General features: G+C 49.0%; 48 protein-coding genes, 1 other RNA gene and 1 pseudogene (1 of these 50 running past the window's edge). 22 read left to right on the forward strand and 28 right to left on the reverse strand.

Annotated features, from left to right (window positions below; translation table 11 throughout):
- Positions 1 to 600: 600 nt before the first annotated feature.
- Positions 601 to 1,773, reverse strand: a complete 1,173-nt coding sequence (locus L6472_RS06205) for an iron-containing alcohol dehydrogenase (protein WP_237807830.1) — start codon at positions 1,771 to 1,773, stop codon at positions 601 to 603.
- Between the two features lie 264 nt (positions 1,774 to 2,037).
- Here L6472_RS06205 and L6472_RS06210 point away from each other — a divergent pair, with 264 nt between their 5' ends.
- The gene (locus L6472_RS06210; protein ID WP_237807832.1) at positions 2,038 to 2,778 is read left to right on the forward strand and encodes a DUF1349 domain-containing protein; all 741 of its coding nucleotides are present in this window, start codon (positions 2,038 to 2,040) and stop codon (positions 2,776 to 2,778) included.
- 77 nt (positions 2,779 to 2,855) lie between these two features.
- Here the strand turns inward: L6472_RS06210 and L6472_RS06215 are convergent, their stop codons facing one another.
- Complete coding sequence (locus L6472_RS06215) at positions 2,856 to 3,977, reverse strand: alpha/beta fold hydrolase (protein WP_370640894.1); 1,122 nt, start codon at positions 3,975 to 3,977, stop codon at positions 2,856 to 2,858.
- Between the two features lie 215 nt (positions 3,978 to 4,192).
- Here L6472_RS06215 and L6472_RS06220 point away from each other — a divergent pair, with 215 nt between their 5' ends.
- From L6472_RS06220 to L6472_RS06240, 5 genes are all read left to right on the forward strand, one after another.
- Positions 4,193 to 5,512, forward strand: coding sequence for a hypothetical protein (locus L6472_RS06220; protein ID WP_237807833.1), 1,320 nt, complete (start codon positions 4,193 to 4,195; stop codon positions 5,510 to 5,512).
- 36 nt (positions 5,513 to 5,548) lie between these two features.
- Complete coding sequence (locus L6472_RS06225) at positions 5,549 to 6,745, forward strand: imelysin family protein (protein ID WP_237807834.1); 1,197 nt, start codon at positions 5,549 to 5,551, stop codon at positions 6,743 to 6,745.
- A gap of 22 nt (positions 6,746 to 6,767) precedes the next feature.
- Positions 6,768 to 8,480: a di-heme oxidoredictase family protein gene (locus L6472_RS06230; protein WP_237807835.1), complete on the forward strand. Its 1,713-nt coding sequence runs from the start codon at positions 6,768 to 6,770 to the stop codon at positions 8,478 to 8,480.
- Positions 8,481 to 8,488: 8 nt separating this feature from the next.
- The gene (ccsA, locus tag L6472_RS06235) at positions 8,489 to 10,501 is read left to right on the forward strand and encodes a cytochrome c biogenesis protein CcsA (RefSeq protein WP_237807836.1); all 2,013 of its coding nucleotides are present in this window, start codon (positions 8,489 to 8,491) and stop codon (positions 10,499 to 10,501) included.
- 95 nt (positions 10,502 to 10,596) lie between these two features.
- A complete protein-coding gene (locus tag L6472_RS06240; protein WP_237807837.1) occupies positions 10,597 to 11,709 on the forward strand; it encodes a GDSL-type esterase/lipase family protein in 1,113 nt (370 codons plus the stop codon).
- On the opposite strand, the gene L6472_RS06245 is transcribed toward L6472_RS06240, so the two are convergent.
- Positions 11,690 to 12,607 (reverse strand): alpha/beta hydrolase, encoded by a 918-nt coding sequence (locus L6472_RS06245; RefSeq protein ID WP_237807839.1) that lies wholly within the window; start codon positions 12,605 to 12,607, stop codon positions 11,690 to 11,692. The genes L6472_RS06240 and L6472_RS06245 overlap by 20 nt on opposite strands.
- Before the next feature lie 329 nt (positions 12,608 to 12,936).
- Here L6472_RS06245 and L6472_RS06250 point away from each other — a divergent pair, with 329 nt between their 5' ends.
- The 7 genes from L6472_RS06250 (at position 12,937) to L6472_RS06280 (ending at position 21,334) form a co-directional block, all read left to right on the forward strand.
- Positions 12,937 to 14,685: a carbohydrate-binding domain-containing protein gene (locus L6472_RS06250; protein WP_237807841.1), complete on the forward strand. Its 1,749-nt coding sequence runs from the start codon at positions 12,937 to 12,939 to the stop codon at positions 14,683 to 14,685.
- Positions 14,686 to 14,731: 46 nt separating this feature from the next.
- Complete coding sequence (locus L6472_RS06255) at positions 14,732 to 15,829, forward strand: sensor histidine kinase (RefSeq protein WP_237807842.1); 1,098 nt, start codon at positions 14,732 to 14,734, stop codon at positions 15,827 to 15,829.
- A complete protein-coding gene (locus L6472_RS06260; protein ID WP_237807843.1) occupies positions 15,826 to 16,536 on the forward strand; it encodes a LytTR family DNA-binding domain-containing protein in 711 nt (236 codons plus the stop codon). Before L6472_RS06255 ends, L6472_RS06260 begins: the two co-directional genes overlap by 4 nt.
- A gap of 146 nt (positions 16,537 to 16,682) precedes the next feature.
- Positions 16,683 to 17,951, forward strand: a complete 1,269-nt coding sequence (locus tag L6472_RS06265; RefSeq protein WP_237807844.1) for a TolC family protein — start codon at positions 16,683 to 16,685, stop codon at positions 17,949 to 17,951.
- A gap of 14 nt (positions 17,952 to 17,965) precedes the next feature.
- Positions 17,966 to 19,003: an HlyD family secretion protein gene (locus L6472_RS06270; RefSeq protein WP_237807845.1), complete on the forward strand. Its 1,038-nt coding sequence runs from the start codon at positions 17,966 to 17,968 to the stop codon at positions 19,001 to 19,003.
- Positions 19,004 to 19,017: 14 nt separating this feature from the next.
- Positions 19,018 to 20,565: a hypothetical protein gene (locus tag L6472_RS06275; RefSeq protein ID WP_237807846.1), complete on the forward strand. Its 1,548-nt coding sequence runs from the start codon at positions 19,018 to 19,020 to the stop codon at positions 20,563 to 20,565.
- A gap of 535 nt (positions 20,566 to 21,100) precedes the next feature.
- Positions 21,101 to 21,334 carry a DUF6088 family protein gene (locus tag L6472_RS06280; RefSeq protein ID WP_255777137.1) on the forward strand — a complete coding sequence of 78 codons (234 nt, stop codon included), beginning with the start codon at positions 21,101 to 21,103 and terminating at the stop codon, positions 21,332 to 21,334.
- 199 nt (positions 21,335 to 21,533) lie between these two features.
- On the opposite strand, the pseudogene L6472_RS06285 reads toward L6472_RS06280, so the two are convergent.
- Positions 21,534 to 21,716: pseudogene (locus L6472_RS06285) on the reverse strand (transposase); the annotation flags it as partial.
- A 72-nt stretch (positions 21,717 to 21,788) separates the two neighbouring features.
- Between L6472_RS06285 and L6472_RS06290 the strand changes: the two are divergent.
- From L6472_RS06290 to L6472_RS06310, 4 genes are all read left to right on the forward strand, one after another.
- Positions 21,789 to 26,600 (forward strand): InlB B-repeat-containing protein, encoded by a 4,812-nt coding sequence (locus tag L6472_RS06290; RefSeq protein WP_237807849.1) that lies wholly within the window; start codon positions 21,789 to 21,791, stop codon positions 26,598 to 26,600.
- Positions 26,601 to 26,697: 97 nt separating this feature from the next.
- The gene (locus L6472_RS06295) at positions 26,698 to 26,898 is read left to right on the forward strand and encodes a hypothetical protein (protein ID WP_237807850.1); all 201 of its coding nucleotides are present in this window, start codon (positions 26,698 to 26,700) and stop codon (positions 26,896 to 26,898) included.
- Between the two features lie 493 nt (positions 26,899 to 27,391).
- A complete protein-coding gene (locus L6472_RS06305; protein WP_237807851.1) occupies positions 27,392 to 27,601 on the forward strand; it encodes a hypothetical protein in 210 nt (69 codons plus the stop codon).
- Positions 27,602 to 27,621: 20 nt separating this feature from the next.
- On the forward strand, positions 27,622 to 28,749 hold the full coding sequence (locus L6472_RS06310) for a DHH family phosphoesterase (protein ID WP_237807852.1): 1,128 nt from the start codon (positions 27,622 to 27,624) through the stop codon (positions 28,747 to 28,749).
- An 18-nt stretch (positions 28,750 to 28,767) separates the two neighbouring features.
- On the opposite strand, the gene L6472_RS06315 is transcribed toward L6472_RS06310, so the two are convergent.
- From L6472_RS06315 to L6472_RS06340, 6 genes are all read right to left on the reverse strand, one after another.
- Complete coding sequence (locus tag L6472_RS06315; RefSeq protein WP_237807853.1) at positions 28,768 to 28,989, reverse strand: GMC oxidoreductase; 222 nt, start codon at positions 28,987 to 28,989, stop codon at positions 28,768 to 28,770.
- A 142-nt stretch (positions 28,990 to 29,131) separates the two neighbouring features.
- Positions 29,132 to 29,572 carry a MarR family winged helix-turn-helix transcriptional regulator gene (locus tag L6472_RS06320; RefSeq protein ID WP_237807854.1) on the reverse strand — a complete coding sequence of 147 codons (441 nt, stop codon included), beginning with the start codon at positions 29,570 to 29,572 and terminating at the stop codon, positions 29,132 to 29,134.
- Between the two features lie 8 nt (positions 29,573 to 29,580).
- On the reverse strand, positions 29,581 to 30,126 hold the full coding sequence (locus tag L6472_RS06325) for a glutathione peroxidase (protein ID WP_237807855.1): 546 nt from the start codon (positions 30,124 to 30,126) through the stop codon (positions 29,581 to 29,583).
- 62 nt (positions 30,127 to 30,188) lie between these two features.
- Complete coding sequence (locus tag L6472_RS06330) at positions 30,189 to 30,833, reverse strand: flavodoxin family protein (RefSeq protein ID WP_237807857.1); 645 nt, start codon at positions 30,831 to 30,833, stop codon at positions 30,189 to 30,191.
- The gene (locus tag L6472_RS06335; RefSeq protein ID WP_237807858.1) at positions 30,823 to 31,266 is read right to left on the reverse strand and encodes a hypothetical protein; all 444 of its coding nucleotides are present in this window, start codon (positions 31,264 to 31,266) and stop codon (positions 30,823 to 30,825) included. The genes L6472_RS06330 and L6472_RS06335 overlap by 11 nt, the downstream gene beginning before the upstream one ends.
- A gap of 294 nt (positions 31,267 to 31,560) precedes the next feature.
- On the reverse strand, positions 31,561 to 31,836 hold the full coding sequence (locus L6472_RS06340) for a hypothetical protein (protein ID WP_237807859.1): 276 nt from the start codon (positions 31,834 to 31,836) through the stop codon (positions 31,561 to 31,563).
- 169 nt (positions 31,837 to 32,005) lie between these two features.
- Between L6472_RS06340 and L6472_RS06345 the strand changes: the two genes are divergently transcribed.
- Complete coding sequence (locus L6472_RS06345; protein WP_237807860.1) at positions 32,006 to 32,761, forward strand: SDR family oxidoreductase; 756 nt, start codon at positions 32,006 to 32,008, stop codon at positions 32,759 to 32,761.
- Between the two features lie 11 nt (positions 32,762 to 32,772).
- Here L6472_RS06345 and L6472_RS06350 read toward each other — a convergent pair whose 3' ends face one another.
- The 11 genes from L6472_RS06350 to L6472_RS06400 form a co-directional block, all read right to left on the reverse strand.
- On the reverse strand, positions 32,773 to 33,552 hold the full coding sequence (locus tag L6472_RS06350) for a ZIP family metal transporter (RefSeq protein WP_237807861.1): 780 nt from the start codon (positions 33,550 to 33,552) through the stop codon (positions 32,773 to 32,775).
- A gap of 14 nt (positions 33,553 to 33,566) precedes the next feature.
- Entirely contained in the window at positions 33,567 to 34,673 is a 1,107-nt protein-coding gene (locus L6472_RS06355; protein ID WP_237807862.1) for a cation diffusion facilitator family transporter, read from the reverse strand.
- Between the two features lie 243 nt (positions 34,674 to 34,916).
- Positions 34,917 to 35,381, reverse strand: a complete 465-nt coding sequence (locus L6472_RS06360) for a GNAT family N-acetyltransferase (RefSeq protein WP_237807863.1) — start codon at positions 35,379 to 35,381, stop codon at positions 34,917 to 34,919.
- 82 nt (positions 35,382 to 35,463) lie between these two features.
- Positions 35,464 to 36,216, reverse strand: coding sequence for an acyl-[acyl-carrier-protein] thioesterase (locus tag L6472_RS06365; RefSeq protein WP_237807987.1), 753 nt, complete (start codon positions 36,214 to 36,216; stop codon positions 35,464 to 35,466).
- Between the two features lie 101 nt (positions 36,217 to 36,317).
- Complete coding sequence (ilvN, locus tag L6472_RS06370) at positions 36,318 to 36,884, reverse strand: acetolactate synthase small subunit (protein ID WP_237807865.1); 567 nt, start codon at positions 36,882 to 36,884, stop codon at positions 36,318 to 36,320.
- Between the two features lie 20 nt (positions 36,885 to 36,904).
- A complete protein-coding gene (ilvB, locus tag L6472_RS06375; protein ID WP_237807866.1) occupies positions 36,905 to 38,611 on the reverse strand; it encodes a biosynthetic-type acetolactate synthase large subunit in 1,707 nt (568 codons plus the stop codon).
- 12 nt (positions 38,612 to 38,623) lie between these two features.
- Complete coding sequence (gene ilvD / locus L6472_RS06380; RefSeq protein WP_237807867.1) at positions 38,624 to 40,435, reverse strand: dihydroxy-acid dehydratase; 1,812 nt, start codon at positions 40,433 to 40,435, stop codon at positions 38,624 to 38,626.
- A 36-nt stretch (positions 40,436 to 40,471) separates the two neighbouring features.
- On the reverse strand, positions 40,472 to 42,811 hold the full coding sequence (locus L6472_RS06385) for a transglycosylase domain-containing protein (RefSeq protein ID WP_237807868.1): 2,340 nt from the start codon (positions 42,809 to 42,811) through the stop codon (positions 40,472 to 40,474).
- Between the two features lie 161 nt (positions 42,812 to 42,972).
- A complete protein-coding gene (locus L6472_RS06390; RefSeq protein WP_237807870.1) occupies positions 42,973 to 43,671 on the reverse strand; it encodes a response regulator transcription factor in 699 nt (232 codons plus the stop codon).
- Positions 43,672 to 43,794: 123 nt separating this feature from the next.
- A complete protein-coding gene (locus tag L6472_RS06395) occupies positions 43,795 to 45,363 on the reverse strand; it encodes a sensor histidine kinase KdpD (protein WP_237807871.1) in 1,569 nt (522 codons plus the stop codon).
- Positions 45,364 to 45,598: 235 nt separating this feature from the next.
- Positions 45,599 to 47,758, reverse strand: coding sequence for a translation factor GTPase family protein (locus tag L6472_RS06400; protein ID WP_237807872.1), 2,160 nt, complete (start codon positions 47,756 to 47,758; stop codon positions 45,599 to 45,601).
- Positions 47,759 to 47,903: 145 nt separating this feature from the next.
- Here L6472_RS06400 and hemW point away from each other — a divergent pair, with 145 nt between their 5' ends.
- Positions 47,904 to 49,010 carry a radical SAM family heme chaperone HemW gene (hemW, locus tag L6472_RS06405; RefSeq protein ID WP_237807873.1) on the forward strand — a complete coding sequence of 369 codons (1,107 nt, stop codon included), beginning with the start codon at positions 47,904 to 47,906 and terminating at the stop codon, positions 49,008 to 49,010.
- A gap of 11 nt (positions 49,011 to 49,021) precedes the next feature.
- Here the strand turns inward: hemW and dnaB are convergent, their stop codons facing one another.
- On the reverse strand, positions 49,022 to 50,560 hold the full coding sequence (dnaB, locus tag L6472_RS06410) for a replicative DNA helicase (RefSeq protein WP_237807874.1): 1,539 nt from the start codon (positions 50,558 to 50,560) through the stop codon (positions 49,022 to 49,024).
- Between the two features lie 99 nt (positions 50,561 to 50,659).
- Between dnaB and ispE the strand changes: the two genes are divergently transcribed.
- Complete coding sequence (ispE, locus tag L6472_RS06415; RefSeq protein ID WP_237807875.1) at positions 50,660 to 51,490, forward strand: 4-(cytidine 5'-diphospho)-2-C-methyl-D-erythritol kinase; 831 nt, start codon at positions 50,660 to 50,662, stop codon at positions 51,488 to 51,490.
- On the opposite strand, the gene L6472_RS06420 is transcribed toward ispE, so the two are convergent.
- The 6 genes from L6472_RS06420 to L6472_RS06445 form a co-directional block, all read right to left on the reverse strand.
- The gene (locus tag L6472_RS06420) at positions 51,487 to 51,756 is read right to left on the reverse strand and encodes a PqqD family protein (protein WP_237807876.1); all 270 of its coding nucleotides are present in this window, start codon (positions 51,754 to 51,756) and stop codon (positions 51,487 to 51,489) included. The genes ispE and L6472_RS06420 overlap by 4 nt on opposite strands.
- 34 nt (positions 51,757 to 51,790) lie before the next feature.
- Positions 51,791 to 52,273: a S24/S26 family peptidase gene (locus L6472_RS06425; RefSeq protein ID WP_237807878.1), complete on the reverse strand. Its 483-nt coding sequence runs from the start codon at positions 52,271 to 52,273 to the stop codon at positions 51,791 to 51,793.
- Positions 52,249 to 53,130, reverse strand: a complete 882-nt coding sequence (locus L6472_RS06430) for a hypothetical protein (protein ID WP_237807879.1) — start codon at positions 53,128 to 53,130, stop codon at positions 52,249 to 52,251. The genes L6472_RS06425 and L6472_RS06430 overlap by 25 nt, the downstream gene beginning before the upstream one ends.
- Positions 53,120 to 53,551 carry a hypothetical protein gene (locus L6472_RS06435; RefSeq protein WP_237807881.1) on the reverse strand — a complete coding sequence of 144 codons (432 nt, stop codon included), beginning with the start codon at positions 53,549 to 53,551 and terminating at the stop codon, positions 53,120 to 53,122. The genes L6472_RS06430 and L6472_RS06435 overlap by 11 nt, the downstream gene beginning before the upstream one ends.
- A gap of 40 nt (positions 53,552 to 53,591) precedes the next feature.
- Entirely contained in the window at positions 53,592 to 54,455 is an 864-nt protein-coding gene (locus tag L6472_RS06440; protein ID WP_237807883.1) for an RNA polymerase sigma factor RpoD/SigA, read from the reverse strand.
- 113 nt (positions 54,456 to 54,568) lie between these two features.
- Positions 54,569 to 56,077: a Do family serine endopeptidase gene (locus tag L6472_RS06445; protein ID WP_237807885.1), complete on the reverse strand. Its 1,509-nt coding sequence runs from the start codon at positions 56,075 to 56,077 to the stop codon at positions 54,569 to 54,571.
- Between the two features lie 236 nt (positions 56,078 to 56,313).
- Between L6472_RS06445 and rnpB the strand changes: the two genes are divergently transcribed.
- Both rnpB and L6472_RS06455 read left to right on the forward strand, forming a co-directional pair.
- Positions 56,314 to 56,698: RNase P RNA component class A (rnpB, locus tag L6472_RS06450), an RNA gene on the forward strand.
- Between the two features lie 33 nt (positions 56,699 to 56,731).
- A protein-coding gene (locus tag L6472_RS06455; protein ID WP_237807886.1) for a YihY/virulence factor BrkB family protein crosses the window boundary here: on the forward strand, positions 56,732 to 57,671 show its 5' portion. It continues 329 nt past the right edge of the window; the window shows 940 of its 1,269 coding nt (coding positions 1-940); it begins with the start codon at positions 56,732 to 56,734; its stop codon lies beyond the right edge, outside the window.

A 57,671-nucleotide genomic window follows, 5' to 3' on the forward strand; every position in this document is an offset into this window, starting at 1 on the left:
TCCGCCAGGCACCTCAGAGTAAAACTCCGAAACTCCGATAAACAAAGGGTTTCGGAGTTTTTGTTTAACTCAATTTTATAAAATCACCTCAAAATCACGGCTCAAGCGAAAAATCATAGGGGGTAAAGGACTGGATTCCCACCTCCCTCTGGAGGGGCGGGGAGGGGGTGTTCTTGGTCGGGACAGGAACGGTTTCACTCTGTCATAGTTCTGCTTTCGTCTTGTTATAGTTTCGCTTTTGCGTTGTCATAGCTTTACTTTTGATGTTCGTCCAGCCCTTAGATGTGGCGCATCCAGCCCCTGGAACGAGTCGTTTTAGCCCCTGGATGCGGTTGTTCTAAGGGCTGGATGTAGAGCATCCAGGGGCTAGACCAGAAATGAAAGTTTCGGTTTTAGACGTTAGAAACGCCTCTTCAAGACTTTAGAACACGTGCTTTTAGACTTTAAAACGACCCTCTCCAGACTCTGGAAATGCCAATTCAAGACTCTGGGAGTATCGCAAAACCTAAGCAATTGCAACTGAGCCAAAATCATCTCAAAAAAAAAGCAGGACTCTTTGCAAGTCCTGCTCAGTCGTTGGTCGGTGATATTGAGGGGAGCCTACATGCTCTCCTTCAGTATTGCAGTCACGTCATCCTTTGTCAGATTCAGATAACCGGCGGGATAGACCACGGTGGTCTCGGTGATGCCGGCTATCATATCGTCAGTGGCACCAAGTGCGCTGATGGTGAGTGGCAGACCAATCTCCTGCATCCAGGCTTTCAGGGCCTGCAGACCAGCTTCGGCAATCTGCTGGTCGGTCATGCCATCGCCCTTGATGTCCCATACGTTCTTGGCGAAGCGCACGAACTTAGGCAGTCCGTTTTGCATGGCCCGACGATAGTAGGCCATCGAGACAGAGGCCAGCGCATAGCCGTGGGGGGCATGTGTCCAGGCGCCCACGCTGTGGCCAATCATGTGTACCATCCAGTCTTCCTTTTTGCCCAGTCCGATAAGTGTGTTCAGAGCCCATGTGGCTGTCCACATGATGTTGGAGCGAGCCTCATAGTCTTGTGGGTTCTTGACGGCGATGCGACTGCTGTGGATGACCGAGCGCATCAGTCCCTCGGACAGATAGTCGCTGGTGTTGTCGTCGAAATCGCTGAAGTACTGTTCCATGATGTGGTTCATGATGTCGTAGATGCCCGCCTTCATCTGGTTCTCGGGCACGGTCATGGTGAACCTTGGGTTGAGGATAGAGAACTTCGGCATCAGTCGGCTGTCGAACACGTGGCCCACCTTGAAGGTGTGTTCGGCATCGGTGATCACCGTGCCGGCGTTCATTTCAGAGCCAGTGCCTGCCATGGTCAGGATGCAGCCCACGGGCAGCAGTCGCTGGTTTGGGCTGGGATTCTGCTGCTTCAACCAAAATTGATCCCAGTAGTCGCCCTCGTAATAGACAGATGCAGCCACCGCCTTCGAGTAGTCGCACACGCTGCCGCCGCCGAGCGCAAGAATCAGATCGACCTCGTTTCCGCGTGCAATCTTCACGCCTTCGTGCAGTTTCTCCAATGTTGGATTGCTCATTACGCCTGGGTTCTCCACAATCGTCTTGCCAGCCTCCTTGAGGATGGCCACCACCTGGTCGTAGATACCGTTGCGCTTCACGCTGCCGCTACCGTAGTTGAGCATCACTACAGGACCGTAGCCCTTGAGTTCGTCCTTGAGGAAGTTCAAAGACTCGTCACCAAAATATAGTTTGGTGGGGTTATAATAAGAAAAGTTTCCTAACATGATAGTAATCTTTTATTTGTAATGATAGTTTGTGACTCCTTCTTGGGCATGTTGCCGGATGTGTTCTTTCTGTGTTTGCTGTTGCAAATATACGATTTATTTTTCATATTGCCATCAAGATTAGGCAGATATTTCTTTTCAGCTTTATTGTGCACTTGAAGTTGCAACCGAATGACCGTTCATACTACTTTTTAGGTGGAAAGGGTGCGCTATTTGCACAAAAATGCGTATCTTTGCATGGTTTAACGAATAAAATGGAAACTTATGAAGCTTAGAAACATGCTGTTGATGACAGCTGTTGCAACAGCAACGCTGACGGGCTGCGGCAACAAAGAAACTGGGACAGAGGCCAGCGATGGCGTGGACGACGTGAAGGCGGCTCTTGCAGATAGTGGTCGGATAGACCTCGGCAAACTGCAATGGACGCGAGAGCCAGCAGGGTTTGAAGTGAAAGGTGACACGATCTGTGTCACGACGGCTCCGCATACCGACCTGTGGCAGCGCACCTATTATCACTTTCAGAACGACAACGCACCTGTGTTGCAGATGAAGACGCGCGAGAAGTTTTTCAGTTTTGTGGTGAAAACCGACTTCACGCAGAGCCATCATCGCTTCGACCAATGCGGCATAGTGATGTATCTCGACAGCGAAAATTGGTTGAAGGGTTCTGTGGAGTACGAGAATGAGTCGTTTCAGCATCTTGGCAGCGTAGCCACCAACAACGGCTATTCCGACTGGGCCACGACAGCCATTGCTGCCGATGTGAAGACGATGTGGTATCGTTTCTCTCGTCGTGAGGACGACTACTGCATAGAGTGCTCGAGCGATGGTGTGACGTTCAGTCAGATGCGCGTTTGCCACATGTATGCCGCTGCCGATGAAATCCAGTTTGGCATCTATGCCTGTTCGCCCGAGGAGTCGTCGTTTACGGCAGTCTTCTCCGACCTGAAGATTACCGAGTGTGCGTGGAAGGCCCACGACGGTCAGCAGCCAGACCAAGAATAATTGAAGGCAACCATAAAAAAAGTCGGGAGGCTACGCTGGTGATCAGCAGTAGTCTCCCGACTTGTTGTATGATGACATTACAGGTTGTGAGCAAAAAACTCAGCCAGCTTGTCCCAGGGAATCAAGTTCTTGGGCTGTCCCTTGCCAGCCTTCTCCTCGTAGCCGCCATCGTAGAGGTCGCAGTGAGTGGCATTGGGGATGATGAGCAGCTCCTTGTTCTCGGGATTCGGATTGGGCTCTCCTGTGAACTTATAGCCTTCAGCCTTGCCGTCCACCATATAGTGATAGGCAGCCTCGCCAAAGTAGCGCGAGTGAGCATCGGCACCGTGCATTATGAGGACGGCCGAGCGAATCTCATTGATGTAGTAGAGGAAGCGACTGTTGGCATAAGCCTGCGTGCCGACGACGCGCCAGCCATCGTTGGAGTTGCCCGAACGCTGATGATAGCCACGAGGCGTTTTGTAGTAGTCGTAGTAGTCGTGCACGAAGTTGGGTGCCTGTGGTGGCACTGAGTCGATCACACCGCCAGCCATGGCTTGCGGGTCGGTGAGTCGCTGCTTAGACAAGTTCTCACGATTTCTGTGGCGCCACTGTTCATCGTCGAAGGCATCGTTGTAGTCGTTGCCACTGATGCGCGTCATGTCATACATCGTAGAAGCCACAGTCGCTTTGATGCGAGTGTCGGCTGCTGCCGCATTCAGAGCGATGCCGCCCCAACCGCAGATGCCGATGATGCCGATGCGCTCGGCATCGACATAGTCCTGCTTTGAAAGGAAATCGACCGCTGCCATAAAATCCTCGGTGTTGATGTCGGGCGAAGCCGTGCGCCGTGGTTCTCCGCTGCTCTCGCCCGTATATGATGGGTCGAAGGCCAGTGCCACAAATCCACGCTCAGCCATCTTCATGGCATAGAGCCCGCTTGCCTGTTCTTTGACGGCCCCAAACGGTCCGGATACGGCTATGGCAGGTAGCTTGTCTGCCCCCTTTGTCGGCAAATAAAGGTCTGCCGCCAATGTCAGTCCATACTGCGTTTCAAACGTCACCTTGCGGTGGTTCACTTTCTCGCTCAGAGGGAACACCTTGTCCCATTCCTGTGTCAGTTCCAATTGCTGTTTCATGTCGTTGTCTGTAGCTTGTTTGTTTGTGCAGCCAGTGAGCATGCCGCCCGCCAAGGCTACAATTAAATATAGCTTTTTCATCGATGATATGTTATGTTTTCGTTGGCAAAGATAAACAAATTATTTGTATTACGTATGACCTATAACAGCAAAAAAGATACCAAAATTACTTAAAATGCGTAAAAATTGTGTATCCTTTGACAGATGGCCCAAGAAATATCATTTGTTTTAGGTATTGTCGCAAACCCATTTTAATCGTACCTTTGCCGGCGAAATTGACATGTATAAAGGAAAGCATGAAAACATTATTGATGACATCTGTGCTTGCGCTGACATGTGTTAGTGCTGCAGCACAAGAGAAAAAACTAACTATTGGTGGCTATGGCGAGGCCGTGATGACCCGCAACTTCTATAGCCAAAGCTTTAACCGTTATAAGAAACCAGAAAACTATGCCAATGACAACAGTCATGGACGCTTCGACTTGCCCCATGTGGTGCTGAACTTGGGCTATGACTTCGGTCACGGTTGGACCATGGGTTCGGAGATTGAGTTCGAACATGGCGGCAACGGTACCGCCGTCGAGATTGAGGCCGAAGAGGCAGGCGAGTATGAGGCTGAGGTAGAGAAGGGCGGCGAGGTGAACATCGAGCAGTTCTGGATCAACAAGGCTTTTGCTGGCGGCAAGTTCAATGTGAAGATGGGAGAGATCATCGTTCCCGTGGGCTACAGCAATGCGCACCATGAGCCCAACCAGTTCTTTGGTGTCTATCGTCCAGAGGGCGAGGCTACCATCCTGCCCAACACGTGGCACCAGGTGGGACTGTCGCTGTGGGGCCGACTGAAAGACTGGCGCTACGAGGCGCAGCTGCTGTCGGGACTGAACAGCGAGAGCTTCACTGCTGAAGACTTTGTACACTATGGTGCCACCAGTCCCTACGAGTTCAAGGTGGCCAACAACTACGCCGTGGCCGCGCGCGTAGATAACTATATGGTGAAGGGCCTGCGCGTGGGATTGAGCGGCTATTATGGCTACACCTTCCGCAACACGCTGCGCACGCCTGGCACAAAGTATGACGACGTGCACGGCGCACTGGGCATTGTGGCACTCGACTTCACCCTGAACCGCTGGAACTGGATGGTGCGTGGCAATGTGGACTATGCTCACTTTGCCGATGCCGACGAGATTTCAGCCTACAACCAAGCCAACTGGACACACCATAAATACCAAGACGGCAACCCCCATCACTACTCAAATATTGGTAGTCATGCCCTGGCCTATGCTCTGGAGGCAGGCTACAACCTGATGCCGCTGGTGTCTCAGCGTCAGGCTGGGGTGGGGCAGTCGCTGTGGCTGTTCGGTCGCTTCGAGCATTACAACACAATGGCATCGGGCACCTATGCCTCGATGTATAAGCACACCAAGCGCTATCGCTGTGCTGTCGGCCTGAACTACTCGCCCGTGAAGCAAATCACCTTGAAGGCAGAATATGCCTACCGCTTCTTTGAGAAGCCCGACAACCACGGCCTCTCTGCCGACAGTCCGCTCTATAAGCAGCCCTACAACAACGAGCCAAGTCTCAGCCTGGGCGTGACTTATACCGGATGGTTTCTGTAAGCCAATAATCTTTCTAATTTAATAATAGCATTAACAATGAAAAAAAACAATCTTTTTAAAATGGCAGTGATGACTGCCGTCATTTCTACAGGCTTCACTGCTTGCTCAAGCGATGACGAGGCCGATGTGACAATCGTGGATGGTACGCAGGCCGCGCTGAACCAGGCTTGTGATGACTGGAAGGTAGCTCGTGCCAATTGGGAGAACACGGAGGCATTCCTCTTTGGCGCTGCTGATGTTTACTCTATCGATCCTCATACTGACACATGGCCTGTGGCTGCCAACGACCTGGCTGACGTGCTGCGCGACGCTGCTGCCATGGGCAATCTCGACAACTTTATCAAGACTGCCAACTCAGGTATCTTGGGCTATCACGGACTGGAATATGTGCTCTTCCGTCAGGGCGCTCCACGAGATATCAACCAGATCACCAACCTGGAGTACAACTATATCTGTGCTGTGGCTAAGGACCTCTATCAGGCTACTGCCACACTGGAAGCTGCATGGGACTCGAAAGAGAGTAATGCTGAGCGCCATCAGATAGCACTCGACTATGTAGCTACACACAATTCTATCAACGACGACGGCGATGTGGAAGGCGCACTGGATGGCTTCCAGAACTTCGGACGTGCCTTCAAGACTCCAGGCACCGGTGATTGGGCCACCGCTCTCGATGCCACACTGGAGATCATCTCTGGTTGTCAGGACATTATCGGCGAGGTCGGCGATTCGAAGATCGGTCTGCCTTACACCGGCGAAGATGCCACCTATATCGAGTCACCCTATGCCTACAACTCTATCACAGACTTCTACGATAACATTGTGTCGTGTAAGAACGCACTCTATGGCAGCATGAATGCAGTGATGCCTAACGAGAAGTCGGTCATCTACTTCTGTCAGAACGCCGACAACGCTACCCTCAAGGCACAGGCCAACACGGCTGTTGCTAAGCTTGACAACGCACTGGCCAAGATCAAAGCAATGAAGGCTCCTTTCGCCCTCTACTACTCTGACGCTTCGAGCAAAGCTGCCATCGATGCTCTGGGCGAACTGGACGAGGCACTCGAAGCCATGTCCGAGACCCTGAAGGGCTATGCAGGCAACAGCACCGTTGAGAATCAGTGCAAGGTCATCAACGAGAATTATGTGGACAACGTTGTGCTGGCTACCTATCGTACACTGGCCGACAATGCTCAGAAACTGTATAACAGCATCGTGAAGATTAAAAAGTAATTAATATTATAATCAGTAAAACATGAAGAGAAAACTATCAGTATTTGGTAGTGTGCTGTTTTTTATTACCATCACTGTTGGATGCCACAACAGTGATGGTTCCGTTGAACCACTTACGTGGGAAATCGGCGACCCGACAGCCACAGACTACCCAGAGGACTACTATGCCGGTGGACAGCTTGGCACCACTGCCGTGAACACTGCAACTGCCTTCGAACAGCCCACCAAGGCTGTCGTTGACGCAGGCATGATGACTGCCTTCAATGAGGGCGAGTATTTGTTCGAGAAAGACTACAACACCAATACCGACGGTGCCTTCCACGGATTAGGCCCCGTCTTTGTGCGTCGTGGCTGTCTCTACTGTCATCCAGGCTATGGCCACGGTGCACGTCAGACCGAGTATAAGGCTGACAACCACCGCAACGGCTACCTGTTGGTCATCTACGACAAGACCACCAACGCCTATATCCGTTCGGTGGCAGGTATGCCTCAGACGGTTGCAGTGAAGCCTTTTAAGGCTCCTATCGACGAGAATCAGATCAAGATTGCCTGGAAAGAATATACCGACGAGTGGGGCAACAAGTTCCCCGATGGCGAGACCTACTCGCTGATCTATCCCGAGGTGACCATTCCCTATAGTGCCTACTATGCTCCTGTGGCAGTGGGGCGCGGTGGCAGCGACGTGATATTGTCAGAGGCAGAATACAATAACGATGTAGATATCCGACTGGAATCGACCATCGGTATCTATGGCACAGGTCTGACTGACGCCATCTCAGATGCTGACATCACCGCCCAGTGGGAGAAAGAGGGCAAATACTTCAACAGCATTGGCAAGACCGATGCTCTGAACCCCGCCATGTGGGACCAGGCCAACGGCAAGTGGAACAGCTACTATTCCAACTCGTTGCAGGGCGACGGCACCAAGTATGTGCGTCGTTACACCTACGCCATGTCGCGCGGACCGCTGCTCGATGCTGCTGGTATCAATGCTATCTGGAACATCACCAACGTGACACGTTCGGACCGTCGCTATCATTATCTCGACCTGGCAGGTACCTACTATGCTACCCAGTCGTCTAAGGATCCCGATGTGCAGGCTGGATTCACCGAGTATATCAACCGACTGGACCCACTGAAGAAGCATCCCGAATGGCACACTGGCAATCTGGAGAAGGATATCTACACCTACCTCACCAGTAAACAACAGGATGTAGAAATGACTGACGATCAGTTTAAGAACTTCGCCATCTGGCACCGCGGACTGGCTGTTCCGGCAGCCCGCAACACCACTACCGAGGACTTCAAGAAAGGCAAGGAACTGTTCTCACAGATTGGTTGTGCCGCTTGTCACCGCCCATCATGGGTGACTGGCGACGACCACCTGCAAGACCCCAACAAGTTCTTCAAGGACGACAGCGAGCTGCCTCGCTATCCCCACCAGAAAATCTGGCCTTATACCGACTTCGTGCAGCACCGTCTGTGGATGAAGAACGACATACGCACGGGCTGGTGTCGCACCACACCACTGTGGGGGCGCGGACTGGCAGCCAAGTGTGGCAGTGGTGTAGAGCGTCTGCACGACTGTCGTGCGCGCAACGTGATGGAAGCCATCATGTGGCACGGATGTAGAAACGAGGGCGGCATTAGTGATGCTTACAATGCCGTTACGAAGTTCCGCAACTTGTCGAAGAAGGAGCGCGACCAGCTCATCTTCTTCATTGAGTCGATCTAACCAACATTATGAAAAGAGCACTCATTCTTCTATACCCTCTTATCATTGTCTGCATTGCAGCAGCCACCATCATCGAGAAATACCAAGGCACCGAGTTTGTTAGCCAACATATCTATGGCGCCTGGTGGTTCTCGGTGCTGTGGGCCGTGATGACTGTGGTGGGCTGCGCCTACATGGTGCAGCAACAGCTTTACCGCCGACTGGCTGTGATGCTGTTGCATGTGGGCTTTGTGGTGATACTTGTTGGGGCGCTGGTGACTCATCTCACGGCGCGCCGCGACACCATCCACCTGCGTATGGACACCCCCTGTGAACTGACTGCGGATAAAAAGATCACGCTGAAGTCATTTCGCATCGTGAACTATCCCGGCACCGATGCTCCACTTGACTATCAAAGTGTCATTACCTGTGGCACAGAAGAAGTAGTCGTGTCGATGAACCACATCGGTAACATTGATGGTTACCGTCTGTTTCAGTCAAGTTACGACTCCGACGGCGAAGGTGTCACGCTGGGCGTGAGCTACGACCCCTATGGCATCGCCATCACCTACAGTGGCTATCTGCTGTTGTTGGTTGGCATCATAGCCACGTTGTTCTCGCGTCGCACACAGATGCGCACTCTCTATCGCAAGGCCGTTGCCACCATGGTGCTGCTGTTAGCCACTGTCACAGTGAGTGCCGACGAGCCTCTGCCTGTGGTTGACCGCGACATAGCCCAACGCATGGGCACCATCCAGGTGCTCTATAACAACCGTATCTGTCCGATGAACACCGTGGCCACCGACTTCGTGATGAAGCTGACGGGTAGTGCCCGCTGGAACGGCTACACCGCCGATCAGGTGTTTACGAGTTGGATGATTTATTACATGCCTTGGGAAGCAGCCATGAAACCCTATCTGGAGTCCGGCGACAAGCCCATGAGTGCTAAGGAGAAGAAGAAACTGGCCGAGCGCCAGGCCGTGGTAGAGATGTTCTATAGCGGTGAGTTTATCAAGATGTTCCCATATCGCATTGGTCACGATGTGAACTGGTATATGCCCGGTGCACATGGTCTGCCACGCGCCATTCCCGTGAAAGAACAGTTTTTTATCAAACAATCCATGGACTTCTTGACCGAGGCTATCGTCACTGGTCAGCACGATCGCGCTGTTGAGATCATAGCCAAGATCAAACTGTTCCAGCGCGAGATGGTCGGCGACGTACTGCCTTCCGGCAGCGATACCCAGGCCGAACTGTTCTATAACACGCTTCGTGCCCAAAAGTGGCCCATCATGCTGTCGCTGACACTGAGCCTGCTGCTGTGCATGGCCATGCTCTTCACAACAAAGGCACGCCGTCCGCTTAACATTGCTTTGTGGGCACTCCATGTGACACTGCTTTCCTATCTCACGCTACAGCTTGCGCTGCGCTGGTGGCTCAGTGGTCATGTCCCTGTGAGCAACGGTCCCGAGACGATGTTGTTCATGGCATGGGTGGTCCTGCTGCTTTCCGTAGCCCTGCACCGTCAGTTTGCCGTTATCATGGGCTTTGCCCCCCTCATAGCCTCGTTCTGCATGCTGGTAGCCATGATGGGTGGCAGCAGTACGCAGCTGACTCCGCTGATGCCCGTGTTGCAGTCGCCATTGTTGTCCATCCATGTGATGACAGTGATGTGTGCCTATGCCATTTTTGCGCTGCAGGTGCTGCTTGGCATCTATGCCTTTTGGGCGCACGACCTGGAGCGCATCACGGCATTGTCGCAGCTGTTGCTCTATCCCGCTGTATTTCTGCTCACCATCGGCATCTTCCTTGGTGCTGTCTGGGCCAACGTGTCGTGGGGCAACTACTGGTCGTGGGACCCCAAAGAGTCGTGGGCATTAATCACGATGATGGTCTATGCCGTGCCGTTGCATAAAGCCTCCATACCACAGATGCGCAATGCCCGCTTCTACCATCTGTATATAGTGGGTGCCTTTGTGGCAGTGCTTGTCACCTATTTTGGTGTGAACTACCTGTTGGGTGGCATGCACAGCTATGCCTGATGCACTTAATTTTTTAAATCAGTTTTGTCGTCTATAAGAAAAAATGTGTAACTTTGCAGTCGGAAAAAAGAACAATAGTAAGACTGCACGCAAGGATGACAGACAATCATAACAAATGGGTGGCTTGCTGGGGCAATGCCACCTCTATCACCGACCGACGTGAGGCCCGCTATGCTAAGGACCTCACGTTGCGTTATCCCATACAGATGCCTTTCGATGGCTCGCAACTGCGCTTCCGTTTCTCGAACCTCACTGGCACGGAACCCGTGACGCTGACCAAGGTCTTTGTGAACCACACGCCCATCACCTTTGATGGCGAACAGAGCGTAAGCCTGATGCCTGGCACTGAGACCCAGAGCGATGCCATCACCTTGGCTGTGAAGAGCGGCGACATGATCACGGTGAGCCTGTATCTTGCAGACTACACCCAGATGAACAGCGGCACGCTGATCACCGGACCACTGTCGCACGGCTACTATGCTTATGGTGACTATGCCGAGCAGGACGAGTTGCCTTTGGACCTGTCGCGTCGCACCAACTGGTTCTACTTCCTCAACACTATCGATGTGTTGACCTCAGATCGCTGTCGTGCCGTGGTATGCTATGGCGATTCTATCACGGCTCAGTCATGGCCCGACTATTTGGCCCAGAAACTGCTGGGCACTGAGGTCGCCGTCATTCGTCGCGCCGTCAGCGGCACCCGCATCCTGCGTCAGTACGACTGCATCACCTATCAAGCCTACGGATTGAAGGGCGCTACCCGCTTCCCCATCGAGATGCGTGTCAGTGGTGCCACAGACGTCATCATCCAGCACGGCATCAACGACATCATTCATCCCGTGGGCACAGACGTGAATCCCTTTCGCCCGTGGAGCGACCTGCCCACCGTCGAAGAACTGATGTGCGGCGTTGAAGATATCTACGTGAAGCCCGCCAAAGCCATGGGACTTCGCGTGTGGAGTGGCACCCTGCTGCCCATCGAGGGCTGGCGCACGTATAACGACCAGCGCGAGCAGATGCGCCAGCAGTTCAACGAGTGGCTGCGCACGTCGTCTATCTTCTACGGTTGCGTGGATTTCGATGCTGCCGTGCGTGATGCGGCCAACCCCAAGGCCTTTGCTGCCGGCTTTGACAGTGGCGACCACCTGCATCCCAGCGAGCCAGCTTACGAGGCTATGGCCAGTGCCGCTATTGCAAGAATGTTTTAATCAGAGAGATATATTCCGCTTTGTGCTCCTTGTAGGAAAGAGCATGCCCGGCACCCTCGGCAATCCATAGCCTCTTTTTGCCTGATTTAGCTTCGAAGAGCGAGTGCACCATCGAGGTGGGCACAAACGTATCTTTGCTGCCATGAATAAATAACATGGGGTATGGGCATTTAGCCACCTGCCTCAATGCCGATGCCTCGCCAAAGCTCCATCCGTAGCGCCACTTGCAAAGCAGGCTGGTTGAGTACATCAAAGGGAAGGCAGGAAGGCCGAATTCTTCTTTTAATTGGCCAGCAAACTCATCCCATACCGATGTATAACCGCAATCCTCGACAAAGCGCAGTTCCTTGATGCCTGTCGGCATCTGCTCGCCCGACAACATCATTGTTGTTGCCGCGCCCATCGACACACCATGGACCACCATCGTGTCTGTCAGGAAAGCCGTCATCCACTCTTTTACATCGAGTCGGTCTTTCCACCCCATACGAATGGCATCGCCTTCGCTCTCGCCGCAAGCATGCAGTTCGGGCATCACCACATTATAGTCTAACTCATGTTCATAGATGCGTGCCAACCACAAGAACTTGATGGCACAGTCGCGCCAGCCGTGAACCACCACGGCCGTCTTCTTGCACCCTTTGTCCACGTAGAAGCCGTGCATCCTTCTGCCGTCGCTCATAGTGAGAAACGTGTCGCGCAGCGCATCCACCCGTGTCAGCGAGTCCACCCACAGCTTGCTCTCCGGATAGCTCTCGAACTGCTGTCTGAAGCACGAGTCGCGGTCGGTCCTGTTGGCATCCGGAGCAAGTGAATAGTCGAGCATGTAGAAGCTGCCGCCCACCACAACCACAAACAGTACGGTTGCCACAATCGATAGAATAGTGATAGCTTTTTTCATTTTGAGTCTTATTGTGTAGGTTTTAAAATCTATTGCAAAGTTACAATTTTATTTTGAAAAAAGAATCAGATTTAACTATTTCTATAGTCAAAGATTATCTTTGGAAAAACGTTTTGTTATTTACTAGAAGGCATGCTATTAAACTGTTTCAGAATTAATGTGTTATAAAGATGTGAAAGATTTTTTTTCTATTTAATACTTTCAGCGCTTTACAATGTTTATGCAAATAAAGTTCGTTGAAAAGATTCGACCGTTGATTGAATAAAATGTGGTGGAACAGCAGGAATCAATATCTTTGCACCAGATTAATCATAAAATGATAGAAAACAATGAGGACAATAAAACAGAACATCATGTTATGTACCCTGCTGCTGATGGCAGTAGCCTGTACGACGGAAGATCCATTCTTAGACTATAATAACAACGGCACTAACTGGAACGACGGTGGCAGCATGCCCAACGGCGGGACTTCGACTACAGAGGGCAGTCTGGCCACTTTCGACATTGCAACAGAACAGGATGTCGAAGAACCCACCACCACGGCACAAGCATATTATCCTGATGCTGAAGACCAACTGGCCAACAACTCCTTTGGCACCACCGTGACCATCGACATGAGCAATCCAGTGGCTAAAACGGAAAATGGCGTGGAGGTGACCGTCAGTGGTGGTCATGTGACGGTGAACCACGGCACGCAGAAAGGCATCTGCTATGTGGTCAGTGGCACCACCACCAACGGGTCGTTGACGGTGTTGGGCGAGAAGAAATACCAAGTGGTGCTGAACGGTGTCAATATCTACAATCCCGATTCGGCTGCCCTGAACCTGCTGAGCAGCAAGCGAGCCTTCGTCAGCCTGACAGAAGGCACCACCAATCAGCTGACCGATGGCGCCGATGGCAGTCATAAGGGCACCCTCTATGCCAAAGGCAAGCTGTTGTTCAATGGCAGTGGCACGCTGGTGGTTGACGGCCACACTAATAATGGCATTCATTCGGCCGATTATATTGTGTTTAACCATGGCAACCACATTACGGTCACCACGACCGTCAATCACGGCATCAAGGCCAACGACGGCATCTTTATCAATGGCGGTGTGCTGAACGTTGAGGTGTCGGGGGCTGGTGCCAAAGGTATCAACAGCGAGAGCCATATTGTCATCAATGGTGGTCGCACCACCGTCATCACTACTGGTAAGGGCTCGTACGACAGCGATACTAACGAGGTGAAAGGTGCAGCCGGCATCAAGGCCGACAGCACATTGACTATCAACGATGGCGACGTGCTTCTGAAGAGCACTGGCTATGGCGGCAAAGGTATCAGTGTGGATATGGATGCCAACTTCAACGGTGGAAATATCTATGTTGTCACCACTGGTGGCAAATATACCAGCAGCAGTGATTCCACTTCGCCCAAGGGCATCAAGGCAGAAGGCAATATCAACATCAGCGGTGGAAGAATATGGGTGCGCACCAGCGGTAATGGAGGAGAAGGTATTGAGTCGAAGCAAGAAATCAGTATCACTGGGGGCGACGTGGCAAGTTATGCCTACGATGATGCCATCAATGCCAAGAGCACAATGACCATTGCTGGCGGCACAGTTTATGCCCACGGCCAGCACAACGACGGACTGGATGCCAATGGCAATCTCTATATTAAAGGTGGGGTGGTGTATGCCATCTGTTCAGGATCACCAGAGGTTGCTGTCGATGCCAACACAGAAGGCGGCTATAAGTTATATGTGACAGGGGGCACCCTCGTTGCCGTTGGCGGACTTGAACGTGGGTCACAGCTGTCGCAAGCTTGTTATCAAGCATCGTCGTGGACGCCTAATGCTTGGTATGCCATGACAGTTGACGGTCAGACCTTCTCGTTCCTGACTCCGGCAAGCGGTGGACAAGGCATGGTGGTATCGGGCAGCGTGCAACCTACGTTGAAACAAGGCGTCACGGTGACGGATGGCAACACGTGTATGGGTGGCATTGGTGTGACAGCTGCTGTCATAAGTGGCGGCTCGTCTGTATCGCTGTCGAGCTATACAAGTAGTAGTTCGGGGTTCGGTGGCGGCGGTTGGCGCTGAAACAATAATTCATAGTTTGGGCACGTTATATATGATGAGAAACAGAATGATTTGGATGAAACAGTCGCGACAGGAGAATATGATATACCTGGTAGTGTGGGGCATGCTGTTTGCTGTACCACTGCTCAGCAGTTATGTGCGTATGTTTGGCGACAACCATGCCGAATTTCGGTGGCACGAGGTGCTGTTTGTGTGGCACCATTTTTCGATTTATCTGTTGCTGTTTGTGGTTCACAATTTCCTGCTGGCCCCCCTGTTGATACATGCTCGCAAACGTGTCCTCTACTTTGTGACGGTGGCAGCCGTCGTGGCGTTGTTTGCCGTCTATCAGCACAACACCAGACCTATGATGAAGTTCCACGAACGACCGCACCACGAATGGCGTGAGCCCCTGCGCGACGACCATTGGAAGAGAGAGCGCAACCATGAGTTCAGACGACCACCATTGGTCAACGAACGCAACATTATGTCGCTGACCGTAGTTATCCTGATGTTTGGAGCCAATCTGGGTGTGAAGGGCTATATGCGCGGTCGCGACGACCGTAGGCGACTGGCCGAATTGGAACGGCAGAACTTGGAACATCAGTTGGCTTATCTGCGCTATCAGATCAGTCCGCACTTCTTCATGAACACGCTGAACAATATCCATGCTTTGATTGACATTGACCCAGAGAAAGCTCAGGAAACCATCGTCGAATTGTCGAGGATGATGCGCTATGTGCTTTACGATGCCGACAAAGAGCGTGTGGCTCTGAACAAGGAATTGGACTTCGTCGAGACATACATCAAACTGATGCGACTGCGCTACACCGACAAGGTGCGCATCTCGCTGACATTGCCCGCAGATGTACCTGATAGGCAGTTGCCGCCACTGATGCTGATATCATTTGTGGAGAACGCCTTTAAACACGGTGTGAGCTATCAGCATGACTCCTTTATCGAGGTGAGCATGACGGTGGCTGACAATAAGTTGACATTCCGTTGTCGTAACTCGAAAGCTGAAACGCCCAGCCAAGAAAAAGGCGGGGTGGGCCTGGCCAATGTGCGTCAGCGGCTTAACCTATTGTATGGGGACCGTTATTCGCTGCGCATCAACGAAGGAGCTAATGATTATTCTGTCGAACTCAACATACCATTATCATGATACGCTGTATTGCCATCGATGATGAGCCTCTGGCTCTGCAACAGCTTGTGGCCTATATCCACAAGGTGACGTTTCTTGAACTTGTGGCCCAGTGCCAGAGTGCCATCGAGGCACGTCAAGTGCTGGAGAAGGAGACGGTGGATGCCATCTTCTGTGATATCAACATGCCCGACCTCAACGGCATGGACTTCGTGAAGTCGTTGGCAGTGCCGCCACTGGTGGTGTTCACGACGGCCTATGCTGAATATGCCGTCGAGGGCTTCAAGGTGAATGCCGTTGACTATCTGTTGAAACCCTTCGGACTGCAGGAATTCCTGCGGGCGGCCAACCGACTGAAAGAACGGTTGAAACCAAGTGTCGTGGATAGCGAGTCGGCCTCCGATGTTCTGTTCCTGAAAACAGAGTATCGCATCGTGAAAGTAGCCATCTCTGACATCCGCTATGTGGAAGCCATGAGTGAATACCTGAAGGTGTATCTGCGCACTAGCACGAAACCTATCATCACCCTGTTGTCGATGAAAAAGATGGAAGAACACTTGCCCAGCAACTTCATGCGCATACACCGCTCGTATATCATCAACCTGAGTGAAATCAAGGAGGTGAACAAGTGCAGGGTGGTGATGGACGAGAATACCTATCTGCCTATCGGTGATATGTATAAGGAAGCTTTCATGCGTTTTCTGGACGATAGGTTCTTGGGTAAGTAATGGTTTTACGTAACTGTGAATAAAACTTAAAAGTGATAAGCCTATAGGTCACAACCTATGGAATAATTTTGTAATTTTGCACCCGATTTCAGGAAAAGGGGTGTGTTCCCCGTCACTTTTAAACAGTTTTAATGACATTGAAAAGCATGACGCTCCTGTTGGCTGTAACCGCTGTGATGGTGGTAAGGGCTCAACCGGAGCGCAAGATGACAGTTGACGAATTGTTTCAACTGGTGGAAAGCAACAGCAAGACTCTTCAGCAAGAGAAGATAAGCGTAGAATTTGCTAAGAAAGGGATAGCGGCGGCGCGTTCAGCACGGCTGCCCGAGTTGACAGCATCGGCATCGGTATCGCTGAATGGCGATGTGGTAGTGATGGATCGTGACTTTACTGATGCTCATGGATTTGCTGCTCCACGTTGGGGCAACTCGCTAGCGGTAGAGGCACAACAGGTGGTCTATGCCGGTGGTGCCATCAATGCTGGCATTGCTTTGGCACAGTTGCAACATGAGCGGGCTTTGGTGGGCGAACAACAGGTGCGCCAACAGCAACGATTGATGGCTCTTGGACAGTATTTGGAATTGTTTAAACTGACGAATCGCGAACAGGTGGTGAGACGGCATATCGTACTGACTCAACATCTTGTCGATGATATCAACGCAAAGCACCAGCAGGGAATGGCACTGAAGAACGACGTGACACGTTATGAACTGCTGCTGGAGACATTACAACTGACACTGAGAAAGTTGCAAGACCAGTGTGACATCATGAACTATCAGTTGTGCAACCAATTGGGCGTGGAAGGAAAGATTGTGCCACAACTGAATCTGAACGACACTATCGTAGCTCCGTCAAACGATGCTTGGATGGAGTCTCCCAGCATTCTGCAGGCACGGATAGGCGAGAAAGTGGCGCATCAAGAACTGCGCCTGGCAAAGAGTGAACTTCTGCCCAAGGTGGCACTGGTAGCTGCCGACAACCTGAATGGTCCGTTCACTTACGACCTGCCACCAGTGGACAAGAATATCAACTTCTGGTATGTTGGATTGGGTGTGAAATATTCGGTGAGCTCGTTGTTTAAACAAAATAAAAAGGTGCAACAGGCTCAGGTGCGCACTCGACAGGCGCAACAGGTCAAGGCTGTGGTGAACGAACAATTGGATAACCAGTGGCATCAGGCTTACACCGTTTATCAACAGGCTTACGTGGAATTGAAGACCCAGCAGAAAAGTGTGGAACTGGCACGGCAGAACTATCAAGTGGTGAACGACCGCTATCTGTCGCAGCTGGCACTGATCACCGACATGATTGATGCCTCGAACACTAAGTTGGATGCAGAGCTTGGTGAGGTGGATGCCCGCGTCGGTATCGTCTTTGCTTATTTTAAACTAAAATATATTTCAGGAACACTATAAAACATAAGGTGACAATGAACAAGAGAAAACAAATATTACGTGCATATAATATAGTAGTAATCACACTGATGGTGCTAGGTATCGGCTATGCGCTGAGCCGCTTTGTGCATTGGGGCTCAACAGAGTACACAGACAATGCCATGGTGCACCGTCATCTGACACCCATAAACACCCGTGTACAAGGATTTATCAAGGAAATAAGGTTTGAGGAGTTTCAATACGTGCATCAGGGTGACACACTGGTGGTCCTCGAAGATGCCGAATACCGCTTGGCACTGGCACAAGCAGAGGCCGGTGTGAAGGGACAGAAGAGTGGCTCGCAGGCCGTGACTGCTGGCATGAACTCTACGGCATCGAACGTGCGAGCAGCTTCGGCAGGCATTGACGAGGCACGCATTCTGATGGAGCATGCCCAGAAGGACTTTCAACGGTTTGAACAATTGATGTCGAAAGATGCAGTGACGCGACAGCAGTACGACAATGTTAAGGCACAGTATGAGGCTGCACGCGCACGCTATGAAGCAGCACGGAACCGTCAGCAAGCCACTAGTGGCATACTGAGCGAGCAGCGTCAGCGACTGGGGCAGTCGGAGGCTGTCGAGAGTGTGGCAGAAGCCCAGTTGAACCTGGCGCGACTGAATCTTAGCTATACAGTGATTACGGCTCCCTGCGATGGCTTTATCGGTCGTAAGGATATCCACGTGGGGCAGCTGGTGCAGCCAGGTCAGTTGTTGGTGAATGTGGTCGATCAAAACAGCGTATGGGTGATAGCCAACTACCGCGAGAGCCAGATGCACCATATCGCTGTGGGCGAAGCTGTCACGTTTAAAGCCGACGCCATTCCTGGTGTTACGTTCAAGGGCGAAGTGAAGAGCATTTCGGCAGCAAGCGGTTCTGCCTATAGTCATATGCCGGTAGATAACGCTACGGGCAACTTTGTGAAGGTTGAACAGCGCGTACCCGTACGTATAGAACTGACGGCAGATAATGATGCCGAGGATGTGAAGAAGTTGTTGAGTGGTTTGAACGTGGAATGCGAGGTGGACTACTAATCATCAGTTAGACTATGTCAGATGTAATGATAGGGCGTCCGTTTGCGATGCCCATGATCAAGTCGTTCGTGCCCGTCGTGCTGCGCCCCTGGATCTATCTGTTGTTTGCTGTTGTCTTCCAGATGGTGAATACCACCTACATGGGTACCATGCAGCAGATGATGGGCGACATGAGCCTGATGCGCGAAGACGTCACCTTTATATTTCTTTGTGGGGTGATCGGTGTTGCGATGCCTTTCCCCATCCTGTTCAGATTGAAGTTCAGATTCACCAATCGCTCACTGTTGTTATTCTCTGTGTCAGGTATGGTGGTATGTGTATTGTTGTCGCTTTGCATCGAGTGGGTGCCAGCCCTTTGCGTGCTGTCGTATGTGTGTTGCTTTCTGAAGCTGATGGCCACTTTCGAATGTTTCAGTAATATTCAGTTGTGGATGACACCGAGACGCGACTTCAGAATCTTCTTCCCGTTGCTGTATATTGTTGTTCTGGGAGACATGAGTGTCAGCGGCTGGTTGTCGCAGCAGCTCAGCTATTACTGTGACAATTATCATGCGATGCAGTATATGATCGTAACGGTGTTGTTACTGATACTGTTGTATGTTTATACTTGTACACAACACTTCCGATTTATGCGTCCGCTGCCTTTTCGATCTATCGACTGGTTGGGATTGTTGCTATGGTCTGCGCTGCTGCTGGAGGTGATATGGTTGTTTACCTATGGTGAATATTATAACTGGAGCGACTCACAGCTCTGGTGCGGGGTGGCATGTGCAGTGCCCGTCACAACTGTGTTTGCCTGGGGCCGTATGACCCATATCCATCATCCCTATATCGACCCCAAGGCATTTCGCTATAAGACACTGTTTGTGATATTGTTCTTCTTTGTGGTTGAAGAGTGGATGAACTCAACGCACAACTCGCTGGAGAGCGTGTTTACGGGAGCCGTCATGCACTATGGCATGCTTGTATCGTCGCGTTTCAATGTACTGGCATGGGTTGGTGCTGTCAGCGGTTGCTTATTCTGTCTGTGGTGGATGAAGATGTTGCGCTTGCGCTACACATCACTACTAACCATTGGCTTTGCACTGATGTTGAGCTACCAAGTACTGATGTACTTCTATATCATGCCCGAACTGAACATCGAACGACTCTATCTTCCTACATTCTTGCGCAACTTTGGTTATGCAATATTCTTCTGCACGTTGACGGTCTATCTGCAAGATCTAATGCCGTTTCAGCATTTTTTTATGGGACTGACCATTGCGGGTTTTATACGTAATGGCGTAGTTGATTCAATCAGTGGCAGTACCTATAGCTATTTGTTACGCTATCATGTGGCCGACAATATGGCCCGTGCCCTGCAGCCTATTGATGTGCCGCAGAGTATGATGATGGCCGTTAAGTACCTGTATGGCGCCACTTGTCTTGTGGGCAGTCTGTTCCTGTTACTACTGATGTTGTGGCATGTTCAGCCGGTTCGTTCAACGCTGAAGCACATACCCTACTGGAACAAAATAGGAAAGGAGATTAGAAAAGAAATGGGGGCAAGCGAAAAATCATAGGGGTAAAGGACTGGATTTCCCCCGACCCTCGGGAGGGTCGGGGTGGGGTTGTTGGTCGGGATAGGAACAGTTTCGCACTGTCATAGTGCTGCTTTCGTCTTGTTATAGTTCCGCTTTTGCGTTGTCATAGCTTTACTTTTGATGTTCGTCCAGCCCTTAGATGTGGCGCATCCAGCCCCTGGAACGGGTCGTTTTAGCCCCTGGATGCGGTTGTTCTAAGGGCTGGATGTAGAGCATCCAGGGGCTAGACCAGAAATAATAGCTTCGGTTTTAGACTTTAGAAACGCCTCTTCTAGACATTAGAAAACGTGCTTTTAGACTTTAAAAACGACCCTTTTCAGACTCTGTATTTGCTCGCTGTAAGTTCGGTGAGATATTCTTTATTTCATCTTTTCCCCAATATGATGTCGAGTACGTCACCAAGCTACTCGCCATATTTGAGAAAGACGGATTGGTTACGCGTATAGCCAAAAGAGTGTATGTTAAGGCACGTAAGACACGTTTTGGCATCCTTTACCATTCGGCTTACGAATTAGTGAAAGAAATTGCTATTTTTCTGACTACCGGATCTGGGCGAAAATTGAAATTAGGGAATCGAACAGTGACACTGAAACTTGGGGCTCCCAAGAACTTTGCATTCCGAGGACGTTTGATGCCAGAATTGGTACAGGCATTACGCAGCATTGGTGAGCATAACATCACTCAGGATGTTGAAGCGAGGATTGGACAACTGTTCACGGAAAATACGACGAATAGGTCAACAAAATGACTTAAAATAATCAAATATCTTATGCTTTTCCGTCAAAACTCTTGCGGAAAATCTCAAAAAGGTGTATATTTGCACCGTGTAAAATCTCAAAAAGGTGTAAAATATGGAAGTCCAGAAATCGCAAAAAGGTGCGGATGACATCATTATGAAGCGTAAAATATATCAGCAACTTTATGGGTCACCTGTATAACCGCGTGGATTAACCAAAAATCTTAACCAGTCTGAAGATGAAGAATTTCTTGTCAATAACACCTCTTAGCTGAGCCCTGAAGTCCTTGATTTTTGCATTGAGCGATTCTGCCGATGCATTGGCCGACCTGTTGACAAAGTAGTTGAGGATTTCATCCTCTCTGTCGTACATGGCTGTCGCTTTGTCATCGTAGATGCTGTCAACCAGCCGCAAGTTATTGCATTCTATGAGAAAAATTTCTTTAGATCTCTAAAAATAAATATTATGATGATAAGTAAAATTTTGAGAGACAGTTTTAGGAGGATACTTCCTGCATCCTTTGTGAGTAGGTCTGCTATAATGCTGCTCGCCACACTCCTGCTCACCATGACCGCGCAGACGGCGAGGGCAGCAGACCTGACCATCACCACAATTGATGGTTGGAAAAATTTTGCACGCGCTGTTGCTGACGGCACAGACTACAGCGGTATGACCGTAGCGCTGGGAGCCGACCTCGACTTTACAAGTACAACCTTCAATGGAGACTACTCAGTTGGCTTCAATTTAGGAGGCGGTTGGGGACAGGATTCAAAACCTTTCAAAGGCACTTTCGATGGCTGCGGACACACCATCAAAAACGCTACCATCACAGACATTAAGATGATATATAACTTCAACTGTCTCGGTGCCATCTTCTGGATTAACGAGGGTACAATCAAGAACACCCATTTCGAGAATATCACCGTTAACGGCCAAGGTAGTTATACTGCCATTGTGGCAAAAGAAAACAAGGGTACTATTGAAGACTGCACCATTTCGGGACGTGTTAATAGGCATTCGGGAAATTACAATAATACAGGTGGCGTGGCCTATAGTAATAGCGGAACTATCCGCAACTGTGTTGTGAACATTATCAACCCTACTGGTGGCATGATAACAAGCGCTGGTAGCGGTGCCATCACCAATGTTTATACCACTTCCGACAGCCAAGGCTGGGAGCAGGGCACTCGAATCTACAAGTTTGTGGCGGTAGAAAACGGCGGCGTGACATCCATTACGCCTTCCACCGAAGCAGTCGGAACCTTCAGCGGCAATAAATACTATACCGCAGGAACAGAGGTTACCTTCGCCGTGGCGGTTGAGTCAGGAAAAACCGCCGACCCGATATTTTGCAACGGAACAGCGGTCGGCAGGGGAGCGGGCGGCGCTTATACATACACCGTCACCGCCGAGGACATAAAGGTGCAGACAAAGGAGTCGTTGCCTACTCGGAGCATCAACATTGCAAGTGTCTCCGGCGGCACTATGTCGGCCAATCCGCCAAGCGCGACAGCTTACCAAGAGATTACCCTAACAGCATCGCCTGCCAGCGGCTACTTGCTGAACGGAGTAACGGCATCCGACGGGACCAATCCCGTCAGCATCAGTTATCAGCCATGGTACAAGCAAGTGAATACAGCCACATTTATCATGCCCAATGCCGACGTTACCGTCACGCCGACCTTTACCGCAATTGCGAATACCAACAACGAGTTTTCTGTCAACATACCAGCAACGGGGACGGAGACAGGAACGATACCAAGCGGCGTAAAGTCATTCAAGCTTTATGACAATGGCGGTGCCAACGGCAACTATTCCAACAACTGCAATGGAAAAATCACACTGACAGCCCCATCGGGATATGCTTTTGTAATCGAAGGAACGGTGAAGACATGGTATCATTGTGGAATACTCAATGTCTCTGATGAAAACGGGAGTGTTTTGAGTAATGTATATTCTACAGGATACGAGGGCCCAGACGTGACCATTCCACCAACAATGATTACAGGCCGCCAATTGACGTTTGAGTTTATCGGAGACAACCAAACGCTGACCACACGCGAAGGCGTTGACCTCACAGTGTCGCTTGTTGACGCCAGTCAGGAGTTTTCCGTGACAATCGCGGGCACGCCAAATGGCACAGTGAATCCATCGAAAACGAGTGCTAAGGCTGGAGAGGTGGTAACTCTGACCGCTGCTCCTAATAGCGGATATCTGATAAAAAGCGTTGCCGTGACCTACGATACAGACAAGAACATCAGCGTCAGTGGCGGCTGGTGGACGGGAAGTTTCTCGTTCACGATGCCTTATGCCAATGTGACCGTAACGCCCGTGGTGGAACAAGCCAATGCCGACGGAGGCCTCAATATCAGCGGTCTTACTTATGTTCCCCGAGATGGAGACAATCCAGGCTATTATGCTATTGACGGAGCCAATGCTCTCAATGCCCTTGCTTCTTACGTCAACGGCGGGGGCAGAACAGTAGATATGCTATTTAAGCAGACTGCTGACATCGATATGAGCGGTGTGAACTATACGGCAATCGGCAGCAGCAATTCATTTAACGGCACGTTCGACGGCGATGGATATGTAATCTTAAATCTCAGCCATTCAACTACGGGCTTCGGTGAGTCTGGCTTATTCGGAAATCTGGAAGGTACGATAAAAAATGTCAATCTGAAGGATTGTAGCTTCACTGGAACAAGAGCAGGCGGTATTGCAGGTAGTATGTCAAGTGGCAGTATTATTAACTGCGCTGTTATTGGCGGTACGGTCACGTGCGGTTACGGCGGACAAGCTGGTGGAATTGCGGGACATTTCTATTCAGGTACGATACAAGATTGTTTTACGACGGCCACTGTCAGCAAGGTTGGAGATAGTGCATATATGGGGCCAATTGCTGGAGGCAGTGACAATATCACGAATTGCTACTATACCAACGAGCCAGCAAACAAGTATTACACCAACGGCACGAAGGTCACCGTCTATAACATCACGCTCGCCGACGGCATCATCATGACGGGCAACATCCGCACCGTCGGCCACACGGCGGCTAACACCTACCACTTCGGCAGGCAAGACGATAACATCACATTCACTTCAGAGGCTCCTACCACGGGAATCAAGAAGTTCACCACGACGGCAGGAACTCTTGCAGAAACTTCGGCAGCAGGAACTGTGTCGCTGACCATGCCTGCAAGCGATGTGACGGTCAGCCTTTCCGACGTGACGCCAGAGATTGCCGCCATCGACGCACAAACCTATACGGGCAATGCCATTGAGCCGACAGTCACAGTCAGCAATATGACGGCAGATACGGACTATACAGTAAGCTATTCCGACAATACAAATGCAGGAACTGCCACCGTGACCATCGCGGGCAAGGGCTTCTATTTCGGCACGGTGATAATGACATTCACCATCACCAAGGCCACGCCGACTATCACAGCCCCGGCAGCTGTAACCAATCTCATCTATAACGGTTCGGAACATGCACTCGTATCAGCAGGTACAACCGACTTCGGCACAATGACCTACAGCCTCGACGGTACGAACTATTCCACCGACATTCCCACGGCAACAAAAGGCGGAACCTACACCGTATATTATAAGGTGGAGGGGAGCGACAACTGGAATGCGGTAGATGCGCAGACGGTCAGCGTGACCATCGCGCCCCGTACCTACACCGTTACCTTTGATGCCAATGGCGGCGAGGGCACGATGGAGCCGATGCTGCTGACCTACGACGGTGACTGGGCGGCACTGACCGCCAACACGTTCACCCGTTCGGGCTATGGCTTCAGCGGATGGAACACCGAGGCCGACGGCAGCGGCACAAACTACTATGACGAAGAAGAGGTATATAACCTGACCGACGAGGCAAACGGCAACGTCATGCTCTATGCACAGTGGGGATGGGACATCGCCACTTTCGAAATCAAGGGCACGCTGGAAGCCTACGATGACGGCTATGGCCCCTACTATCCACTCAGCAACAACGTGGAGGTGTGGAATGGCAATACGAAGTTGACGTTCGAAACGGACTATACCATTGAACTCGACCCCAACATTGGCACCTACGACTATGTTGTTGGAGAGCAATATCAGGCCACCGTCAAAGGTACAGGCGACTGGGGCGGCAAGAAGACCTTCACGTTCACCTTTGTAGCGCTGCACCATACCATCGTGTTCGATGCCAACGGTGGCACAGGCACGATGGACGATGACACCGTGGCCAACGATGATGGAAATGCTGGTAGATACTATCTGCCTGCGTGCGGCTTCATCGCTCCCCTAGGCAAGGTGTTCGACCACTGGGTGGCCAGTTGCGAGCCTGACGCAGAGAAGCAGCCCGGCGACTACTTCACCGCGCCGTATATCTGGAGCGAGTACGATGTGCAGACCATCACAGTGACGGCCTACTGGAGGGATGCGCTGATTCTGCTCGATGATGACAGTGCTCAGCCCGAGGGAAGCAAGAACGCCGACATCATCGACAGCGCATCGGGCGACGGCAAGCAGTATGCCGTGACCCTCAGTGGCCGCACGCTCTTCAAGGACGGCTCCTGGAACACCCTGTGCCTGCCCTTCGACGTGATCACGGCGAGCGGCATCCTCAGCGGCGACGGTGTGCAGGCCATGACGCTGAACACTACGACGAGCAACTTCGCCGACGGCACGCTGACACTGAACTTCGACGCCGCCACGACCATCCCCGCCGGCACACCGTTCATCATCAAGTGGGACGAGAGCGGCACGGACATTGAAAACCCCGTCTTTGAGGGCGTCACCGTCAGCGATGCCAAGCATGACGCCACCATCGAGGGCGTGCTCACCTTCACCGGCACTTACGCCCCCGTCAGCATCGGCAGCGAGGGCGACAACACCAAGCTCTACCTTGGCAGCGGCAACACGCTCTACTATCCCAATGCCGCCATGACCATCGGTACCCACCGCGCCTACTTCCAGCTGGCCGACGGCATCACCGCCGGCCAGCCTGTGTCGGGCAGCAATGCGAAGCAGATTCGCGCCTTCAATCTGAACTTCTTTGACGAGCAAAGCGGCGAAGCCGAGCGTGGCGACGATGAGGCAACGGGAATAGTCAGTGCGGAAGCAAATTGGCTTTCCCCTTCGGGCCGCCGAGCTGAACCTTCTTCACTCTTCACTCTTCACTCTTCACTTTCAGAGTGGTACACCCTTGACGGTCGCAAGCTCGACGGGCAGCCGACGCAGCGTGGCATCTACATCCACGGAGGCAAGAAAGTAGTAGTGAAGTAAACTCCTTAGAATAAAAATAAATTCTACGGACTCTACGGACTCCAAGGACAGTCTCGAAAGTCCTTAGACAAAAAGAAACAATAAATCATAGAGAACAATGAAGAAACAAGAATATCAGAAGCCCACCATAGAGGTGGTCAAGCTACAGCAGCAAGGCATCATCTGCACCAGCGATGTAAGAAGTGTCAGCGGCAATGCCGGCATGGACTATGACGGCGGCGGCAACGGCCCCGCCCGTGCCCGCCAGCACAACCCTATCGTCTGGGATGATTGGGACGAAAAGGACGATTGGGAATAAGTAACGATAAAAATCAAAATAGTATGCCTCCCCATCTGTTTGCAACCACAAGCGATGGGGAGGCTCTTGTAAAAACGCAATGCCAAGAACTGCGACACGATGCCGCAGTTCTTTTTATTTTGCCAGTCGCTTGCATCTGTTCTCCCACAACCTTTCAATCTCCCCTTGATGTTCCGACTCATCGGTGTAAAGGAACTCGGTATAGTCTGCCTTGTCAGCCCATTGTGATTATCGCAACGAAGGAATCTTGCCTTATATCCGCATGAAGGGTAACATACTCTATCGTGAGTCTGATGTCGAAAGAGTTCTGAGGCGCTGTATAAAAGGCAAAATGACGCTGCAATCGGGTTAAAAAGCGCAAAGTGTTAGGTTTTTTTGGCGAAAATTGAGTACCTTTGCACACGAATTATGGCAAACTCTATACATATATAATAATAGTAGCGGCCATTGTGCTATCCATAAAGAACCGTGCGCGTATCTACAGTCAGACAGCGTGGAGCAAATGCTAACAGCCCATCTGGCAGAATATGAATTCCTGTATGCTGCGGCTTCCCCGTGGGGGCAACAGTTGCATTCCTATGATGGTCGTGCTCCCTGTGTGTTTGAGGTCAGCCCCGAGAAGTCTGTCCTGACATTCAATGTCGAGGGAGAGAGAAAGACATACTCCTTAGAAGGAGCAAGTGAGCAGTTATTCAAGAAGTAAATAATTTAAAAGTCAGAAAGATGATGAGAAAAATCATGCAATGGATGGTGGCTGCCACCCTGACAAGCAGCCTCTTTGTATGGACATCCTGTTCGAACGATGACAATGCGGTGATTCCGCAGCCCGGCCATGAAACGGAGTTCGGCGCACTGCTGAAAACACTGGACTGGGGCACGGACACATGCTTCGTCTATGGTCACAAGACACCCGACGTGGATGCCGTCACCTCGGCCTTGTCGTATGCCAGGCTGATGCGGCTGATGGGCTACAACTGCAAGGCCAAGGTGTCGAGCGGGATGAACCGCGAGACGGCCTATATTGCTCACGTGTTCGGCTTCGAGCTGCCCGAACTGAAGTCGAGCGTGGTGCCGCAGACACGGCTCATCCTGACCGACCACACCGACTATGCCCAGTGTGTGGACGGTGCCCGTGAGGCCGTTATCCTGCAGAAGATAGACCACCATGTGGAGGGCGACATAGCCGACAGCGGCATCCCCTTCGTGCGCCGCGAGATGATTGGCTCTACCAACACCATCATCTACGAGATGTATAAGGAACAGGGCATCACCATCGACGACGAGACCGCCCGCATCATGCTGGCAGGCATCATCAGCGACACGCGCAACCTGTCGAAAACCACCACGCAGGCCATCGACTCCACGGCATTACAGGCCCTTGCCGCACAGTTGGCCATCAGCCCCGACTCTGTGGTCAGCCTGAACCGCGGCATGGAGGATGCCGCCACCGACTATACCGGCATGACCGATGCCGAGATTTTCCTCTCCGACTACAAGGAGTACGAGATCAGCGGCCATCAGCTTGGCTTCGGCAGTCTCGTCTGCAAGCAGAGCCAGATGGAAGCCTTCATTGACCGCATGCTGGCAGTCATGCCCAAAGTGATGCGGCAGCGAGGACGGCAGATGCTTGTGGCAAAGATCGACAACAAGGTGGAGAACACGGGTGACGACCGTGCCGAACGGCCTTACGTGGAGAATGGCACCTATTTTATATACTATGGTGAAGGCGCCAAGCAGATGGCTGAGGCCATCTTCGGAGCGTCGTTGCGTGAGGGCGTCTGCTATACATCCGAGAAACTCTCACGCAAGCAGATTGTGCCGCGCATCACTGAAGTGCTGACTGGTAATTAAGTATAGAATGTGGTTGATCTAAAGTATTTGTTTCGCAATGCGTTTGGCCAATGCCATGATGGTGAGAATGGGGGGCAGACCAAGAGACTGAGGCAGAAGAGAGGCATCGCAGACATAGAGATTGTCGGGCAGATGTGGTGAATGGAGTGTTTGTGCTTCGGCTTCGGTGAGTGGCAACATGCCACCAGGATGTCCGGCATTGAGTGTCCCCAGGAAAATGTCTTGTTCCGTTGTAACCAACAAGCAGTATCTTAAGAGGCTGGCCCTCTGTGTACTCCTCGTATTGGTAAAGTCCTAAGCGTGACAGCGGTTTGGCGAATTTCGACAGCCACACTATGATTCGAACAATATAAGATAATAATCGATCCAAAATTTGTACTCCTTATTTCTTGAGCGTATCAATAATCGCGTCAAGTTCCTCTGCCAGACGCTGATAGTCTTCGAGCTTGAGAGGGCACATACTCATCTCTTCGCTCATGCCAGTGGGGATGATTCTGATGGCTTGTTCCTCCATATCACGCCCTTTCTCGGTCAGACTGACAATCTGCTGGCGCTTGTCTTCCTTGCCACGTTGTCGTATCACTAATCCTTGTTTCTCCATGCGTTGGAGCAGTGGAGTGACCGTGTTGGTCTCAAGAAGCAGCCGGCGAGCAATATCGTTCACCGGCTGACTGTCGTTTTCCCACAGCACCATCAGCACCAGATATTGTGGATATGTGATCCCCATCGTGCTAAACATCGGCGTGTAGGCTTGCGTGATAAGCCTGGCAGCCGTGTAAAGTCGGAAGCATATCTGATTCTTTAGTTGTAATTCTGCGTGCATTTTTCTCTTTATCGAAGCATTTCTTCTATATCTTTATCGAAGTCTTTTGGATCGGTGGTGGGCGCAAAGCGTTTGATGATTTCACCATCCTTAGAAACTAGGAATTTTGTGAAGTTCCACAGAATGTCACTGTCTTTCTCTACGCTAGTGCTCAGCTTTTTGAGTAATGTGCGTGTAGCCTTGGCTTTGAGTCCTTTGTACTCCTCTGTGGGAGCCTGCGACTTGAGGTATTCGAAGATAGGCTCTGCAGCATCACCATTAACATCGATCTTCTTCATGATCTGGAAAGTGACACCATAGTTGACCTGACAGAATTCTTCTATTTGGCTATCGTTGCCAGGATCCTGTTCCTTGAACTGGTTGCAGGGGAATCCAATGATGACGAGTCCCTGATCCTTGTACTTCTGATTCAGTTCTTCGAGTCCTGCAAACTGTGGTGTGAATCCGCATTTGCTGGCTGTATTGACAATCAGCAGGACCTTGCCTTGAAACTGTGCGAAATCTATTTCTTTGCCTTTGCTCGTCAGAGCCTTGAAATCATAAATCTTTTTCATCGTTTTAATCATTTAAATAGTATATATAAACCATTAATTCCCAGTAAATCTTTGTTTTTGTGTTATTGTGCTTCTGCCATGCGCTTGCCGGCTTCGTATGCGCTTTGTAAATCTCTCTCCCAGTGCTCATCGCGCCACTGTTGCTTGCCCTCTTTAGAGAACATCGCCAACTCGTAGTTATCGTAGTTCTTCACCTGACAGGTGTTGTAGGCTACAAGTTTTTTTGGTTGTCCGAGTGCTACGCTGAGACACATTTCTTTTGCCCCAAAACCTTGACTGTTGTTTTGCTCGGGTGTACCATTCATTGTCTCCATGAGTACTACTGGCATCTTTTTAGGTGCTGTGAGACTGTAGTCGTTGTATGAGAGCCAAGGGAATTCCAGACGCTCAAGGAAGGCATGCATCTCTGCTGTAACACCGCCAAAGTAAATGGGGGATGCCAATGCTATTCCATCGGCGGCAGCTATTTCTTCAAGTACTGGTGTCAACTCATCTTTGAACTTACAGATGTGGGTGGCTTTGTCTTTCAGCTTGCAAGCCATGCACGACATACATCCTTTAAAATTCATTCCGTAGAGTCTTACTACTTTCACCTCGGCTCCAGCGTTTCGAGCTCCCTCGGCAAATTTCTCACACATGGCGGCCGTATTCATATTTTTACGTGGACCGCCGTCAATAACCATTATTCGTTTCTTATTAGTTTCCATTCTCTTTATTTTGTTGTTTTTGTATCAGCTGTTTGCAATATTTCCATCCACCGGTTGACCACAGTGCCCATGCAATGAGGACAGGTTGGAATAATAGACGAATGAATCGGGCATTATCGGTGTTCAGATTAAAAGCATCTATATGATTCACGTACTGATTGATATTGCCTGGGAATATCAATATATAGAATAGGGCCAGCATTACACCTACTATGGGGCGGTACTTTTTGAACATCAATATCATGGATAGTCCTAGTGCTATTTCAATGGCACCAGAGGCTAATACCACAAAATCAGTGAATGCGGGCGTAAACTGAATCCATGTGGGAACCTGTGCCACAAATTCCTGACGTGCTATTGTTAGGTGGGCTGTGCCTGCATAGGTCATAAAGAAACCTAATACCAAACGAGCTATAAGTTTTACATATTTCATATTCTTTAATCTTTAATTGCGTTGAACTTCTTGATTGCGATGCAAAGATATGAAATTATATATATATCGCAAGCGATTTAAATTGATTTTTATAAGTATTTAACAAATATCGCTCGCGATATATTATTTCCAACAAGTTGTATTAAAAGCACTTACTTGGAGATATTGATAGATGCGTTGTTTCTATTTGAATGGTCATATCAAACCTTTTTATATATGTTCGTATGCCTATACATACGTAATTTAAATAGATGTATTTTTTGTTCTAATACGTATGAGTTGAGGTTTCTACGACTATTTCTGTGGTGTTCGCCATATAGCAGCTTTTAAACGTTTGTATCCTTCTACCCCTAGGATAGTGAGTCCACCGTATTGGCATGTTTTGGCCATTCCAAAGAGTACGGTCCACAGGATGCCTTTGGCTGTTACGCTGATAGGCAACAGCATTTGGGCGAAAGATAGGATATAGAAAGGAATGCAGCTTAGCAGTACAATGACGCCTGTTCGAAATGACAATGACTGTAGCCAGTTCCTGATTTTGTAAATTGTTTGCTTATGAGTTTCTTTCATTTTTGTATGTTGATCAATTTGTGTTTGTTATTTGATTGCAAAGGTATGAAATTTAAATTAATATCGCTAACGACATTTCATAAATAAAGTGAATAGTGCCAATTATTCTTGGATTATTAGTATCTTTGCATGCGATTAGGCTGGTAAGTATAAATTGAATCATATAATAATGAAGAAGATAGTATTGATTACTGGTGCAACGAGCGGAATTGGGCAGGCTTGTGCCAGAAAATTTGCAGAGAATGGTGACAAACTGATTCTTACTGGGAGAAACGAGGAGGCGCTGAAGGCTATCCGTCAGGAACTCAGTTCCAAGGAAACTGAGGTGTTGACAATGACTTTCGATGTGCGTGATCGTGAAACAGCAAAAAAATGTATTGAGGCATTGCCTGTTGGATGGCGCGATATTGATGTGTTGGTGAACAATGCAGGATTAGCACTGGGACTTGAACCCGAATATGAAGGTAGCCTTGACGACTGGGAAACAATGATAGATACAAATATCAAGGGGTTGCTGCTAATGACTCGTCTGGTGGTGCCAGGCATGATAGTGCGCAATCGTGGTCATGTCATTAATATTGGTTCGGTGGCTGGCGATGCTGCCTATGCTGGTGGAAATGTGTACTGTGCCACTAAGGCTGCTGTGAAGGCTCTTAGCGATGGATTGCGTATAGATGTGGCAAATACGTCTGTCAGAGTAACTAACCTCAAGCCTGGGCTTGTAGAAACAAATTTCAGTAATATTCGTTTTCATGGCGATACCGATAGGGCGGCAACAGTCTATCAAGGCATTAAGCCGTTGACAGGCAATGATATTGCTGAGGTAGCTGTTTATGCCGCCAATGCTCCTGAGCATGTGCAGATAGCTGAGGTGTTGATATTGGCAACGCATCAGGCAAGTGGCAGCGTGATCGTTAGAAAGTGATGGTGTTTTTTTTAGCCCATCACTACATCCAGCACCATCATCATCACAAAGCCAACGGCAAAGCCGATGGTGCTGAGATTTGAGTGCTGACCACTTGAGGCCTCGGGTATCAGTTCCTCTACGACTACATAGAACATAGCACCTGCGGCAAAGGACAGCAGATAGGGCAGTGCGGGCATCAGCATGGAGGCGAGCATCAATACAGCAATGGCTCCAATTGGTTCTACTGCACCGCTGAGCGAACCTATTAGGAACGAGCGCCAGCGGCTGTTGCCAGCCGCACGCATCGGCATTGAGATGATGGCACCTTCTGGCACATTTTGAATAGCAATACCAATCGATACGGCAACGGCACTTGCTAGTGAGATGTTGGTTATATTGCTATCGGCTCCGGCAAATACTACTCCAACGGCCATACCTTCTGGCAGGTTGTGGATGGTGACGGCCAGTGCCAGCATGGCTGTACGCGACAAGTGTGAGCGCACACCTTCGGGCTTGTCGGTACCTATATGTAAGTGTGGGGTCAGCTCGTCTATTATGAGCAGGAAGCCGATGCCCAACAGAAATCCGATGGCTGCAGGCATAACGGCCCACTTGCCGCTGTCAGCCTCCATTTCCATGGCAGGTATCAGTAGTGACCATACGCTGGCTGCTACCATCACGCCCGATGCAAATCCCAGCAGTGATTTCTGCAACCTTACAGACATGTCTTTCTTCATGAAAAACACGAATGCCGAGCCCATCATGGTTCCTAGCAGTGGTATCAATAGTCCTATAGTAATTGTCACCATCTTATTTCCCTCCTTTATGATTCGGTATAGTTGTGATCTATCACGATGTTCACTTTTATATCGGGCACTAACAATTTCATCTCTTCGGTCAGACGTTGGATGAATGCCGCCTCATCGTGTACGTCTATATCGGGTATTACATCAACCGACAGCGAATTGTCTTTCTCCGAGAAGAAAAAACCGTGTACCTGTACGATATCTTTGTGGGCAGCCAGCGATTGCATCACCTTTGACTGCAGTTCGGTATGCCGGTTTTGTCCAGTGGCTATAGCATAGATACCCACAGTGACGATGATGCCGTAGTGTTCATACAACTGTGAGGTGATGCGGCGGGTCAGTCCGTGAATGTCGTGTGCCGACATGGTGTCGAAGACGTTGACATGTAGTGACCCTATTTTTACCTCCGGACCGTAGTTGTGTAGTATCAAGTCGTACACACCGTGGACCTCTTCATAATTTGACACCTCTTTTATAATCTGTCGGGTCAGTTCGGTAGGAATACTTGTGCCAAGTAGTTCGTTGATGGGTGAGGCCAGCATGTCGAAACCGGCTTTGATAATGACCACGGAAATCAGTGCCCCCAGAATACCATCGAGTGACACGTCCCATAACAGCATGATGCCAGCCGATAAGAGTGTGGCAAGTGTGATAACAGCATCAAATAGGGCGTCGGATCCTGACGCTATCAGGGCATCGCTCTTTAGTGACTGTCCCTTACGCTTCACGTATTGACCCAGTATCAGCTTTGCCACGATGGCTATGCTGACCACGATAAGTGTCTGCGTAGAATATTCAGGCTGGGTGGGAGAGAATATCTTTTTGGCAGATTCGATCAGTGATGTCACGCCTGTTGATAGTACGATGACTGCTATGATGATGGCACTGAAATACTCTATGCGTCCGAACCCAAATGGATGTTTGCGGTCGGCTGGTCGCTGAGACAGTTTGGTGCCGATAATAGTGATGACGCTCGACAGCGCATCGCTCAGGTTATTGATGGCGTCCATCACGATAGCCAACGAACTGGCAAGTATGCCGACAGCAGCCTTGAAGCCTGCTAGCAAGACATTGGCTATAATGCCAATCCAACTGGTCCGAATGATTTCTTGATTGCGATTCATTATTAATTATTTAACATTGGTCGTTGAACTCTTTTTTGCTCTTATCAATGTACGTCCTACGTTTGTTGTAACTTTTGAATAAACTATAATTTTTGCAACGAGTACTTTAATTCGTTTTTTCGATTTTCTGTTTGTCTGTTTTTGCCGTCACAAACCTAAGTTAGTAGCTCACCTGTAATTGCACAGATCACGAAACTCGGCCATCGCTGCATCATGGACGTTGGGCGAGTGCGGTGCTTTTTTCTATTCCAATATCTGCTCCATACCTGTTTTCTGGATGCTCATTCCCATACTTCGGTAGAATGCCAGTGCTGAAAGGTTGCCATCCCATACGTTGAGTGTGATGTTGTGGCATCCAATCGATTTGGCATATTGATACACATATTCATAGAGCGCTTTGCCAACGTGCTGTCCGCGTGCTGTTTCATCTACACAGATGTCATCGATGTAAAGTGTCTTGATGTCTTCAAGCAACTTGTGATTTATTGTCTCTGTTACCTGACAGAAAGCATGTCCCAACACTTTGCCGTTGTCGAATACGAAGATCGGTTTGCTTTGGTCGTCCATCAATTCTGCCAGTTCTGTTTCACTGTATTTTGTGGTGTGGGGTTTAAACAGGTCAGGGCGCAGGTTGTGATGCACCATGTTCACCTGGTGCAATAGCTCGATGATTCGTCCTGTGTCTTTTCTCTCAGCTTTTCTAACCATACATTTTCTCTTGTTCTGTTGATGTGTATATAGAAGATAGCGCTTATTCTTCAGTAGTTAACATTTTCAAAACATCCAATGTCTAGGAAGCAAAAGTTACTTTTGCACGACAGCATTCGGTACCATCGGTGCGAACAATGCGAACGCAGAATTCATTCTCGCCCGTCTGCTCGCGATAGAACGACAGTGTGTCACCAGCGTGCGACTCTGCCACATAGGCTATCTCGAAACGACGGATGGCGTGCGCCTGATACCACTCAATGGACCATAGGTCGAGCACGTGTTCGATATACTTCACCGAGTTGATGTGACCGTTGATGTCCACATCATTATAATAGGTGTTAATGGTGTGTACGAGTTGAGCGTCGGCGCTCATCTTTACACGTCCTCCCTTGTCAATGGGGCAGGGGTAGTCTGCTTCAATCCAGTTGTTGATGGCACCGTTGTCTATTGCAAAGATGTCTGTAGGCTGCCTGCTCTCAGTGTCTATCATGGCCCAGATAGAGCGGCCGTAGCCATAAACGTGGCCATTGTCGCCCACGACCTTGAAGTTGCGGCTGGTAAAGAACTTCATGGCATTCTCTACCCAGGTTTCTACGCTGAACTTGGTGTACTGGCTAGGCATCTCGGTCATCTCAATGGCTAAGCGCGACAGCACCCACGAGCGCTGGATGGTCATGAGATATTTCATGCCGAAGCCACGAGCTGTCGAGTGGAAGTCGGCAGCATTAAGCATGTGATTGCCTAGATGCCCCATGAAAAGGTGTCCACTGAAGTCACAGTGGAAGGGTTCTGCCATAAAATCGTATTTTCCTATTTTCTCCATTTTATTTATTAAATGTTGAACGTTGACATGGCTATTCACCATTGTCCATGAATGCGTTGTTGGTGCAAGTAGAATGTGAGATGTGAACGCTTTGCTAAGTGTTTTCACTCTTAGTTTGCGCTATAGGCATGCTCTCTTTCTTCCAGGAACTCGCTCACTTGCTCTTGTGTGCCACGTGTCACTGCGATACGACCGCTACGTGTGTATTGCAGTACACAATCGAAGGCGTCGAGTGCGCGGAATAGTTCGATGATGGCATCCGTCTGACCGCTCTTCATGACTATGGTATAGGTGGGGTTTACCTCCGTGATAGTGGCATCATAACGGCGCACAGTACGCGATATCTCGGGGTTGGCCAGCACCTTTTCTGTAGAGAGCTTGTATAGACCTGCTTCACGGATAAACAGCTGGTCGTCGGTGAAATAGTTGGCCTTGACCACATCAATCTTCTTCTCAATCTGATGAGTTATTATCTTGATCTGGTCTTCGGTGCTCCAAGCGGTGATGGTGTACTTGTGTACACCCTCAATACTGCTGGCCGAAACGTTTAGACTCTCAATGTTGACCTGTCGGCGAGTGAACACGGCAGTGATCTGGTTCAGCAGTCCCGCCACGTTCTCGGAATAGACTAGGAGTGTGTAGAGTTTACTCCCCTTTATATATTCTTCATTCTTCATTTTCTTCTCCCTTCTTCGAATTAGACCTCCAACTTCATCTGTTCTACACTCATGCCTGGCGGTGTCATTGGCAGCACGTCATCGTCTTCCTTGATGGCACACTCCAGAATGAAAGGACCATCGGTGGCAAACATCTGACTGATGGCTGCTTCAAGGTTCTTGCGGTCGGTGACAGCTTTGTATGCAATGCCGTAGCCCTGCGCAATTGCCTCGTAGCAGGGATTCATCATCTTCGTGAACGATTTGCGGCGCATCCAGAACATGTCTTGCCATTGGCGTACATTGCCTAAGTAGTGGTTGTTCAGCAGTATCATCTTTACAGGAGCTTTCTGCTCCATAATGGTGCCCAGTTCCTGAATGTTCATCTGGAATCCTCCATCTCCCATGAAGCAGCACACCTGTCGATGAGGGGCACCGAATGTGGCTCCGATGGCAGCAGGCATTCCATAACCCATCGTGCCCAAACCGCCACTGGTGCAGATGCTGCGCTTGTGATGGTATTTGAAATAACGGGTGGCAAAGAGTTGATTCTGACCGACGTCGGTGACCAGCACGGCATCGTCTTTGGCCTGCAGAGCCACTGCGTTGACCACCTCACCCATTCGTAATGGTCCGTCGGTGGGATGAATGGCTGGTTCTATAACTTTCAGGCGCTCTTTCTCGTTGAGTTCGTGGAACGAGGCGCGCCAGTCTTTGTGGTTGGCTTCCTCTACCAATGCCGTCAATGCGGGTAACGACTCCTTGCAGTTGGCCACGACAGCAACGTGGGTCTTCACGTTCTTGTCAATCTCTGAGCGGTCGATATCCAGATGTATAATCTTAGCTTGTTTGGCATAGGTCTTTAGACTACCTGTAACGCGGTCGCTGAAGCGCATGCCAATGGCAATAAGTACATCGCACTCTTGCTCCTTCAGGTTGACGGCATAGTTGCCATGCATGCCCAGCATGCCCACATTCAGCGGGTGATTGGAAGGCAGGGCCGAGAGTCCCAGCATGGTACGGCCAGCAGGGATATCGGCTTTCTCAAGAAAGCACTTAAGTTCCTCTTGCGCGTTGCCAAGTTCCACGCCCTGTCCCACCAAAGCCAAGGGTCGCTTAGCATGATTAATAAGGTCGGCAGCCTGTCGTACAGCTTCTTTGTCTAATGTCGGATAGGGCACGTAAGAGCGGATAAAGTTGCACTTGGCCGGTTCCCAGTCTGTCAGTTCGGTTTGGGCATTTTTCGTGAAGTCGAGCACCACCGGACCGGGGCGGCCTGTGCGAGCAATATAGAATGCACGACTCACCGCCCATGCTACATCGGCCGCATGTCGTATCTGATAGCTCCACTTCGAGATAGGTTGCGACACGCCAACCAAGTCCACCTCCTGGAAGAAGTCGGTACCCAGTGCACTTGTTGGTACTTGACCTGCGATGACAACGATAGGTGTGGAGTCCATCATGGCATCGGCAATACCCGTCAGTGTGTTGGTGACACCAGGACCACTCGTAACTAAAACGACACCCACCTCGCCACTGACGCGGGCATAGCCCTCAGCGGCATGGGTGGCACCTTGCTCGTGGCGCACTAATATGTGATCGAAGCATTTCTTCTCGCCTCGAGTATAATCAAAAAGGGCATCATAGGTTGGCATGATTGAACCACCTGGATAACCGAAGATGGTTTTTACACCTTCGGCCTGTAGTGCGCGCATCAGCGCCTTTGCTCCTGTTATTCTGTCTTTCATCGTCAAAGTCTGTTATTTGAGGGGATCTAAAAGGCGAACGCCACCTTTATCGGCTGACGAAACACTTTGTGCATAAGCACGTAATGCTTTGGAAACTATTCTGTTGCGTCTTAATGGCTGCTGCTCACGTTTGGCCAATTCTTCGTCGCTTAACTTCACGTTGATGCTACGCGAAGGTATGTCTATCACAATGATGTCACCGTCTTTTATCTTGCCGATGTTGCCACCGCTAGCAGCCTCTGGCGAGATATGACCGATGCTGAGTCCGCTGGTTCCACCAGAGAAGCGTCCATCGGTAATCAACGCACATTCTTTTCCCATATGCATTGATTTGATATAGGAGGTGGGGTAGAGCATCTCTTGCATGCCTGGGCCACCTTTAGGACCTTCGTGAGTGATAACCACACAGTCGCCCTTTTTTACACGACCACCGAGAATGCCCTCGCAGGCATCTTCCTGTGAGTCGAACACCACTGCGGGACCTTCGAAGTGCCACAATGCTTCGTCCACGCCAGCCGTCTTAACTACGCAGCCATCCTGGGCTATGTTGCCAAAGAGCACAGCCAGACCGCCGTCTTTCGTATAGGCATGCTCAAGGTCACGGATACAACCAGCAGTGCGGTCGGTGTCGAGTGTTTCATAGCATTCCGACTGCGATCCCATCTTTGTCGAGAAACGATTGCCGGGAGCCGAGTGATATATGCGACTGGCTTCTGTATCGACAGAACCGTCAACGATTGAATATTTTTTAAGAGCTTCGCCCAGCGTCATTCCATCAACGCGTGGTGCACTGGTGTCAATGAGGTCGCCCTTGTTCAGTTCGTTTAATATGCCTAAGATGCCACCAGCACGGTTGCACTCTTGTACGCTGTATTTCTGCGTGTTGGGGGCAAGCTTACACAGACAAGGCACACGACGGCTCAGTGCATCTATATCCTTCATGCTGAAGTCGGCTTCGGCCTCCTGAGCCACAGCCAGCAAGTGAAGCACTGTATTGGTAGAACCACCCATGGCTATGTCAAGTGCCATAGCGTTCATAAAAGCCTTGCGTGTAGCAATGTTGCGCGGTAGCACACTCTCGTCGCCATCCTCATAGTAGGCAAGGGCATTCTTAACAATCTGGCGTGCTGCCTGTTTGAATAACTCTATGCGGTTGGTATGGGTTGCCAGAATGGTACCATTGCCAGGCAGCGAAAGACCGATGGCCTCGGTGAGTGAGTTCATGGAGTTGGCGGTAAACATGCCCGAACAACTGCCGCACCCCGGACAAGCACAGTTTTCAATCTGGGCCATCTCTTCATCGCTGACGCTTGGGTCGGCTCCTTTCACCATTGCGGTGATGAGATCGGCATTCTCGCCATGCCAACGACCTGCCTCCATAGGACCGCCAGAACAGAATACTGCGGGGATATTCAGTCGCATGGCAGCCATCAGCATGCCAGGTGTCACCTTGTCGCAGTTTGAGATGCAAATCATGGCATCGGCTTTATGCGCATTGACCATATATTCTACTGAGTCTGCAATAATGTCGCGCGAGGGCAGCGAATAGAGCATACCATCATGGCCCATCGCGATACCATCGTCAATGGCTATCGTGTTAAACTCGGCTGCATAGCAGCCCATTTTCTCAATCTCTTCTCTAACAATCTGTCCTATCTCGTGGAGATGGGTGTGACCTGGTACGAACTGGGTGAATGAGTTGACAATAGCAATGATGGGCTTGCCAAATTGTTCACGCTTCATTCCTGTGGCCACCCACAAGGCGCGGGCACCTGCCATTCGTCTGCCTTCAGTGCAGACGCTACTTCTCAATGGATGCTTCATCTCTAGTTAGTTATATCGTGTAATAATTGTTTTTGTTTACTGTGGCATATCGCCAATATTAGTGTTGTGCCCCTCTTGCTCCTCGTCAACAGGTGTCATGTCGTCCTCGCTGCCACATGGATTGAAGCCTATAGGCAGGTCGAACTGATCCTGTTGTGTGTAACCCAGTTCGGGAGTGGCATAAATCTTATTCATGTAGATGGCGAAGATGGGCAATGCCATTGAGGCACCTTGACCATAGGTCATTGAGTCGAAGTGGATATCGCGATCGTCGCCGCCAACCCAGCAGCCCGAAACCAGTTTCGGGGCAATGCCCATAAACCATCCGTCGCTATTGCTGTTGGTGGTACCGGTCTTGCCGCCCAATGGGGCAGTGATATTATATCGGAAGCGCAGACGTCCGCCAGTACCGCCATCGATGACCGCACGCAGCATGTCGATCATTTTGTCGGCACTCTCGCCGCTGATCACCTCGTTCATGCGTGGCTTGAATTCGGCTACCACATTACCTTCGGAATCAACTATACGAGTGACGTAGAGTGGTGCCGAGCGTACGCCGTGGTTGACAAATGCCGTATAGGCACTGACCATCTCGGCCACCGTTATCTCACATGGTCCCAGACATAGTGCCAAAGATGGAACAATCTCTGGATTGCGTATGCCGTAGCGCTTCAGCAGATCGGCAAAGTTTCGGGGCCCCCAACGGTCTATTAAATAGGCCGAAATCCAGTTGTTTGACTGCTGCAAACCCCACTTAAGGGACACCATTTCTCCATAGCGCGAACGACTGCCGTTGCGGGGTGTCCATGCTTGTCCGGCATCGGTATAGTAGGTGCGTTGCTCGTTGGGAGCCTCGGTACATGGTGTCATGCCGTTCTCCATGGCCAACGAGTAGAGGAATGGCTTGATGGTAGAACCTACCTGGCGGCGACCTTCGGTTGCCATGTCATAGGTGAAGTGCTGGAAGTTTAGACCGCCCACATAAGCTTTTACATAACCATTCTTCGGATCCATACTGAAGAAGCCTGTGCGCAGAAACGTCTTATAGTAACGGATAGAGTCCATTGGGGTCATAATTGTGTCTTTCTCGCCACGATAGGTGAAGACGGTCATTTCGGTCTTTGTGTTGAAGGCCTGGTCTATCTCCTTCTGCGAAGCCCCTGCAGCTTTCATTGCACGGTAGCGTTCGCTTTGACGCACGTTGCGCTGCAGGATGCGTTGTACTTCCTCTTCAGATAGAGAACTGGAGTAGGGCGCATTGCGTTTATACTTGAGCGACTGATTGAATGCTGGTTGCAGGTAGCCTACCACGTGCTGATAGCATGCGTCTTCGGCATATTGTTGCATACGCGAGTCAATGGTGGTATAGACCTTCAGACCGTCGGTATAAATGTTGTAGTAGCTGCCATCACGCTTTTTGTTTTTGTTGCACCAGCCAAACAATGGGTCTTGTTCCCAAGCCAGCGAGTCGAGATAGAAGTTCACATATCCCCACTCGGGATAGTTGTCGCGTTGGGGTTTCTTGGCCATCATGTAGCGGCGCAGGAAATCGCGGAAATAAGTGGCGCTTCCAGCATTGTGGTCTGCAACGTGGAATCGCAGGCTCAGTGGTACCTGACAGCAGCTGTCAAACTCTTCTTCGGTGATATAGTTCTCCTTCAGCATTTGTCCCAGCACGACATTGCGGCGCTCAAGACAACGCTCTGGATAGCGACGAGGATTAAAGTATGAGGGATTCTTGCACATACCCACCAGTGTGGCGGCTTCGGTCAGCGTCAGTTCTGATGGTTCTTTTGAGAAATAAGTGTTGGCTGCCGTCTTAATACCAACCGCGTTGTGCAAGAAGTCGAAATAATTGAGATACATGGCGATAATCTCGTCTTTCGTATAGTATCGCTCCAGTTTGACGGCTATCACCCACTCAATGGGCTTCTGGAAGGCGCGTTCCATGCTGTTCTTGGCTACATCGCTGAATAGCTGTTTGGCCAGTTGCTGGGTGATGGTCGAACCGCCACCAGCGTTCTTCTGTCCTAACAACCCGCGCTTGATGATGGCACGCCCCAGTGCATAGAAATCAACCCCTGAGTGTTCATAAAAACGAGCATCTTCGGTGGCTACCAATGCATTGACAAGTGTTTCTGGTAGGTCGGAATAGTTGACCATGACACGATTTTCGCGGCTCATACTCCATGTTCCCAATAGTTTGTTATCACAAGAAATTACCTGTGTGGCATAGCGGCTGATAGGATTTTGAAGGTCTTCAATGGGGGGCATGTAGCCAATATATCCATTTGATATGGCCCAAAAACATGCTGCAGTTGACAAAACAATGAAAGTCAACGCTGACCACAAGGTGATTACAAACCTTTTTCTCATATCTTCTTTTCTCTGTATTCACAATCGTTTCAGCCCGCAAAAATACTAAGTTTTTCCGATATAAGCAAATTTTAGGCTTAAATAATAAAAAGAAGGGCAGTGATGTTTTTTCCTACATCACCGCCCTGTTTGTGGGTTCCTATTCCTCTTTGAAGGATGTTTTACTGCTCTTCGGGAGTAATCAACTTGTATCCCTTGCCGTGAATATTGATGATTTCAATCTGTGGATCGTCTTTCAGGTGCTTGCGCAGTTTAGTGATGTAAACGTCCATAGAACGTGCATTGAAATAATTGTCGTCAATCCAGATTGTCTTCAGTGCAAAGTCGCGCTGCAGGATCTCGTTGGCATGCGAGCAAAGCAGTGCTAACAGCTCGTTTTCCTTGGTGGTCAGTTTCGTCTGTTTGTCACCCATCGTGAGCAGTTGCTTCTGGGTGTCAAACAAGAAGTTGCCGATGTGATAGAGTGTTGACTCTTTTGTCTTTTTGCCATGTACGCGACGTAGGATAGCCTCAATACGAAATACAAGTTCTTCCATAGAGAAGGGTTTCGTGATGTAGTCGTCGGCGCCCAACTTAAAACCTTCGAGGATGTCTTCTTTCAGGGTCTTTGCCGTCAGGAAGATGATAGGCATGTCGGCATTGGCGCTACGAATTTCCTGTGCCAAAGTGAAACCGTCTTTCTTTGGCATCATCACATCAAGCACGCAGATGTCAAACTTTGTTTTCATGAATGCTTTAAAACCAGCATCGCCATCAGGACAGAGCTCAGCTTCGAAGCCTTTTGCTGCCAAGTACTCGCGAAGCAACATGCCGAGGTTTTCATCGTCCTCGCAAAGCAAGATTTTCAGTTTGTCTTCCATAATTTTCTTCTCTTTTTGTCCCCTATGTGGGGGTGGGGGAATGAACGTATGTCCCTATCCTCCGAGTTAATACTATAATATTTGTTTCTCTCTCTTTGTTTCTTTGCACCTATATAGAAAGGACTAGTTAGAACTGTTTTCTTTCAATACGGGTAATTTGACGATAAACTTGGTGCCTCGTCCGATTTCGCTCTCACATTTGATTTCACCATCGTGCAGATTGATAATCTTTTTGACGTAGGCCAAACCAAGGCCAAAGCCTTTCACGTCATGTACATTGCCTGTATGAACGCGATAAAACTTGTCGAACACTTTCTTCACGTTTTCTTTCTTAATACCAAGTCCGTTGTCTTCGATGCTGAAACACAGCAGGTCGCTACCTTCGTTCCATGTGCGGATATGGATATTGACGGGCTCGTCGGGCTTACGATACTTGACTGCATTGTCCATCAGATTGGTTATGGAGTTCTGGAAGTGCACCTCGTCAACATAGATGGCAGAGTCGATGGCTTCTATTTCTGTTGTAATTTTACCTCCGGTATGCTCTACGCGCAGGTTGAAACTGCTGGCTGTCTGCTCAAGCAGTTCGTTGAGGTCCAGTTCCTTCTTTTTGAAAGAGGCCGTCTTTCTGTCGAACATTGACATCTGGAGCACTTTCTCTACCAAGAAGCGCAGTCGTTTTGACTCGTCGTTAATCACACCGCTAAGGTGCTTCATCATGGTTTGACTCTTGGTCACACTGTCGTCGTTCATCATCTGTGCGGCCAGCGAGATGCTCGAAATTGGTGTCTTCAGCTCATGTGTCATGTTGTTGATGAAGTCGTTTTTAATCTCTGTGTAACGCTTCTGACGGAAGATTACTACTATTGTGAAGATAAATGTGAGCAGCAGTACCATGGTGAAAATCAGAGCCGGAATCATGAATCTGATAGACGAGAAGATGTATGAGCTCATGTCAGGGAAGTGGATCTTCACCACGCCCATTCTCGATGATGGGTCATTGCGGTAGAGCGTCTGTGTGTAGGTGTATTCGTCGCCTTCATCAGTATAGTCTGGACAGCGGTAAATCTCTCGTCCATCGGCCGTAGAAACGGTGAAGTGATAGGGGATGCTGATGCCGTTGTTCATAAGCTCAGAACGAATGTCCTGATCCAGCAACTTGAAGTTGATGCGCTCTTTCAACGGTTTCTCGCTGGCTGTGTACAGGATATTATAAACAACTTCGTCAAGCAGTGCTTTTTGATAGACATATCGATTGCGCACTATTTCCTGTAGTGTCTTGGCTGCTTCCAATTTCTGGTTCTTGTCCGTGTGCATGATCATTGCCTTTGGTACGGAGGCTGGCTTAGTGGTGAACGTCTTGAGTTCGAAAGCCGAATAAAAAGTTCCGTCGTCGGCAGAAACTGAGAATTGGTGGGCTTGCTGAATAGAGCCATCAAGGCTGTTCACGATGATAGAGTCTTGTGTGACCGCTTTACGCTCTACATCGTTGACGTCTTTCTCCAGATAACGCAGCGTCTCGTTCAGTTCCAAGTTGCGTGATGCCTGATAAAGACTTCGTGTTACGCTTTCATCGAACTGTTCTTTCTTCATCTTCGCCATCTCTTCGATGTAGGAGATCTGCAGAAAAAGCAGTCCTAAGAACGAGGTCACCATGACGGCAGCTATGATCCATATTGTAGATTTCTTCATCTTCTCTGCTGTTTAATAACGTCGTTGCAAAGATAACTTAAAATCCTAATCGTGATACTATTTAAGTTAAATATTTCCGTTAAATTTAACGATATTAACTAAAAACTGATTATTTAGTTTTATATATTATTCTTGATATTGCAAAATCGAATTTGTTGTGCCACATAAGAAAAGAGACTTTAAGCTGTTCAGCCTAAAGTCTCTTTGTTCAAAAAACTTATTCGATAAATGAATGTCAGTCTTCGTCCTTGGTTTCTGCCTCGTGCTCTTTGATGAGTTGCTGCTGTATGTCGTTTGGCACAAGTTCGTAGCTTGCAAACTTGGTGGTAAACGAAGCACGACCGCCCGTGATAGAGCTCAGTGCGATTGAATAGTTAGAGAGCTCTTTCAAAGGAATCTTGGCAGACAATTTCTGATAGCCAGCCTCAGTATCCATGCCCATAATAATGGCTCGGCGTCCTTGCAGGTCACTCATCACATCGCCCATATAGTCGGCAGGAACATAGACCTCCAAGTCGTAGATAGGTTCGAGTACCTTTGGACCTGCTTCGCGGAAAGCTGCTGAGAATGCATTGCGTGCTGCGAGCATAAATGAGAGCTCGTTAGAGTCAACGGGGTGCATCTTGCCGTCGTAAACAATCACGCGTACATCGCGAGCATAAGAACCGGTCAGTGGGCCTTGTTCCATGCGCTCCATCACACCCTTCAGGATGGCAGGCATGAAACGCATATCGATGGCACCGCCTACTACAGAGTTGATGAATACTAGCTTGCCGCCCCATTCCAGATCAATCTCTTCTTTGCCTTTAATGTTCATCTTGAACTCTTGGCCGTTGATTTTGAACGATGTCGGATCGGGCATACCGTCAGCATAGGGTTCTACAATCAGGTGTACTTCGCCAAACTGTCCGGCACCGCCCGACTGTTTCTTATGGCGATAGTCGGCACGAGCCATCTTGGTGATTGTCTCACGATATGGAATCTTGGGCTCCAGATATTCAATCTTGATTTTCTCGTTGTTCTCCATACGCCATTTTAAAGTGCGCAGGTGGAATTCTCCCTGACCGTGGACAATAATCTGACGCAGTTCCTTCGATTGTTCTACAACCCATGTGGGATCTTCCTGACGCATTTTGGTCAGGGCAACCATCATTTTCTCGGTCTCGGCTTCATTGACAGCCTTGATGGCACGCGAGTACTTGGAGTTGGGATATTTAATGAAATCGTAGCGCCACTCGCAGTCTTTACCGTTCAGGGCATTGCCGGTCTTCACATCTTTCAGTTTCACGGTGCAACCGATGTCTCCAGCTTTCAGCTCGTCAATGGGTATGCGGTTGGCGCCTGCACATGCGTAAATAGTGCCGATACGCTCCTTAGAACCACGGTCGGCATTGGTCAAGTCGTCGCCACTCTTTACAGAGCCGCTCATCACCTTGAAGTATTGTACTTCACCAATGTGAGGTTCAACACCTGTTTTGAAGAAATAAAGTGAAGTAGGACCAGTGCAGTCGGGAGACACTTCTTCGCCACGTGTGTTGCGCACCTTTGGCATCTCACTGACGAAAGGCACAACGTTGCCCAGGAACTCCATCAGGCGACGAACGCCCATATCCTTGCCTGCACATACGCAGAACACGGGGAAGATGCTGCGGGTGACAAGTCCTTTGCGGATACCTTCGCGCATCTCGTCTTCTGTAAGGTTCTCACTTTCGAAGAATTTCTCCATCAGCGTGTCATCATTGGCGGCAGCAGCCTCAACGAGAGCAGCATGAAGTTCTTTGGCTTTCTCCATCTGGTCGGCTGGAATATCCTCAATGATAGGAGCACCACCTTCGGGCTTCCATGAGTATTTCTTCATTAGCAGCACATCGATAACGGCATTGAAGTCTGGACCTGTTGTGATTGGATACTGTACGGGTACGCATTTCTCACCATAGATTTCCTTCATACTGTTCAGAATGGTGTCGAAGTCGCAATGCTCTTTGTCCAGCTGGTTCACTAAGAAGATGACAGGCTTCTGCAACTTTTCGGTATAGCGGAAAGCATTTTGTGTACCAACCTCGGGACCATACTGACCATTGATGAGAATGACGGCCTGATCGGTGACGTTCAGTGCTGTGATTGCTCCTCCAACAAAGTCGTCGGAACCCGGACAGTCGATGATATTCAGTTTCTTATTGTTCCATTCTACATGAAAAACAGTAGAGAACACCGAGTAGCCATATTCCTGTTCGACGGGGAAATAATCGCTCATGGTGTTCTTACCCTCTACGGTGCCGCGACGCTTAATGATGCCGGCCTCGTAAACCATTGCTTCGGCAAGAGTAGTCTTGCCGCTACCCGCACTGCCAAGCAATGCAATGTTTTTAATTTCGTTTGTCTGATAAACTTTCATTAGTGTTACAGGTTTTAGTTATTAATATTATTTGGTAATTCTTTTTCTCACCCTTAGGTTTGAGGCCTCTAAAGTACGCATTTTCTGTCTAAATACCAAAAAAAACTTTTGAAAATTAAACAAAATTAGTAATTTTGCAACTGTTATGGCAGGACTATACATTCATATTCCCTTTTGTGCGAGTCGTTGCGTGTATTGTGGTTTCTATTCAACCACACAACTTGAACTTTCTCAGAGATATGTTGATGCACTGTGCAGCGAGATGCAGAGCAGATCTTCTGAGCAGGATGTTTCCACTGTTTACCTAGGTGGAGGCACACCCTCACAACTTTCTTTTCAGCAATTAGAACAACTCTTTATATATATATATAAGGTGTATCGTGTGGATCCTTTGGCCGAAGTGACGATGGAGTGTAATCCTGACGATGTTACCCAGCAGTTTGTAGAATCTCTGGCTGAATTGCCTGTTAATAGGGTTTCGATGGGGGTGCAAACGTTCGACGACCGGCGTCTTCACTTTTTGTGTCGTCGTCATCGTGCTGGTCAGATAGCTCCTGCCGTTGACGCATTGAGAAGTTCTGGCATTGGCAATATTAGTATTGACTTGATGTATGGATTCCCCAACGAAACACTCTCGGAGTGGCATCGTGATGTAACCGAGGCCTTATCGCTCGGTGTAGAACATATTTCGGCCTATGCTCTCCAGTACGAAGAAGGTACAGCACTCTATAGGATGCTGGAGAGTGGTGAGGTGAGTGAGATTGACGAAGAGTTGGAGCGACAAATGTACTTCGACCTAATTGACCGTCTGGCTTCTGCGGGATACGAACATTACGAAATCAGTAACTTTGCTCAAGCAGGTTATCGCTCTCACCATAATTCGAACTATTGGAATCAAACGCCATACATTGGGCTTGGGGCTGCGGCTCATAGTTTTGATGGGGTTGACAGACAATGGAACGTGTCAAGTATTTCAGAATATATCAAGGGAATAGAGAGCGGTAGTCCACGTGTGGACTACGAGCGACTGGACGAAGCTACGCACTACAACGACTTGGTGATGACGGCATTGCGCACCTGCGACGGCCTCTCCTTGCAAGGGCTTAGACCACAACAGCGGGATTATTGTTTGCGAATGGCTCAAAAGTACCTTTCATGTGGCTGGCTACAACAAACTGATGACCATCTGAAACTTACGCGTGATGGTCTGTTTGTCAGCGATATGATTATGGCTGAACTGATGATGGTATAGCTATATGCTCATCAGAATGGTGCTCCTTCTGGCGGGGGGGGGAGAGGACTCCCTTCAAATGGGTCGAAACCATCGGGAATATTGCTTTCACCGTTGACGCGTGAGCCCAAAATTTCACCACTATCCTGTGGGGCTCTGTTGCTAAGGTGGGTGTCTTCTGGATTTTCAAAGCGTGTATATTCACCGCGGAAGGTCAGTAGCACATCACCGGTGGCACCCTTACGGTGCTTGGCAATAATAATTTGGGCCATGCCATGAAGATCGCGACCATTGTCGTCTTGGAAGATGTGATAATACTCAGGACGGTGAACAAACAACACCATATCGGCATCCTGCTCGATGGCTCCAGACTCACGTAAATCGCTCAGTTGCGGTCGTTTACCTTCCAATCCTTCACGACTTTCTACACCACGGTTTAACTGAGACAGAGCGAGGATAGGTATATCAAGTTCTTTGGCCAGTCCTTTCAATGAGCGTGAGATGGTTGACACTTCTTCCTGGCGTGATGAGAAACGCATGCCGTTGGCATTCATCAGCTGAAGGTAGTCAATCATGATAATCTTTACGCCATGCTCGCGCACCAGTCGGCGTGCTTTTGTGCGCAGTTCGAATACAGAAAGACCTGGGGTGTCGTCAACATAGAGTGGTGCACCCAGCAAATCGTTGATGCGCTTGTCAAGACGGTCCCACTCGTCAGGTTGCAACTGTCCGTTCAGAATCTTCGAACCTTGAATCTCACAACAGTTAGAAATTAGGCGGTTAACCAACTGCACGTTTGACATCTCAAGAGAGAAGAATGCCAAGGGTACTTTGTAGTCGGCTGCAATATTCTTGGCCATAGAAAGGGCAAACGAGGTCTTACCCATTGCAGGACGTCCTGCAATGATGACCAAGTCACTGGCCTGCCAGCCGCTGGTCATGTCATCCAATTTGTGATAGCCAGTTGGCACACCCGTTAATCCGTCAGAATTAGCCGCAGCTTTCTGGATAGCCTGCATCGCTTGACTGACAACTGGGTCAATCTGGGTGTAGTCCTTCTTCATGTTTTTCTGAGAGAGTTCGAAGAGGGCACCTTCTGCGTGCTGCATCAAGTCGTCAACATCGATGGTCTCGTCAAACGCCTTTGTCTCAATATCGCCGGCAAACTGGATGAGCTGACGTGCCAGAAACTTCTGAGCAACAATGCGTGCATGGTAGTCAACGTGGGCAGACGAAGCAACACGTGAGGATATCTCTGCAATATAACCAGGTCCGCCTGCTTCTTCCAAATGTCCGTTTTTGGCCATTTGTTCGGTGACGGTCAGTACGTCCACGGGTTTTTCGGCCATTGCGAGATCGCGGATGGCCGTATAAATCATCTGGTGACGTGGGTCATAGAAACTCTCAGGGAAGAGCATCTCGCAAACCACCGAATAAGCATCTTTATCAATGAGCAATGCTCCCAGCACGGCACGTTCTATGTCGAGCGCTTGTGGCTGTAGGTGTGCATAGGTGTTGTCAACTGGCTGTTGTTTTCTACTACGTCTGTTCGTTGTATTTTGTTCTGGCATAATTTGAAGCGTTTGAGTTGCAAAGGTACGTATTTTTTTCGATTTGATTTGTCTTTTTCCTTGAAAATGATTACTTTTGCATCAATAAATGAAAGAAAGATGATCATTTTTCCTATCGCAAAGATAAACCTTGGTTTAAATGTGGTTGAGCGTCGTCCAGATGGATATCATAATTTGGAAACTGTGTTTTTTCCTGTAGCGCTGCAAGATGCACTTGAAGTGACGGTGATGGACGAGTTGTTTCCTTCTGACTTTGATTGCGACTTGAAGGTGTCGAATTTTAAGATAGAAGGTGATGAACGAAAGAATCTGGTTGTAAAGGCTTATAACTTGTTGAAACAAGATTTTCCCAACATGCCTCGCGTGCACGCTCATTTATATAAAGCTATTCCTACACAAGCAGGAATGGGCGGAGGCAGTAGCGATTGTTCAGCAATGTTGGTGCTACTGAATCGCATGTTTGGACTAGGACTCACCGAGCAACAACTCATCGAATATGCTGCCCGTCTGGGAGCGGATTGTGCTTTCTTTGTGTTGAATACGCCTGCATATGCTGAGGGTATAGGTGAACGGTTGACGCCAATTGATGTGAACTTGAAAGGTTACTGGCTGGCTGTGGTGCGCCCTCAGATTCCAGTGCCAACAAAAGAGGCCTTTTCGCTGATTACTCCTTCTCGTCCAGAAAAGAACTGTAGAGATGTCGTCATGCAGCCTGTCAGTACATGGCGCCAATATTTGAAAAATGATTTCGAGAAGAGTGTTTTTGCGCTTCATCCAGAAATTGGCGCTATCAAACAGCATTTTTACGATATGGGTGCTGACTATGCTGCTATGAGTGGCAGTGGCAGTGCCGTATTTGGCATATTCAGTCACAAGCCTTCTTTAGAATCGGAGTTTGATGGGATGTTCAAGCAGACGCTTAAACTCTAATCCTCAATAATGCCTGCCTTCTGCCATTGTTCTATGAGTTGACTGACATCTAGCGAGGCTTTTTCTTTACTGACCTCGTATTCGTCCAATAAAAGTTCTATAAGGGTGTCGGCTGTAAAGTCGATGCCCTGAATTTTGTTCCACAGGTATGCAGCCGACTCATTCATGCTGATGATTCGACTGAAGTCTATATTTTCGATACCCTCGGCAACAATTATATTTTCGCCGCAGATGGTGCGGAGTTTAAATCCTTTCTTCGTCTTCATATTCTTAGATACGTTTATTACTCAATACAAATATTTATTTCCTCCATCTTTGTGGAATGTGTGGATGCAGAGCAAACAGCACATATCGTCTGATGGGGTAGAGACGTGTCCACCACCAAGAGTAGATACGCCATTTCCGACCTGTCGTACTTTCTAGTTTGTTGCATCCTTTGCGGTAGAAGCCGATGGCTATGGCTTGAATATCTGTCATCATGCAGTTTTCATCGTTTAAATTGCCATCCCCCCTGAGTGTTACCTCCTCACCGTTAATAGCGATGATGCGATGTAGCACAAAACAACCTTTGGATATTTCTGCCAAAACAACATCGCCAACATCATAGTGGTCGGCTATCTTCAAGAGTGCCTTGTCGCGTCCGTCTTCCAAAAATGGTCGCATGCTGCGTCCACGTAGTGACAAAGTGGCCGTATGACCTTCCTTCAGCAGACTCACCATTTGAGGAAGGAACTGACAGTTGGCCATCTGGATGGTTCTTATGTTACAATCGTCTTGTGGCATAGTCTTGCAGCTTCTTCGTTTGGCAGACAGTGAAGCGTGTAAATGGGTAGCTGTTCAATCAGATGTGTGAGATCCTCGCATAGATTGTTGTGAATCTCTGCATCCCACATCATACTTGAACAGGCTGGCAACAACGATGCAAATGCACGTACTGGGTCTAATCTTTCAATACTGTTTTCTAATGCCCTGCTGATGTTGGTGATGGCAGCCAGCCTTACTTTCATATTACGGTAGCAAGGAGTCTTTCCGCTCCAGGGTGAGCCGTAGATAAATGCCTGATCATTGATGATGCGTATGATGGGGTTGTCATCGTTCAACAGCTCAGATCCTTCGATATATTTCAACCAGAGTGACGTGTGAGTGCTCTTACCTGTGCCACTCTTTGCGGTGAAAGGAAATCCCCATGAACCATATTTTATACATGATGCATGTATCAGGATAGTGTGATGAAAGGCACCGGCAAAGGCATAGATAAGCATCAGTGCATCATTCAAGCCGAACGAGCGCATAGTCCAATCACCATTAAGGGCACATTGGCATTCTGTGAATCTGTTGTTGCATATCAGCAGGCAACAGTCGCGATTGTGTATGTCGCGTATGATGTATTGATAGCCTCCATCAACGAGCTTGTAAACAAGCGTATCGCCATTGCCCGTATCAAATTTCCGCACCAGCGTTTTCTCTTTTCTCGGCAACAATGTGTCATCGATGGTTAAGGTGAAGAGCATTTGACCTTGTGGCTTTTCTGCTTTGAACTCATTGAACGAAGGCAAGAGTTCTATCGTGTTTTCCTGCCCGTCAGCAAATCTGATGCAGATGTTGTGTTCGGCTATTGTGAAATAGTGACTATTTCTCATCTTCGCTGGCATCGTAGGCCTTAAACTTGAAATCACTGCTATTCAGGTAGCGCAGGTCGAAGTGTGCTTTGCCGTCTTTGCCCGGCATGTATAGACGTTTCATTTTGAGATATTTTTTCTCAAGTTTGGCGCGCTCCTTATTATAAAACACTATGCAGGTGCGGTGTGGCATCTGATGTTTTTGTTCCATATAGTCGCGCATCTGATATGAGTAGCTGTCTCGCCCAACCAAGAAATTAGTCTTCTTGTCTATCCATGCACTGTCAACCTCCTGAATATTCGTAAAGTGAACAATAGTATCGTTAAACGATGCAGCAATGCCAAAGACATACATCTTTGGTACAACCACCTTTTTGGCTGTAGCTGTTGTGGCGGTACTAAAGACTGCTGCCAACAACAGAATGAGTGATATGTGTTTCAAAACTTTCTATTTGTTGTGTGTTAATATTCTATCGAAATCGCTACGCCCCCAAATAGCTGAGCAACACTTTGTTCCTTGAGTTGCAGCGCAGACGGCGGATAGCCTTCTCTTTAATCTGTCTCACACGTTCACGAGTCAGACCGAAGTGTGCGCCAATCTCTTCTAGTGTCATCTCTGGCTGATCTATACCAAAGAATGCCATGATGATGTCGCGTTCGCGTTCGTTCAGCTCTTTCAGCACATCTCTTATCTCCGACTGTAACGACTCTTGTAAGAGTTCGCGGTCGGCCGATGGCGAACTGTCGTTTACAAGTACATCCAGTAGTGAGCTTTCCTCACCGTCGGCAAAGGGAGCATCTACCGATACTTGTTTTCCGGAAATATTGATGGCTTCATCAATTTTCTCCATCGGCAGATCTATGTGTTCTGACAACTCGCGGGCCGAGGGGCGGCGTTCGTTCTCTTGTTCAAATTTGCTTGCTACCCTGTTTATCTTGTTCATTGACCCCACCTGGTTAAGTGGTAGTCTCACAATGCGGCTTTGTTCTGCAATGGCTTGCAGTATGCTTTGTCTAATCCACCACACCGCATAGGATATAAACTTGAAACCACGCGTCTCATCGAATTTCTCTGCGGCTTTAATTAGTCCCAAGTTGCCCTCGTTGATGAGGTCGGGTAGGGATAGCCCTTGATTCTGGTACTGTTTGGCAACTGAGACAACAAATCTCAGGTTTGCTTTTGTCAGCTTCTCTAGCGCCTTCCTGTCGCCTTTGCGAATCAGTTGTGCCAATTCTACTTCTTCCTCCGTGCTAATCATCGACTCTTTGCCGATTTCTTGGAGGTATTTGTCGAGAGCTTCGCTCTCACGGTTAGTGATTGATTTGGTAATTTTAAGTTGTCTCATCAGGTACCAGTGTTAAAGTCTATTGGGTACAAAATTAGTAAAGAGAAGGGAGGAAAAAGTATTTTGTCTTAACTTTTTTCCTCCCTTTAGTGTTTTTTAACAGAATGATGTCGTTACTCGCTCAACTGAACAACGAAATAACCACGTTTGCCTGTTGGGAAGAGACCCTTGATGATGAGCACTGGCTCTTTAGATGTAGAAGCTTCTTTAACGATTTCTTGAAGGTCTTCAACAGACTTTATCTGTTCGTCATTAACTCGCTGAATAATGAATCCCTTGGGTACACCGGCTTCTTTCATTTTTCCAGCATTCACCTTCAGAACTTCCAGTCCATAAGTAATTTCAAGTTGTTCCTTTTGTGCTTTTGTGATTTCGCGGAAATCGGCTCCCAGCACATCTATGTCGGCATTCTTCACAATCTTTGTATTGCCTTGCTCATTACGCAGTGTGACGGTTTTTGTTTGCTTTTTCTTGTTGTGCAGGTATGTCAGCGTGACCTTGTCACCAGGTCGTTTCTGTGCTAGTAATCCCGACAACTCACCAAACTTTGTCAGCTTCTTACCGTCCACCTCGATGATGATGTCGCCTTTCTCGATACCAGCTTCAGCGGCAGCACTTTCTTCCATGACCTCAGCTACATAGATGCCTTCCATAGTGCCATAGTCGGTGGGCTCCTTTCCTTCCTCTTTCTCGTAGTCCACCTGAGACTTAACATCTTGTCCGCTAATGCCAATCATAGCACGCTGTACGGTGCCGTACTTCTTCAGGTCTTCCACTACTTTGTTCATCATTGTCGTAGGAATGGCAAATCCGTAACCACTATACGAGCCAGTTTGCGAGTATAGCATGGCGTTGATGCCAATCAGTTCGCCGTTGGTGTTGACCAAAGCGCCACCAGAGTTTCCTGCGTTGATGGCTGCGTCGGTCTGTATGAAGCTCTCCACACCGTTAGCACGAAGTGTGCGAGCCTTAGCCGAGATGATACCTGCAGTCACTGTGTTGTTCAGGCCAAGAGGATTACCGATGGCCAGTACCCATTCGCCAACTTTCACATTGTCGCTATTGGCAATGCGGATGGCAGGAAGGTTTTTGCCGTCAATCTTGATGAGAGCCAGGTCGGTGGTTTTGTCGGCTCCGATGATGCGTGCCGAGTATTCCTTGCTATCCGAAAGGGTGACTGTTAGTTCATCGGCACCATCCACCACATGGTTGTTGGTCACGATATAGCCATCGGGAGAGATGATGACGCCGCTACCAGTGGCTGTCTTTTTTGGTGTCTGCACCTTCTGTTTGTGTGTGCCACCTTGTCCACGCTGTCCTCGTCCGAAGAATCCACCGAATGGATCAGAGAAGAAGTCTTCAAATGGGTCGCTCTGTACCTCTACGGTCTGAATCTTTGAGTTCTGCACATATTTAATATGTACAACTGATGGCAGAGCCTTTTCTGCGGCATATGTTAGATCTACGGGCTGTGCGGCCGGCAGGTTGGATACTTCGGTGGTCTCTGGATTGGCAGCCTGTATGTTGGCTGCGTTTGTCTGGTTGAAGGCTGCTACCGAGAATACGATGGCCGTCAGGCTGATGGCCGGGATGACATAATTAGCAATCTTTTTCTTATCCATAATCTTCATATTAGTGTTAATGTTTATATTTTCTTTTAAACCTTTGATGCAAATATATTGCAAAAGTTTAAAAACTGACAAATTGTCCGTTCTTTTTGTCTGAATTTAACATTTCGAAGCATCTCTTTAATGTCCGTTTGCGGCTGCTAATAGATTTTTTACATTCGTTTAATTCTTTAATTTAAACAAAAATTAGCACCATTTCAAAAAAAAGTATTACCTTTGCATGCGCGAAAGCAGCGTTCTGGCTTGCCGCTGGTGTTTCTGAAAGGAGAGACGAGAGGAAAGTCCGGGCAGCATAGGGTGCTCCACTTCTGAAAGTAGAAGCAGTTGGTAACAGCTGGATATGGAAGAAGAAAACAACCGCCTATTATATATAATAGGTAAGGGTGAGAAGGAGGTGTAAGAGACCACCAGCCAGCGGGTGATCGTTGGGCTGTTCCATCTGGAGGCTGCAAGTTCATGTAAACCATCGACATGTGAGGGTTGCCCGCCCGAGTTCCTTTTGGGGATGCGATGGAGGGTAGGACGCTAGAGACGTTTGGTGACATACGTAGTAGATAAATGGCAGGCGCTGACTATTTGTCAGTACAGAACCCGGCTTATAGGGACGCTGCTTTCGTTTTTTTTCTTTAAACTACATGATTAACCTCGATGAAGTTAAAAGTTAGAAACCTTCAACAGTCTTCCGTCTATAAGATAGCCTATCTTGCTATTCGCTTTTTCACTAAGGAACGAGTCGTTAATCAGGCTTCGGCTCTGACCTACAGTACACTGCTAGCCATTGTGCCCATCATGGCAGTCATCTTTGCCATCGCTCGTGGTTTTGGTTATAATCGCTATATAGAGTTATGGTTTCGCGATGCTTTCTCGTCGCAGCCTCAGGTGGCCGATGTCATCATTGGTTTTGTGAATAGCTATTTAGTACACACCAAGAGTGGCATTTTCTTGGGTGTCGGTCTTATCTTTATGCTCTATACCGTGATGCTGCTGGTTAATCACATTGAAATTGCCTTCAATGAGATTTGGCAGGTGAAGCGGAAGCGCAGCATCTTTCGCACAGTGACTGATTATTTTGCCATGTTCTTCCTCTTTCCAATCTTTATTGTTATCTCTACTGGCATTAGTCTTTTTCTTGCCACGATGGCCAATTCGATGACTGATTTCCTGCTGCTGGGGTCGTTTGTTCGCAAACTTATAGACATGTCGCCCTATATGCTCATGTCGTTAATGTTTATTGGTTTGTATGTGTTTATGCCCAATACGCATGTCAAAGTGAAAAATGCCATTATTCCAGGCATTCTGTCTGGCATTGCCATGCAGTTGGTACAGTTTTTCTATATTCATTCTCAGATGTGGGTGACGGGATATAACGCCATCTATGGTTCGTTTGCTGCCCTGCCAATGTTCATGTTGTGGGTGCAGATATCGTGGAACATTTGTCTTTTTGGTGCCGAACTAACTTACACATCGCAAAATTTTGACTTCTATGTCTATAATGGACGTACCGAGGATATCAGTCATCGCTACCAACTGATGCTTTGTGCCTTGCTCATGAGTATCGTGTGTCGTCGTTTCGCCGATGGACGCAAGG

Source organism: Prevotella sp. E13-17, assembly GCF_022024035.1.
Taxonomy (GTDB): domain Bacteria; phylum Bacteroidota; class Bacteroidia; order Bacteroidales; family Bacteroidaceae; genus Prevotella.

Excerpts from the sequence above, each read along its gene's own strand:
- L6472_RS06335 (WP_237807858.1), bottom strand. The coding sequence starts at position 31,266 with ATGAAATATGTAAAACTTATAGCTCGTTTGGTATTAGGTTTCTTTATG.
- L6472_RS06445 (WP_237807885.1), bottom strand. The coding sequence starts at position 56,077 with ATGGATAAGAAAAAGATTGCTAATTATGTCATCCCGGCCATCAGCCTG.
- L6472_RS06210 (WP_237807832.1), top strand. The coding sequence starts at position 2,038 with ATGAAGCTTAGAAACATGCTGTTGATGACAGCTGTTGCAACAGCAACG.
- L6472_RS06425 (WP_237807878.1), bottom strand. The coding sequence starts at position 52,273 with ATGCCACAAGACGATTGTAACATAAGAACCATCCAGATGGCCAACTGT.
- L6472_RS06310 (WP_237807852.1), top strand. The coding sequence starts at position 27,622 with ATGATGAGAAAAATCATGCAATGGATGGTGGCTGCCACCCTGACAAGC.
- L6472_RS06245 (WP_237807839.1), bottom strand. The coding sequence starts at position 12,607 with ATGAAAAAAGCTATCACTATTCTATCGATTGTGGCAACCGTACTGTTT.
- hemW (WP_237807873.1), top strand. The coding sequence starts at position 47,904 with ATGGCAGGACTATACATTCATATTCCCTTTTGTGCGAGTCGTTGCGTG.
- L6472_RS06255 (WP_237807842.1), top strand. The coding sequence starts at position 14,732 with ATGATTTGGATGAAACAGTCGCGACAGGAGAATATGATATACCTGGTA.
- L6472_RS06440 (WP_237807883.1), bottom strand. The coding sequence starts at position 54,455 with ATGAGACAACTTAAAATTACCAAATCAATCACTAACCGTGAGAGCGAA.
- L6472_RS06360 (WP_237807863.1), bottom strand. The coding sequence starts at position 35,381 with ATGGTTAGAAAAGCTGAGAGAAAAGACACAGGACGAATCATCGAGCTA.
- L6472_RS06325 (WP_237807855.1), bottom strand. The coding sequence starts at position 30,126 with ATGAAAAAGATTTATGATTTCAAGGCTCTGACGAGCAAAGGCAAAGAA.
- L6472_RS06230 (WP_237807835.1), top strand. The coding sequence starts at position 6,768 with ATGAAGAGAAAACTATCAGTATTTGGTAGTGTGCTGTTTTTTATTACC.
- L6472_RS06205 (WP_237807830.1), bottom strand. The coding sequence starts at position 1,773 with ATGTTAGGAAACTTTTCTTATTATAACCCCACCAAACTATATTTTGGT.
- L6472_RS06350 (WP_237807861.1), bottom strand. The coding sequence starts at position 33,552 with ATGGTGACAATTACTATAGGACTATTGATACCACTGCTAGGAACCATG.
- L6472_RS06265 (WP_237807844.1), top strand. The coding sequence starts at position 16,683 with ATGACGCTCCTGTTGGCTGTAACCGCTGTGATGGTGGTAAGGGCTCAA.
- L6472_RS06395 (WP_237807871.1), bottom strand. The coding sequence starts at position 45,363 with ATGAAGAAATCTACAATATGGATCATAGCTGCCGTCATGGTGACCTCG.
- L6472_RS06240 (WP_237807837.1), top strand. The coding sequence starts at position 10,597 with ATGACAGACAATCATAACAAATGGGTGGCTTGCTGGGGCAATGCCACC.
- L6472_RS06390 (WP_237807870.1), bottom strand. The coding sequence starts at position 43,671 with ATGGAAGACAAACTGAAAATCTTGCTTTGCGAGGACGATGAAAACCTC.
- L6472_RS06275 (WP_237807846.1), top strand. The coding sequence starts at position 19,018 with ATGTCAGATGTAATGATAGGGCGTCCGTTTGCGATGCCCATGATCAAG.
- dnaB (WP_237807874.1), bottom strand. The coding sequence starts at position 50,560 with ATGCCAGAACAAAATACAACGAACAGACGTAGTAGAAAACAACAGCCA.
- L6472_RS06290 (WP_237807849.1), top strand. The coding sequence starts at position 21,789 with ATGATGATAAGTAAAATTTTGAGAGACAGTTTTAGGAGGATACTTCCT.
- L6472_RS06345 (WP_237807860.1), top strand. The coding sequence starts at position 32,006 with ATGAAGAAGATAGTATTGATTACTGGTGCAACGAGCGGAATTGGGCAG.
- L6472_RS06270 (WP_237807845.1), top strand. The coding sequence starts at position 17,966 with ATGAACAAGAGAAAACAAATATTACGTGCATATAATATAGTAGTAATC.
- L6472_RS06430 (WP_237807879.1), bottom strand. The coding sequence starts at position 53,130 with ATGAGAAATAGTCACTATTTCACAATAGCCGAACACAACATCTGCATC.
- ccsA (WP_237807836.1), top strand. The coding sequence starts at position 8,489 with ATGAAAAGAGCACTCATTCTTCTATACCCTCTTATCATTGTCTGCATT.
- L6472_RS06295 (WP_237807850.1), top strand. The coding sequence starts at position 26,698 with ATGAAGAAACAAGAATATCAGAAGCCCACCATAGAGGTGGTCAAGCTA.
- L6472_RS06225 (WP_237807834.1), top strand. The coding sequence starts at position 5,549 with ATGAAAAAAAACAATCTTTTTAAAATGGCAGTGATGACTGCCGTCATT.
- ilvD (WP_237807867.1), bottom strand. The coding sequence starts at position 40,435 with ATGAAGCATCCATTGAGAAGTAGCGTCTGCACTGAAGGCAGACGAATG.
- L6472_RS06260 (WP_237807843.1), top strand. The coding sequence starts at position 15,826 with ATGATACGCTGTATTGCCATCGATGATGAGCCTCTGGCTCTGCAACAG.
- L6472_RS06250 (WP_237807841.1), top strand. The coding sequence starts at position 12,937 with ATGAGGACAATAAAACAGAACATCATGTTATGTACCCTGCTGCTGATG.
- L6472_RS06355 (WP_237807862.1), bottom strand. The coding sequence starts at position 34,673 with ATGAATCGCAATCAAGAAATCATTCGGACCAGTTGGATTGGCATTATA.
- L6472_RS06215 (WP_370640894.1), bottom strand. The coding sequence starts at position 3,977 with ATGAAAAAGCTATATTTAATTGTAGCCTTGGCGGGCGGCATGCTCACT.
- ilvN (WP_237807865.1), bottom strand. The coding sequence starts at position 36,884 with ATGAAGAATGAAGAATATATAAAGGGGAGTAAACTCTACACACTCCTA.
- L6472_RS06330 (WP_237807857.1), bottom strand. The coding sequence starts at position 30,833 with ATGGAAACTAATAAGAAACGAATAATGGTTATTGACGGCGGTCCACGT.
- L6472_RS06320 (WP_237807854.1), bottom strand. The coding sequence starts at position 29,572 with ATGCACGCAGAATTACAACTAAAGAATCAGATATGCTTCCGACTTTAC.
- ilvB (WP_237807866.1), bottom strand. The coding sequence starts at position 38,611 with ATGAAAGACAGAATAACAGGAGCAAAGGCGCTGATGCGCGCACTACAG.
- ispE (WP_237807875.1), top strand. The coding sequence starts at position 50,660 with ATGATCATTTTTCCTATCGCAAAGATAAACCTTGGTTTAAATGTGGTT.
- L6472_RS06385 (WP_237807868.1), bottom strand. The coding sequence starts at position 42,811 with ATGAGAAAAAGGTTTGTAATCACCTTGTGGTCAGCGTTGACTTTCATT.
- L6472_RS06420 (WP_237807876.1), bottom strand. The coding sequence starts at position 51,756 with ATGAAGACGAAGAAAGGATTTAAACTCCGCACCATCTGCGGCGAAAAT.
- L6472_RS06400 (WP_237807872.1), bottom strand. The coding sequence starts at position 47,758 with ATGAAAGTTTATCAGACAAACGAAATTAAAAACATTGCATTGCTTGGC.
- L6472_RS06340 (WP_237807859.1), bottom strand. The coding sequence starts at position 31,836 with ATGAAAGAAACTCATAAGCAAACAATTTACAAAATCAGGAACTGGCTA.
- L6472_RS06220 (WP_237807833.1), top strand. The coding sequence starts at position 4,193 with ATGAAAACATTATTGATGACATCTGTGCTTGCGCTGACATGTGTTAGT.